We start from the raw sequence: 57,671 nt of genomic DNA, 5'->3' as shown, positions 1-57,671 counted from the left end.
TAGAAACTGGACAGCTGTGACGGCTGTCTTTTTTTGCAGGAGGAAAAAGCAAGCGGTTAGCTTTACGTGCAGGAGCACAGCGCTTTCTTCAGAAAGGGATATCCTGAAACACATATACGAATATAAGAGGCTGTCTCTGATTTCATAAACATTTTCTTACAATGCAGGAACGAAAATTGACATTTCCCTGCAGATACGGTATACCTAAGGAAAAGGATGGATGTCATGCTGAAACTGAACCGTATCACACTGGAAAACACTGAGAAAACACATCGCATGGAGGATGTGTCTTTTCACTTTCCCGATACCGGCTTTATCAGCATCCACGGAGATGACGAATCGCTGATGCTGCAGCTCGCAAGACTGCTTGCTGGTCTGCATAAGCCTTGCAGCGGTTCCATGGTTTATGGGGAAGAAGTCATGGAATACTTTACACCGCAGGAGCAGTGCCGTTATCGCAGCATATGCACTGCGTCTTTATTCTGCGATTTTCAGCTGCTGGAGCAGCGCTCTGTGCTGGATAATATCCGCATGAGTTATGATGAAGATGAACAGGAGCTGGATAATCTGCTGAGGCAGTGGGGGCTGTATGGCAAAAAAGAGACCTGGATAGAGGATCTGGACTTTGACGATCATATCCGAATGGTGCTTTTACGCATCCTGCTGCGCCACCCCCGTGTGCTTGTTGTTTATCCGCCGAGCTCTCCGTTTTCCACAAGGGAATGGGGAAGGATGTTTCCGCTGCTGAAAAAGCTGAGCGCTGGTCTTCTGGTAATGGTAGTACAGGATGAAAACAGCTATCCATGGAGTGATCGCATCATTGAATTCGAAGCCGGGTATGTCATATCAGATTCCTGCGGACAGGGAAGTGCATATCCGCAGCAGCCAGTCTCGAAAACACAGTTTCAGCTGCAGCCACGGATCGTAAAGCGGATGCAGACCCGACTGCATCACCGCTTCCGTCTGAAATATCTGCTGCTGATGCTTTTGATTCTGACATCTCTGATTCTTGTATCCACAGCTGTGTTTTCAACAACACTGGATGTTACAGAGATTGAGATGCTGTATCTGAAGCAGAACGATCTGACCAGCATCGCTATAGAAAAGCATGCCACCGGAAGCAGTGGAGAAATTTATGAAAAAAAATATGTACCGATGCAGGATGCGGATGTACAAACCCTGAAAAAGGAATTAAAGGGCGATGTGTTTGCCGGTTATGTTCCTGTAGACAGCAATATCGCCATAAAGTCCTCCTATCTGACCTCTGCGGACAGCTATACAATCATTGAAATGGATACTGTGGAAAGGGCAGGCTTGAAAAAAATCTATGGTCATTACCCCGGCAATATTTATGAAACCGCAATTACATATCAGACAGCCCTGAATTTGTTTTCTTCTCAATACGGTGTACAGCCGCCGGAATTTTATCTGTATCAGGCTGTAAGCTGGTATGGATTTCCACTCACCGTAACCGGAATCATAGCAGAGGATCAGCCCAACAGTAATCTTTCATTAAATATGGGCGGATATGCCGGAAGCACAACCGGCTCCTCCAGTTTGAACAGCGGTTCGCTATACGTATATCCCGGCTTCCATAAGGAACACAGCAATCAGCAGCAACAGACCTTTGTTCCATCCTCAAAGCGCTTCATTGACAAGCTGACACTGCGCTCCTATGAGGTAGGGAATCTGTATCCGATTCCCTATGCCAATGCCTATTATTTCTATGACGGAGAACAGCTGCATCTGGATAATGATGGGAAGAATCAGTCCATGGTTAAGGAGGATGAGGTCCTGCTGGACTTTTCCATGGCGCTGCGTCTGGGATATCGCTCCCGCTATCTGGAAGGATATCGCGATGATGCACTCCCTTCCTGGGATATGCGGGAGGCCGATTATACCAGCTTTATAAAAAACTGGATCGGTAAAACAATTGAGGTGCAGGCCTATGCTATCGATACAGCACCGGATGACAGCACGCTGATGAAGAAAACAGTGAAAATCAAGGGCTTTCTGTTTCCGATTACCTGGGATTATATGGAGGATTATCTCAAGAATGAGGGAAGTATTTTGATGAACAAGGAGGCAGTGGCAGACTGCATGCAGCCCAATACCATGATACAAAGTGTTTATTTCCATTCAGAAAAGGAAACGGACATGCGGAAAGCATTGCAGTATCTGCGGCAGCATCCAACCTATTCCGCGTTTTTCAGCCGTTCCCGCCTGCTGCAGTTTTTCGTTGTCGATCTCAAAAAAATGAGCTTTCTGCTATTTATCAGTGGTGGTGCTGCCATGCTGCTTTCCATCGCCCTGCTGGTGCATCTGCTGCAATCGATTATGGAGGATGGCAGAAAGGAAATGAGCATTTACTATATGTTTGGAGAGAACATGTACACACTGAAGGGATGTTATGTGCAGCATATCCTTGCCCTGGTTCGCAGGCATACAGTCGCAGGCTGCCTGATGGCAACGCTGGTAGTATCCGTGTTCGTCCTGATGATCTATATGAAGCTGTCGGCAGCGGTCACGATTTTGCTGTCACTGTTTCTTCCGCTGCTTGTGTCCGAAGGCTATCTGCTCCTGCTTACTCTGATCACACACCAGCTTGTGAAAAGAACATGCATAGTTGAAGAGCTGTTTTGTGATGAGAAAAACGGAAATATATGATAAAATATGCTGGAATAAGTGAGGAAGATTATGAACGAACAATTTTTAAAACGTATGCAGGGATATCTGCAGGAGGAATATGAGGAATATCTGAAAACGCTGGATGAGGACGCTTATCGCGGGCTTCGCGTGAATACGGCAAAGCTGTCTGTCGATCAGTTTCACGACTTGAAGGTATGTGCCAGCCAACCATCCTCCATCTGTCCGGAGTCCTTTTATATACCAAAGGATATAAAGGGGCTTGGCAATCATCCTGCGCATCTGGCAGGTCTGTTCTATATGCAGGAGCCAAGTGCCGCCAGTGCTGTTGAGGTTCTGGATGTACAGCGGAATGACTGGGTGCTGGATATGTGTGCGGCACCCGGTGGAAAAAGCACGCAGATCGCTGCTAAGCTGCAGGATCGTGGTTTTCTTGTCAGTAATGAAATTGAAAGCAGGCGGGCACAGATTCTGTTATCGAATATGGAACGCCTCGGCTTTTCGCGATGCATGATTACGAACACCCGTCCGCAGCAAATCGCAAAGGAAATGAGTGGCTGGTTTGACCGGGTGCTGGTGGATGCCCCATGCAGCGGGGAAGGCATGTTTAAAAAGCATTCCAAGGCAATGGATGACTGGAGTGAGGAGCATGTGCTTGCCTGTGCACAGCGGCAGCTGCACATTCTGGATAGTGCCTATGCCGCATTAAAGGAGGATGGCACGCTCGTGTATTCAACCTGTACGTATTCCATGGAGGAAAATGAACAGGTGGTATATGCATTCATGAAGCAGCATCCGGATATGGAACTTGTGGACTGCGGGGTTACGTTTGGACGGCGTGGTCTGCCCTATCTGGATTTGGATACGGAAAAGCTGCGAAGAATTTTTCCTATGGATCAGGGAGAAGGGCATTTTGTGGCAAAATTCAGAAAGCATGGCGTGCAGGCAGAGAGTCGAAAACGGGAAGAAAAACCGGCTGTGATTCCGGTGTTTGCTACACAGTTTATAAGGCAGTCATTGCAGGAGCAGCCTGCCTTTCTATATGAAAATAGCGGTCGTATATATGCCATGCAACAGCCATTTTTAAAGCTGAAGGACATTCGTATTCTTCGACAGGGCTGTCAGATTGGTGAAGTCGTGAAAAATCGTCTGGAGCCGCATCAGCATTTCTATGTTTCCAATGCTTACGGAGCGGGCATGAAACAGTGTTATGAGATGGATGATGCGCAATGTCTCAGCTTTTTGCAGGGGCAGCAGCTGCCAATAGCAGGGTATAAGGGTTACACGCAGATGCTGTGGAAAGGATATGCGCTCGGCTTTGCCAAGGGGGATGGCATGGTTTTAAAAAACAAGTATCCCAAGGGACTGCGGATTCACTGAAGCAGAATTGCATCAGATACCATGAGTTTAGGCGCAAACAGCGTCTTTTTTTGTCTAAAAGTTATTCAAACCCCTTTTTTAGGGGTATTTTTCGTATCTCCACTATTCTTTAAATGTGATAATATGTAGAGGCAAAGGGAACGACAGTGTCAAAACAGGTACAAAAAAACGACCTTCTTCAGTCGCTGACGTGTTGTCCTACAGTACCTTACTGTAAGTCCATGTAATGATTTCTACACTCATATTTATAACACCTGCGTCACAGTTTGTAAATGCTTTTGTAGGAATTTGTGGAGAATTCCGCAATTTTTTGTAGGATTTCCCTTTTTATGGTTTTCAACGTTGATTCCAATACTTTCTGCTTCACACTCTTTTTCAGCGGACCTTGTTTTCCTCTGTCCTTTTGTGTGCGCATCCGGTACTGGAATTTTTTTGTGAAAGGAGTCTTATCTATGTTGAACAAGAAACGTGTTCTCGCTTCAGAGGATATCCTGCGCTATGGCCGCAGTGAGGATCCCTTTGATCATATGCCCTCTCTTGAGGAGTGGCTGCTCTATTTCCTCGAGCATTTTGTGAAGCTGAACGCAAAGCCGAACACCTATGCCAGCTTCCGCAGCTATATCTACAGTCATATCTGCCCTCTGCTCGATGATTATCCGCTGAATGAGATTACAGAACCCATCCTCCAGGCCTATGTGAATATCAAGCATGAGAACGGCAGACTGGATGGAAAGGGCGGTCTGGGTGTCAAAACACTGAAGGAGCACATCATGGTCCTGAAGCTCTCCTTCAAGCGGGTGATCCAGCTGGGTATCGTTTCCTATGATCCCTGCCGCTGTGTGGAATATCCAAAGGAAGCGAAGAAGGAGGTCCGCGTATTGAGCGTGCAGGAACAGAAGCGTCTGACAGCTGCCATCACGCCTGTATATAAGGAAAATTCCCTGCTGACGGTGCTGATCGCTATCCATGCGGGTCTTCGCATCGGAGAGGTGAGTGCACTGCGGATCGAGGATATCTGTCTGTCCAGGCGATTGATCGAGGTGGATGAATCGCTGAATCGCGTGATGACCTATAACGAAGATGGAACGGTCAGCTGTCCACTTGTCTATCAGACCACAAAATCCAGCAGAGTGCGCAAGGTACCGATGAATGAGGAGCTGTACGAGGGAATCGTGAAGGCGCTGGAAAAGAAGAAAGAGGGAGCGGGGAGCTATGGAAGACCGCGTGCAAGCCTGCCGGAGGATTTCCGGGAACAGGTGGAATACTGTCAGAAGAACCATATCCCGCTGGAGACCTATCGCAGAAGGACCTCACTGAAAAAGGCCACCTTTTATAAATATGTGAAGGTGCTGCAGGATGCGGATTGATAGATGCACACGACAGGAAATGAGCAGGTACTGTTTGCTTCCTGTTTTTATATGTCAGTGGGCCTAGTTTGACGACTATAAAACAAATTACATACGATAGGGACTTCACCTTTTTTATTTTTGACGGATGTGATAAAATAAGGCAGGAAAGTGGTGAGAATATGCTGATATCAGTAGAGCATCTGAGCAAACGCCAGAACATAAAAGAAATTGTCAACGATGTAAGCTTTGCCATCGAGGACCGGGATAAAATTGCATTGATCGGGGTAAACGGAACAGGGAAAACAACACTGCTGCGTATGTTGGCAGGTCTGGAAACCTATGAGGAAGGATCTATCACGAAAAAAAGCGGATTGCGTGTATCCTATCTGCCACAGGACCCTGTCTTTGATGAAGACGATACCATTCTTCATCAGATACTGTCTATGGATAAGGAAATACAGGAATTCGAAGCAAAATCAATCTTGGGAAAGCTGGGGATTTCAGACAGCTCTTTGAATATATCCCATTTGAGCGGAGGACAGAGAAAGCGGGTTGCCCTTGCAAGAGCGCTGCTGAAGCCCTGTGATCTGCTGATTCTGGATGAGCCTACCAACCATCTGGATAATGAGATGATCGAATGGCTGGAAGCCTATCTGATCCGCTATGCACATGCATTGATCATGGTGACGCATGACCGTTATTTTCTTGAGCGTGTATGCAATACCATGATGGAAATTGACCGCGGCAGTATGTATACCTATCATGCAAACTATTCCACCTATCTGCAGGAAAAGGCAGAGAGAGAAAGCATACAGGCGGCACAGGAGAAGAAACGTCAAAGCATTCTTCGCAAGGAGCTGGCATGGATGCGTGCGGGCGTACAGGCGAGGGGAACGAAGAGCAGAGAGCGTATCGAACGATTTCATAAGCTGAATGATATGGAATCTGTAAAAGAACAGGGACAGGTTGTGCTGGATACGATAACTTCGCGTCTTGGCAGGAAAACGATAGAGATTGATGCGATTTCCAAGGCATATGGGAGTCATGTATTGTTTCAGAATCTGAGCTATACGCTTACTAGAAATGATCGTATCGGTATTCTGGGACCAAACGGCTGCGGCAAAAGTACACTGCTTCATGTACTGGCAAAGGATATAGAACCGGATCAGGGAAGCGTCGTGCTTGGTGAAACAGTTAAGCTTGCGTACTTTCGTCAGGGCTGCGAGGAAATGGATATGTCACAAAAGGTGATTGACTATATCCGGGACAGCGGTAATGAGATCCGTACACTGGAGGGAACCTACAGTGCATCACAGATGCTGGAACGGTTTCTGTTTGATTCCAGAATGCAGCATACTCCTATCGGCAGATTATCCGGAGGGGAACGCCGCCGTCTGTATTTATTGAAAATACTGATGCAGGCACCGAATATTCTTTTCCTGGATGAGCCTACCAACGATTTGGATATCCAGACCCTGCAGATACTTGAGGACTACCTGGATAATTTTAACGGTGCAGTCATTGTGGTATCCCATGACCGCTATTTTCTGGATCGTATATGCGATAAGCTGTTTGTATTTCAAAACGGAAATGTACAGCAATTTATCGGCGGATACAGTGCCTATATGGAGCTGGGAACAGCAAAAGAGAAGAAGGAAAAGAAAAAAGTCGATCGGGTTTCACAGCAGCAGCTTCGTATGAGCAGTAAGGAAAAGCAGGAGCTGGAGCATATGGAAGAGGATATAGCAGCTTTGCAGGAACAGCTGGAGCATTTGGACATGGAAATGAATGCTGCCGGAGATGACTTCAAGAAAATACAGGAGCTGGCAGATCAACGCGATATTCTGGAACAAAGCATAGAAGAGAAAATGGAGCGCTGGATGTTTCTGGAGGATAAAAAGCAGGAAATTGAAAACGCGAAGGGAAAATAATAAAACCACGGATACAGAAAAGCTGACAGTATTGTCGGCTTTTTTTGTTGAAACAGAAAATTCGGCTTCAAATGGAAAATTACGTAAGTATCATATGTCATTTATGCTATCCGCCGGTTTTCAAATCAGGAAGGTTACATTGCTTTATGTGCTATCAGCCATTACAACAGCACATTTCAAAATAAAAGGGAGTTTGCAATAGGAAGCATTGCTGCTTATTGCTTAGCATGATTGGTATAGGACTTTGGAAAACTGCATACGGGACGACAATTACGAGTCCGTATACATTTTACGTATCCTTCATATTATGGTATAATAAGGCTCTTAAAAGGAAGTGGTTTATCTTTGAAACCGGATGTGTTATACCAGACAGCTAAGAGAAAAATCCTGGATGCCCTGCCGGACATTCTTTTCTTTTTGTTTTTATTTTATGCAATTCTTGTTTTATTCGGTGTACAGTATGTGATCGTTGTATCCTTTGTGACCCTGCTCTATAAAATACGCAGAAAGAGGAAGCAGACACCGCGCAGATTATGTATCATGTTTTTTGTACAGATGGCATTGAGCATACTGGCATTTCTGGCGTCGCATTCCTTGCTTGCCTGTGTGCTGCTGAATATCGCAGTACCCTTTCTTCTTGTCTTTCTGCAATCCTCGCAGTTTAATCAAAAGGGATATATGGCAAGTGCCATGGGGTTTGTCTTTTTGCAGCTGCGGCCGATACCCTATACAGATTTCATGACCTATCTGCTGGTAATGGCTTGTTCTCTTGGTTTTGCAGTATGCTGTCTGCTGCTGTCCTCCTATGGACATCGCAGAGAGGATGATTATGCACTGGCCAGAAAAGGGATAGCGCTTTTACAGGAACAGATGGATGCCTATCTCAAACAGAAAACAGATCAGCAGCGAAAGGAAGAGCTGGTGAATATTCAGAGATTGCTTTATAAGCAGGCATACCAGAGCCGCGGCTTCACCTATATCGCGACGAAGGAGGGAAGGCTGCGTTACCTGTTTGCATTACTTCTGCAGCGAAGCAGTTATTTCCTGGAAAATATGGATAATATCCCTGTATGCAGTGAACAGCAGCAGGTGCTTTTACAAAGATGTATGCAGTTCCTGAAGCATGTCGAGAATTTAACTGTACGGATAATTCAATGCTGCTGGAGGAAGGGCAGAAGCTGTTTACTGCCTGCCGAAAAAAGCAGGATGCCGTTTCCCTGTTTCTGCATAACTTTTTGCAGCTCTTTTTACAGATTCTCAAGGATTTGCAGGATAACAAAAAAGAAGCAGTCCATCGGGAATGGAAGCTGCCGGAGGAACGAAAGCTGCGTAATCGGCTGCGTATGGACAGCTTTGAATTTCGTTTTGCAAGCCGTCTTTCTCTGGTTCTGCTCTGCGGATTTCTATTCGCCCGTTTGTCGAAGCTGGATCATTCCTACTGGCTGGTGCTGAATGCATTTCTGCTGCTGCAGCCCATGTATGAGGAAAGCGCCTATCGTCTGAAAACCAGATTCATCGGAACAGTCTTCGGCTGTACGGTTATTTATCTGGTACTTCCGCATTTTCCCGGCGTTGCAGGACACTTTCTATTTGCCAGCATTGTCGTATCGCTGATGTATTGTGCAACACCGGGCACCTGGATTCAGGCGATGTTCTCTACCTGCTTTGCCATCACACTGACTTCGCTTGCCATGCAGGAAACAATCGCGATTGAGATGCGCCTTACCTATGTAGCTGTGGCAATTCTGCTTGTATTGATCGTCAACCGGTTCTTTTTTCCTACCAGTCGCAGCGGATTATTTCAAGCAAACATGAAGCGGATGTTTCATATGCAGCATTCCTATCTGCGTATTCTGCAGGGTAGTCTGCATGCACCGCTGGATTACGGTATCATTATGGATGCATTAACCAGCTTTCATATGGTGTATGACCAGATACTGGAGTACCTGCAAGGCAGCAGTGAGAATATCGAGCTTTATCGCCATTTGCTGTCTGCATTCTGGCATATGAGTGTGGAGATGGAGCAGATGATTTTTACCGTGCAGCATGATACCTTAACAGAGGACCAGGAGCAGTCAGTAGAGCAATTTATTCATATGTGCGATACAATGATTCAAAGCTGTGAGGTGGGAAAGACTGTTCAAAAGGAGAAAAGGGAATTTCTTACTGAGGACGTATCTGACAATGAACTCTTTCAGCTCATGCAGCGATATTATCGGCATGCATCGGATATCAGCAGTATTTGCTTATCCAGACAGCTTTAAGAGAAGAATACAAGCTTCTTATGCTTTGCATTTGGGCAGTGAAGCAGAGATGGACAGCTTGTGTATACAAAGCGTGTCCAAAAAAACAATCTGATTTTCCTAATCATTATTGAATTCTAGACTCCTGCTTTCGCATACAGATTATTGATTTCTATGATTGTTTTCGTCAGAGGTGCTTCAGGCTGCTAAGCTTATATGTTCTCACTTTTCGTATATTGTGAAATTCTCAATATGCATCCTGTAGAAATCTGTGATATCCGCGTGATAATAAATCTTACAAGATATTGAAATAAGTACAAAAATAGATTACAATAGGATTGTAAAAAGGGTTACATAAAATTTTAAATAAGCAAAAGAATTATCGGACATATGCCGTCTAACGGTATATGTCTGGTTTTTGTTTACGGGGTTGTACTAAAAAGATAATATTAATAGAATTCAATGGGGAATGAAGGGATGATATGTATGTCACGAAAACAGGCGAAGCTGGAGAAGCTGAGCATTGAGCTGATCCGTCTTTATTTTGAGGAGCATGATTTCGAGCTTTTAAAAGAATATCTTTCTAATGAAATATCCATGATGGGAGAACACCGGTCAGCTTTATGTCATGGTATGCAGGAAGTGGAGCGTGCTTTACAGGAGGTTTCCATTATCTATGGGGAGATGGTTCATCTTCAGGATGTCTATTGTGAAATCATATATCAAAAACAGGATATTGCAGTCGTAGCTTTTACCTGTATACAGCATGCACTCGGCTCAGGCCTGCTGTGTAGATTGAAGGTCTCTCTGGTATGGGAGATGGAAGCAGGGGGATGGAAAATCCGCCACATACATCAATCCCTTTCCGATGACGCTACAGAGCGTGAAAATCCGGGAATTCATCATAATGCAGCGAAGCTGCCTGTATATAATCAGCACTGTGATGCACTGACGCAGATTTTTAATCTGGAGGGGTTCGTGGAAGCGGCAAGAGAGCTGCTACAGCATACAAACCAGCAATATGCGCTTTTCAAATTTGGCATCAGTGACTTTCGTTTTATCAATCAGATTCACGGCTATGCATTTGGTGATGATGTACTGAAAAGCATTGCCCGCAACCTGCAATCCTTCTGTCAGAAGGACGAGCTGTGTGCGCGTATCGAAAAGGATACCTTTGCGGCACTTTTACGGTTTACAAGCATAGATGATTTTTATAACCGTCTGCACTGTATCCGCAAACATCTGCTGGACGAACCTATCGTGTCCTGTCTAAAGCATACGTTGCAATATATCGGTGGTGTTTATCTGATTCAGGATGCCTGTGGGGAAAGTATAAAGTCTATGCTGGATAAAGCAGTACTGGCAATGCAGTATGTGGAACGAAATAGCCGGGTCAGTGATTTTGTTTATTTTGAGGATTGGATGCTGGAACAGAAAAACCGCAGAAGTGAGCTGCTTGAGGAAGCAGTAAAAGCTATACAGGAGGATACCTTCCAGTTGTTCATACAGCCGCAGTTTCTGATAAGTGACGGGAGCGTTGTATCCGGTGAAGCTCTGTCCCGCTGGTTTTTAAAGGATGGCAGCTGTGTATCTCCGGATGAATTCATCCCGCTATTTGAAAAGCACGGCGTGATATCTGGCTTTGATTTCTATGTATTACATAAGCTATGTAAATTTATGCGGACATGCCTCGATGAAGGGAAAGAGCTGCTGCCGATTTCCATAAATCAGTCCCGTTTGCATATAAAAGAGCGCCAATATCTACGAAGGTTTTGTGAAATTGTGGATTCCTATGCAATACCTCATGAAAAGCTTGTTTTTGAACTGACAGAATCTGCATTTACAGATAATGCAAATGACCTTCAGGTATTTATGAAGGATATACATGATGCCGGTTTTCAGATTGCTATCGATGATTTTGGAACAGGATATGCCGGTATCGGTATGCTGAGTCAGGTGGATGCGGATATACTGAAGCTGGATAAAGGGATGCTGAATGGAATCAATACGGACCGCCGCCAGATGACAATATTCTGGAAAATCATTGAAATGGCTCACAGCATCGGTATGCAGGTAATTTGTGAGGGGATTGAAACCAGGGAGCAATACGCTGACCTGAGGATGCTGCGCTGTGATATCGGGCAGGGGTTTCTGGTCAGTCGTGCGATAGCAGCAACTGAATTTGCTGAGAAATATCTTAGATAAAAAGAATATAATATTAAATGTGTGAGTGACAGATACTCGGAGTTATCAAGACACTTCTGTTTCATGTTTACAGTTACTTACAATAGCTGTAAATAGTGATACAAAAACCGCTTTCTGTAATGTTTTCCTGCAGAAACGGTTTTCTTTTACATGGGAATGCGGTAGAATACAACTAGGTGATAACATGGTACAAATTGGAAATGACTGGGACGAGCTGTTAAAGGATGAATTTCAGAAGGAGTATTATCAGAAACTGCGCGTTTTTCTGGCAAGAGAATATAAAACGCAGACAATTTATCCGGGTATGTATGATATCTTCAATGCATTGCGTTATACAGCATATCAGGATGTAAAGGTTGTTATTTTAGGGCAAGACCCATATCATGGTCCGGGACAGGCACATGGTCTGTGCTTCTCTGTGAAAAAAGGAGTAAATCCTCCGCCGTCTCTTGTAAATATCTATCAGGAGCTGCATGATGATCTGGGATGCAGTATTCCGCCTCATGGAGAGCTTACAAAATGGACGAAGGAAGGCGTGCTTCTGCTCAATACTGTTCTAACAGTACGTAGAGGGCAGGCAAATTCCCATCGTGGCAAAGGATGGGAGATTTTAACGGATGAGATCATTCGCAAGCTGAATGAGCGTGAAAAGCCTATCGTATTTCTGTTATGGGGAAGGAATGCAAAGGAAAAGAGCACACTGATAACAAATCCTGCTCATCTGATCCTAAGCTGTCCACATCCAAGTCCGTTCAGTGCAGATTATGGCTTTTTCGGATGTCGTCATTTCTCAAAGACGAACGCCTTTTTACAAGAGCATGGACAGCAGCCGATTGACTGGCAGATTGACTGAAAATCTCTTAAAACAGGGGAATGCTACCATTGGTTGACAAAATAATACAAAGCGCTAATACGGGTTGGTGGTGTAAGCCAGCCTGTTTTTATACAATGATGACGAGGTGATTAAATTGAAATTTGAAGAAAATTTGAGAGAGGCAAGGAAGCAGTATGGCTATTTACAGGAAGAGCTCGCGGATAAGCTGAATGTATCAAGACAGGCGGTTAGTAAGTGCACCAAAGGCGCGCAGAGCAGGAAAATGGAAGTGCCTATCCTGAGCTGGATAAGCTGATGCTGATTTGTGAGCTGTTCCACTGTACGCTGGATGATTTACTGAAAGGGGATATGAAAGAGAATTCCGGTGTGAGTCGTGATACTTATGAGACCCATGAGCTGACAAAAACGAAAGGAATCACCGTTGGAATCGGTTGTATTCTTGCGGGGATTTGTGCCTATTGCTTTTTGAAGCCTTCTATGGATAATGAAGACATGCTATTGTATTTCTGATTTTCGCAATTATTGGAATCCTTATTCGTGTCTTCTTCGGTATGAAGGATACCGCATTCAAGCGTAGATATCCGCAAATTCCTCAGGATATCTATACTGCATATGAGCTGGATGGCTTTCATAGGAAATTTAATAGTATTGTTGTGGCTTCCATTGGGATTATATGATTCAGTATCGTCATTGAACAGCTGTTGGAAATGAAGCTACCTGAATATCATGCTTGTGACAATTGCCATACTGCTTCTTGTATATTACGGTATGCGAAAAGAAACCTATGAGCGAACAACTGCTTATGCGCAGATGGCAGAAAAAGACGATGAGCTGATTGGTAAGTGGTGCGGCTGTATCATGATGGTTTGTGCAGCTGCTTATCAGCTTTATCTGGAATATTTGGAATGTTAGCTGGATTGTATTTCCAATCGGAGGAATCCTATGTGGAATCGTGTCGATTATATTATCAAAAGAGGAGCATTCCCGGTAAAAAGAGCATGTTATTTTTACTTTCGATTATAAATGTAGGAGCTGTATCGATATTCACAAGGTCGAGAATACCCATCATCTATGGCATATAGATAAGTATACAACCGGTGAACAGTGGCTTACATGCTGTATTAGCTTCAAAAACGAAAGGAGCACCTTTACAAAACTGCAGAGCATTCGATGTAAAAAAAATCCTGTATTTGAGTAATTCAGATACAGGACTGTTTTTGCTTATGAACGGGAGCTGGCAAGCTTGCGCTGTCGCTCACTTGCAAGGGCCTCCTCATCCTCCTTCGCAAAGCGTTCGCTTAACCGTGCATTGCTCAGCATCAGCTTCAATCGGTTTTCCTGATTGACCTTTGTTGCGCTTGGATCATAATCCACTGCAACAATATTTGCCATCGGATATTTATCCTTGATTTTTCTGGTCATACCCTTGGCAACGATATGGTTGGGAAGACAGCCAAACGGCTGACAGCAGACGATATTATGCACACCGTTTTTGATCAGAGTGACCATTTCACTGGTGAGCAGCCATCCCTCTCCCATCTTGGTCCCGCGGTTGATGATTCCTTCGCTGTTTTCGATAACCTCCTGAAAGGTATCCGGTGCACGGAAGGTTCCCTGCTTCTGTATTGCCGTAATGGCTTTTTTCTGCATATTCTGAATCAGCTTATCCGCCATCTGAATGAAGCGGTAGCTCTTTTTATTACGCCCGTAGTACGCGTGATCGATCAGCGAGTTTTCAAGGCAGTAAAGACCAAAGTCAAGAACACCGCTGACAACGGGCTCACAGCCCTCACGAATCAGGAAGTCCTCCAGCTCGTTATTGCCCAAAGGGGCATACTTCATATAAATCTCACCGACGATTCCCACCTGAATTTTCGGCTTCTGGCTTCTCGGCAGAGCCGCAAAATCATGCAGCATTTCCTGATAATTATGCTTCATTCGCATATAGGACAGGGAATCAAACTGCGCGGTGATCGTATCGATCCATGTGGTTACCAGTGCATCTGTACTGCCCTTTTCCAATTCATACGGCTTGCACTGATTTTTGATCCACATCAGCATATCTCCGTATAAAAATGCATATAATAATCTCAGCAGCATCTTAGGAGTCAGCTTGAAGCCGCTGTTCTTTTCCAGCTGGGAAAAATTGACAGAAATAACCGGAACATGCTCAAATCCGGCCTGAACCAGTGCCTTGCGCAGAAGATGGATGTAGTTGGAAGCCCGGCATCCGCCTCCTGTCTGGGTGATTGCCAGCGCAATGTGTGCGGTATCGTATTTTCCGCTTTTCAATGCATCGATCATCTGACCGATTACAAGCAGGGCGGGGTAGCAGGTATCATTGTGCACATTCTTTAAGCCTTCATCAATGATCTGCTGTCCCTCTGTTTTCAGGATTTCCACACGATAACCTTCCTTGCACAAAATATTGCGCAGGAACTGAAAATGAATCGGCAGCATCATCGGTACAAGGATCGTATGTGTTTTTTTCATTTCCTTCGTGAATTCTACATGTGACATACTCATCCCTCCCTTTCTTCCATGGCAGCCTGCAGTGAGCGGCAGCGAATCTTCACCGCACCGAGGTTGTCAACTTCATCGATTTTAATCTGTGTATACAGCTTTCCATTGCTTCGAAGAATATCCTTAACCTCATCTGCGGTAATCGCATCGATTCCGCATCCGAAGCTTACCAGCTGAATCAGCTCCATATGCTCCTGCTGTGCCACATACTGTGCGGCATTGTACATACGGGAGTGAAAGGTCCACTGATTTAAAACGTGAACACTTGGCAGCACGGCCTGTTTAGCGATACTGTCCTCACTGATTACGACGAATCCCAAATTGTTCAGCAGTCTGTGAATTCCATGATTGATCTGCGGATCGACATGGTATGGACGTCCGGCAAGCACTATGACATCACGGTGATTGCGTCGAGCGAACGCTATGGCATTGCGTCCTTCCTCCTGCACGCGGTCCTTAAACTGCTGATAGGCGAAATAGGCGTGATTGCTGGCAGCCTGAACATCCTTGAACGGAATATCCATCTGCCGGGCTTTGAAATATTCAAACATTTTTTGATCGAAGATACGCTTATCCTCAAGATATACGTAGGGATACAGAAACTTTACATGTTCCAGATTCATATTTCCTTCCACAACCTCCGGATAATAGGCAACGACCGGGCAGTTGAAATGATTGTCTCCCATGTCCTCATTGACGTTGTAGGTCATGCATGGATAGAAAATCGTCTGCAGGCCCTTATCGATGAGCGACTGAATATGACCGTGCACCAGCTTGGCAGGATAACAGATCGTATCGCTTGGAATCGTATGCTGTCCAAGGGAATACAGTGCCTTGCTGGAACGATCGCTCAAGATGACCTCATAGCCAAGATTGGTAAAGAAGGAATGCCAGAAGGGAAGGTTGTCATACAGATTCAAAACAAGCGGAATCCCGATTTTTCCCCGGATGCCGGGTACCCCCTTCAGCTTCAGCAGCTCATCATATTTATAATCATACAGATTCGGCAGCTTTTCCTTATTGACCTTTCCGGTCACCGGACGCTCACACTTGTTGCCGGCGATATGCTTTGCCCCGTCCGCAAAGGTGTTTACGGTCAGATTGCAGTGATTGGTGCAAAGAGCACAATGAAAGGCCTTTGAGCTGTGCGTAAAGCTGTCAATATCTTCCTTTTTCAGTAGAGAGGATGCAGTGGCTTTTTTCTCCTTCGCAATCAATGCGGCTCCATATGCCCCCATCAGATGGGAAATACTTGGACGAATGACGTTTCTTCCAAGCTCCAGCTCAAAGCTTCGCAGCACCGTATCATTCAGGAAGGTTCCTCCCTGTACGACGATCTGCTTTCCGATATCATCCGGACTTTTGGCACGTATGACCTTATACAATGCATTTTTTACGACACTCATACATAAGCCGGCAGAGATATCCTCCATGCTGGCTCCGTTTTTCTGTGCCTGCTTGACACTGGAATTCATAAAGACCGTACAGCGTGTTCCAAGGTCCACCGGATGCTTTCCGGATAACCCCATGCGGGCGAATTCCTCAATATCATAGCCCATGCTTTTTGCGAAGGTTTCAATGAAGCTTCCGCAGCCGCTGGAGCAGGCTTCGTTCAATAGGATATCATCAATCGTATGATCACGAATCCGGAAGCATTTCATATCCTGACCGCCGATATCGATGATGAAGTCTACCTGCGGGTTGAAGTAGTGGGCCGCATGGTAATGGGCAATCGTCTCCACAACACCGATATCCAGATGGAAGGCATGCTTCATCAGCTCCTCCCCATAGCCCGTTACCGCACTGTGTATGATGTGAATGCGGTCCTCCATCAGGGCATAGAGCTTTGCGAGCTCCTTCTGTACAACATCCACGGGATTTCCCATATTCCCGGCATAGCTTTCATATAAAATGCGGCATTGTTCATCGATCAGCACCAGCTTGGTTGTGGTACTGCCGGCATCGATGCCCAGATAGGCATTGCCCCTGTAGGTGTGGATATCACTGCGCTCCACACTGGCACTGGTATGGCGCTTTTTGAATTCCTCATAATCCTCATCACTTTCAAAGAGTGGGGGAAGACCTTGCGTCTGTATCTTTTTGGCAGCCATAGCCTCCATTTTTTCAAGCAGCTCCTCATAGGAGAAATCCACAGCCTCATTTGCCGCATAGACGGCACTTCCCAGTGCTACAAAATAAGGGGCGAGCTCCGGGAAATTCGCTTCCTGATCACGGAGCTTCAGTGTTTCCTTAAAGCGCTCCTGCAACCCCTTTAGAAAATGCAGGGGACCTCCCAGAAACAATACGTTTCCTTCGATATTTCTTCCCTGTGCCAGTCCGGCGATACTCTGATCGACGACCGCCTGAAAGATACTTGCCGCAAGGTTTGATTTTTCACAGCCCTGATTGATCAGCGGCTGCACATCGCTTTTTGCGAATACACCGCAGCGTGATGCAATCGGATACAGCGTGGTATGCTGCAGGGACAGCTGATCCATCGTTTCCAGATCGACATCCAGCAGGGTTGCCATCTGATCGATAAACGCTCCGGTACCACCGGCACAGGTGGAGTTCATACGCTCCTCCAGCGTTCCCTGTAAAAAGATGATTTTGGCATCCTCTCCGCCAAGCTCAATAACAACATCACTTGCCGGATAATATTTACGCACAGCCTGGGCTGTTGCGAATACCTCCTGTACGAAAGGAAAACCTGCATCATCTGCGATTCCCAGGCCCGCACTGCCGGTAATGGCAAGTGCGATTCTCTGTCCCTGTAACAGCTCATGCAATTCCTTCAGCTTGGAAACACTCATTTCCCGTACCTTGGATTTGTGGCGCTCATAGCTCTTGTACACAATCTCATCCTGATCGTTGAGAACCACTGCCTTCAGGGTTGTGGAACCTACATCTATTCCCAGTTTATATGTCATAGGCTACTCCTTTCTCTCAAGCATTTTGAACATCGTTTCCCGCAGTTCAGGCAGAATCTCCTCTATGGAATCCGGCTGCTCGAAGAAAATAGCGTTGTAACAGACAAATCCGATGATTTCCATCATCATCAGAAAACGATTGAGTGCTTTCTTTTCTGTTTCCTGTTCCCGTCTCAGCAGCTTCAGAAAATCCGGCATGCGTTCGATATGGGTAAACACCATATCCCGATGTTCCTTTGTATCCAATATAGAAGCAATGTTTTTCTGAATCGTACGAAGCAGCTTCGGATGCTGAATATAATAGGTGATCAGCTCGTCGATAAAGGTGCGCTTCCAGCAGGTGCTGTTAGCAAGTGCAGCCTCATAGGAGTGATTGAGGATATCGTTCATCAGACAGCCGTGCTGCTTGGTAAGAATTTGAGAAATCAATTCCTTCTTATCCTTATAATATACATAGAACGTCCCTTTTGCGACATTTGCACGCCTGACAATCTCATTGACAGAGGTTGCCTCCACACCCTGCTCATGAAACAGTGCGACAGCAGCATCCTGAATGCGTGATCGTTTACTTACGGATTCTTCCACAAAAAACACTTCCTTTAGTTATACATTTTTATAGTTTATACCTATAATGACCGCCGGTCAATAGATTTGCATCTTTTTTCAGACAGAATTCATAAAAGTATTGTTCTTATTGAATGTGTAACCGTTTTCTATAGAAATTAAAATTTCTTCTTTACAATGTAACAATGTTTTGTTAATATATAGGTGTAATAAAACAATGTTACGTTAGAGGTGATACAATGGAAATATCCAAGAAGGATCTACTGAAGACGACCGGCATCTCGTATGGCCAGCTGTATCGGTGGAAACGGGAGGGTCTGATTCCCGAGGAATGGTTTGTCAAGCGCTCCAGTCCGACAGGGCAGGAAACCTATTTCCCCCAGGAGAAGATACTCAAGCGCATTCATGCCATACAGCAGCTGAAGGACAGCTATTCTTTAGAGGAGCTTGCCCGGATTCTGACACCGGAGGTCAGTAACCGTCTGTTCTGTGAGGAGGATCTGGAGCATTTCGATGAGCTGGATATTGATGTGGCAGCGGATTTCATGGATGCCATGAGCAAGGACAGCTTCGTATTTCTGGAGGTGCTTGTTATGATTGCCCTGTCCCAGGCGATGGTTGATAGTGCAATTACAGAGGAGGAACGTACGCATGCCGTTTCATTATTAAGTAAAAGGATGAGTGAACTGCACAGTGCGGATTATGTCTTGGAGCTATTGCAGGCGCAGGGACACCTGTATGTTCTGTTGAAAAAGGAAGGCAGTGAGGTTTATCTGGATGACGGCCTTGTTGCAATACGTTCCATCCACTTGAATGAATTAAGCAATGCGATTAAGCTGAAATACAAGGAAACCTTTCAGTTTACATTTGATGAAGAGGAGATGAGATCATGATGACATATCGCGTAAAACGGATTCTCTGGGGACTGGTGTTTGTCGCCATCGGGATCGGCTATCTGGGAACGCAGCTGGACTGGTGGGACTTCACCATATTCTTTCCCGGCTGGTGGACCATGCTGCTGATTCTGCCTGCACTCTACAGCATGCTGGATCACGGCCTGCATTTCTATAATATATTTACAGTGCTGGCAGGCTGCTACTTTCTGGCAGATGCCAATGCGTGGATTGATGTAAAGCTGACATATCCTGTCTGGATGGCGATTATCTGCATTGCAATCGGACTGCGTTTATTATGTACAAGGAGGGTTCGCTGGTATGAATACAGATCACATGAATACAACGATTGAGGGAATCGGATCGATTTCCGGCGGTAAATACGGCCGTATTGATATTGAAGGTGTCGGCTCGATTAACGGCGATTTGGAGTTTGAGGTTTTAAGCATCGAGGGTACCTGCAAGTGTAGCGGGGATTTAAAGGGTGGCACCATGGATGTGCAGGGGGTTATGACCTGTAAAAAGGATATTCGTGTAAGACGTCTGGATATCGAGGGTGTTGTGAAGAGCGATGGTATCCGGGTGTATGCCGATGAGATTTATGTAGAGGGTGTCCTGAACAATAAGGGAGAGGTGAATGCTGACAAGGTCCGTATTGAAGGCTGTGCTTCCCTGAATGATCTGTTCGGTGATGATATCCGGATCAACTATGGTCATGGTCAGCATATTTTCCATGGTCTGTTCGGCTTTCGGCCGGAAAAGAGAAATACGGCGCGCAATATTGAGTGCAGTCAGCTGACTGCCTGCAATATGTCCTGTCATTCCATCAGTGCGACCGAAATTCATCTGTCCAGCCATTGCCGTGTTGATCACATTACCTGCGATGGCAAGCTGGTATATGACAGTACCTGCCGCATCGGCAGTATTGACGGTGATTGTGAAAAAATTGTTAAATAGAAAAACGGCCGGTAGGGATTGCGCTTACCGGCTTTTATGATATAATTCTTACGATTGCAGGGGATGGTGATAGTATGAAATTGCAAAAAATTATGTATGACTATGTGTATGTTGTGATCGGCGGTTTTCTGTTTGCCGTTGGCCTGAACCTGTTCATTGTACCGCTGGATTTGTACAGTGGCGGGGTGATTGGTATGGCACAGATTATCCGTACAGTGCTGGCGCAGTATGCCCATATGGACTTCGGTCAGCTGGATATCGCCGGTATTATCAACTTTTTAATGAATGTGCCTTTATTTATCTTGGCATATCGCAGCATTTCCAGAAAGTTTTTTGTGAAGACGCTGCTTTGTGTCCTGACACAGACGGTTGCCTTTACGATCGTTATGATACCCTCCACACCGATTCTTGACGATGTGCTTGCGGCCTGTCTGATTGGCGGTTTGATTTGCGGCTTCGGTATTGGTTTGGCTCTTCGAAGTGGCGGAAGCGGTGGCGGACTGGATATTCTGGGGGTATACTTCACAAAGAAGTTTTCAGATTTCAGCGTTGGACGTCTTTCCAATATCATCAATGTTCTGGTATTCGGTGTCTGTGCGATTCTGTTTAATGTAACCACGGCGATCTATTCCATTATCTATACAGCCTGTATGTATCTTGTTGTCGATAAGACGCACTATCAGAATATCAATATGACAGCGATGATTTTCACCAAAGAGGAGGAAGTACAGGAAAGTATTATGAAGGAAATGGGCAGGGGGGTCACCTACTGGAAGGGGGCAGGAGCGTATACGAAGACAGATACGCATATTCTTGTCACGGTCATCTCCAAATATGAGGTAACACAGCTGAAGAAAATCATTTATAAGATTGATCCCAGGGCTTTTGTCATCTTCAACGAGGGTATGAGCATCAGTGGGAATTTTGAGAAGCGGTTGTAAATAATCGCTTTTTCTCTTTAGAAGGGAGGCTGCTTATGCGAACCATCACAAGGGAAGAGGTACGAAGCCATCTTTTTCAGGCACATCATCTGGTTACTCCGGCAGATTCTTTACCAGAAGCGGCGGGGGTATGCGGGTTTCAGAACAGTCCCCCCGGTACGTGGCTGTGTGCGGCGTTTAACCGGCTGCGCTCATGCAGTGCATGGCAGCTGCAGCAGGAACTGGATGAGGGCAGGGGGATTATGCAGGCATGGAGTCTGCGTGGTGCACCGTGGATTTTTCCGCTTCATGATGCAGCGGTGTATCTGGATGCACTTTGTGCAGAGGAAGGGGAGTCCTGGATCTATACAAACGGGCTGCGCTGTTGTCAGAAAGAAATCGGTGTTCCTTTTTCGGTGCTGTTGCAGGAGCTGATGCAATGCCTGCAGGTACTGGAGAAGGAGCCGGTTGTGTCCAAGCAGCGACTGGATCAGGTGCTGGCTGCTGCCATGCTTCAACGCATTCCCGCCTCCCTGCACTCTCTGTGGCTGTCTGCTTCTCCATTTGCGAAAGGGCAGCTGTATGGAGAGGCGATTGTTTCCTTTTTGCTGCGGCCGGCTTCCTTTCAAAGGGGAATCGCCTTTGGACCCAGACAGAAGGGCTCACCTACATTTGCAGCCTTTCCTAACGCAGCTTCGAAAACGGGCGGTATCAGTGATGCTGCGTGCTGCGCACTGGTTTGCCGGTTTCTCCATGCATACGGCCCCGGCGATGTAAAGGGCTTTGCGAAATGGACAGGGATGGAGCTGCCGCAGGCAAGGCGTCTATGGGCACTTTCTGAGCATGAACGTGTTTCTGTGAGGTATCAGGAAAGAGAGTATTCGATCTGGAACAAGGATACCTATGAAAAGCAACAGACAGATGAAGCTGTACGACTGCTTTCTCCACATGATCCTTTTCTCGACCTTTGGGACCGCTCTTTGCTTCTGGAGGATTGTAAATTACAGCACATGGTATGGAAAACAGTGCAAAATCCCGGTGTTGTGATTCAGTGTGGAAGGATTTGCGGTATCTGGAGGTCAAAGAAGCGTAAAACGGTGAATGAGCTGCATATCACACTGTTCACAGACATAGACACCAAGAGTCTGCATATCTGGATACAGGCATATGAACAGTTTCTCGGGCAGAGGATTCTGGTTGAAATCAGCAGGCTTTGATATCCGGTATCGCATTTCAGTGGCTGTTACTGGAAGCTGAAGAGATACATGCGATTATTCAGCCTGTTATGCTGCGCTTTGTGCCGCCAGTACACAGCAGTCCTTTTCAGACATTCAGTATAGGTAAAAAAAGCTTCTGGTATATGGGGATTCTACCAGAAGCTTTTTATAATGTGAGAATTTAAACATGTTTGTGTAGTTTTCCTGCAATAAGCAGATAGTAGTTTTTATTTAACCCTTTTGATCGTACAGGTTTTCTTATAGAAGGCGATGCCGTATCCGAGAATGTCGGTATAGCCCTTTCTGTGCAGACCCTCGATATACTGCTTTTCTTTGATCTGTTGTATTGCCACCTCTGCACTCTTTTCCACATCCTCTTCACGCTTTGCCACCTTTAATTCAAGCAGCAGTCCTCTGTTCTTGTTATACGCCGGTAGAACTGCAAGGTCGCATCTTCCAAAACCGGATTCCTGGTTGGAAACAATGCGATAGCTGCCCTTCCCCTGCAGCATGCCGTTTAGAAATCCATGATAATACTTCTCGTCATAGTCAAAATAGCTCATGGATTGAAATAATACGGTATTCAGAATTTCATTTGCTTCTTCCACATGCTCCTGCAAAAGTGCTTCCAGAAACGATGCCTGATAGCTCTTGATCTGCTGCTTAAACCATTCTTCAAAAATGGTTGTGTAGATGTACTGTATTTCTTTATTGGGAATCATAAGCTGATAGGTGTTTGTGTCCGTTTTGCTTATAGCCTTCAGATAGCCGGTAAACAACAGAAAGCTGTATAGATTGTCTGTATCATCCAGTTCCCGATACGTCAGCTCCGGTTTGATTGTTTTTTCAATCATGCCGCCGCTGGACAAGATGTCAAAATCCTGTTTCATTTCCGCATTCCCCTGCTGTATGAAACGATATATCACATCATTACCACTCGTATTTGCCCAGAAGGATTCAGGTGATTTGTTATTGGAGTTCGTCAAACGGTCCATATACATCAGGACACTCCATGGATTATACACATCACAGCCACCAAACTGATAACCATCGTACCATTCCTTTATGTTATACCTGTACTCCAGAGCATCATATTTCTCAAGTAATATATCAATTTCATTCTGCATGAATCCAAATTGCTGGTTTTCATCGCCATCGAAAATAGAATTAACCTTGAAGTTGTTTAGACCTGTAAAAATTGATTCTTTTGCAATCCTCAGACAGCCTGTTAATACCCCTTTTTCCAAGGCATCGTTTGTTTTTAATGCAGCACTGAAAACATTTCTTAAAAATTCCACCATTTGATCATAATAGCCATGCAGATAGGCACTTTGCAAGGGTACATCGTATTCGTCAATCAACAGGATAACGTTTTGATGATAATGCTGCTGAAGACACTCGCAAAGGAATTTCAGCGCTGTCTGCAGGCTGACTTCATTCTTTGTTCCCATGTAATATGCAGTCAGCAGTTCCTTGTCAATCGCATTGATCTGTTCACTTTCCAGTAACTCCTGATTTCTGCGGATGATATCACGTATGAAAACACTATACATTTCCAATTGCTTTTCAAAGGTGGTTTGCTTCATTTCCTTTAAAGAAATCATGATGACAGGATATTTGTTTAGATGCTCAACAGCATCACGCCGTTTCATAATATTTAAGCCGTTAAAGAGATAAGCGTTTTCTTTTTGCTTAATGGAAAAGAAGTAGTACAGCGTGCTCATATTCAGTGTCTTACCAAACCGGCGTGGTCTTGTATATAAAACGACTTCTTCATGTAAGACATCATTAATAAAATCTGTTTTATCTATGTAATAAAAGTTTTTATCGATCATTTTTTTAAAATCTTCCACGCCTATCGGCAATCGTTTCATGTAATCAACTCCTCGTCTTTATTTGTATTATACCACACAGATGCAGACACAGCATACAAACCTAAAAAGATTGAGAAAGGGTAGAAAATGCGGAATGCAGATAGTACAATACTGTTATGAAACAATGCTTTCAGAATATAGAATATGGTTATTAGCAGGGAGATGAATTTATGAATATGATTGATGGAACAACCTGTCTGATGGAAGTCGAACAGCTGATTCGGGAATACACGCAGATGCTGGGAAGGGATCTAAGCTTTCAAAAGCTGGAGGAAGAACTGCGTGATTTATTACGCAAATACAGTGGAACAGAAGGAAGACTGCTGGCTGCTGTTGCGGATGACGGTTGTGTTTCCGGCTGTGTAGCGTATCATCGCCTGAGAAAGGAATGCTGTGAAATGAAACGGCTGTATGTAAAACCGTCCTATCAGGGCCAGGGAATCGGACAGAAGCTGGTGGAAACGCTTCTTTTGCTTGCGAAGGATGATGGCTATTCGTGCATGGTACTGGATACGATCGAGCCCTTACAAAGTGCCATCCGGCTGTATAAAGGCCTCGGCTTTCAGGAAACGGAGCCGTACTATGACAATCCGATGGAGGATGTGATTTATATGAAGAAGCTTTTGAAATAAAGGAAGGCTGTAACACACATCACATGGATGTAAATACGGAGGTTTTCCAAATAAAAAAATACGTCGTATGACTTTGTGGCGTTGTAAGCTGCACGATAGTCATAGCCTCTTCTTGAAGAGCAGACGTATTTTTTATGGTTCTATCCTGTTTTAGGTTGTTTACAAAAGGGAGAATTCAAATTCTATGGATTAAAACAATCATTTCACATTCTCGATGTTTTGAATTACCCGCAATCAGGGAATAAACTTTTTTACTGCATTAACCTATTTCTTTTTCTCTGTAGTATACTTTTCGTAAATGTATTTCAGACCCTTGAAGGTCAGATTACGATCATAGATATCAATTTCATCCGTATTCTTATATATAATTTTCCCAAGGCCGCCGGTAGCGATGACCTTCATGTCAACGCCCAGTGCCTTTTTGAATTCCTTGATAATGTATTCACTTTGTCCGATATAGCCGTAAACCAGTCCGGCCTGCATGCTTGTTGTTGTTGTCTTCGCCAGAATGCTTGCGGGTTTTTTGATTTCAATTTCCGGAAGCTTGGCCGCCTGTGTCCACATTGCCTGTGCTCCGGTTTCAATTCCCAGAGTGATGACACCGTATTCGAAATTTCCATTCGCATCCACATAATCGAAGGTGGTGGCTGTGCCATAATCGACAACCAGACACGGACCTCCATATTCATAATAGGCTCCGGCTGCATCCACGATACGGTCGGCACCGACGGCCTTTGGATTTTCAGCCTTTACAGAGATACCGGTTTTGATTCCGGGACCTACCAAAATCGGCTCCTTATGCATATATTTGCGGATTCCATTCAGGAAGGAATGCATGATTTTCGGTACGACACTGGATACGATGACATCTTTTATATCCGCAGGCTGTACCTTGGAGGCATTTAGAAAGTTCATGACCATAAACCCGTATTCATCGCTTGTGCGTTTCATTTTGGTTGTCAGGCGATAATTGCCGATCAGCTTATCCCCGTGATAGATTCCGATTGTAATATTCGTGTTTCCTATATCAATGACTACTAACATCAGGCTTCTCCTCTTTCCTTGCTGAGAGCAGCCAGACGTGTAAGTATCTCAACGCCTACCTCATATTTGCTCATCAGATCCAGTGTTTCTGTATGATTTTTCTGAAGCAGAGTAACCACATTGGTATCCCCCTGAAAACCGGCTCCCTGTTCATGCAGGTTATTGGCTACGATCATATCGCAGTTTTTTCTATTCAGCTTTTCAGCAGCATGCTCCAGCAAATGCTCGGTTTCCATTGCAAAGCCGCAAATAATCTGATTTGATACTCTGTGCTCACCCAGCCATGCCAGAATGTCCGGGTTTTTCACAAAGGTGATTTCCAGAAATTCTCCCTGTTTTTTTATTTTGTTTTCTTCTGTTTTCTGTGCGCGGTAATCACCGACAGCGGCAGCCTTGATAATGATATCGCAGTCTGCATATTCCTGCTGTACCGCTTCAAACATATCCTGTGCACTGACAACCTGCACGACGCGAACTCCATGCGGGACGTTCAGCTGGACAGGACCGCTGATCAATGTTACATACGCCCCCATGTCACGGGCTGCTCTGGCAATCTCATAGCCCATCTTCCCGGAGGAATGGTTGGAAATAAAGCGTACCGGATCCAGGGCCTCACGGGTTGGTCCCGCTGTGACCAGTACACGCTTTCCCCTGAGAAGTCCGGTGGTTTCCAAAATACGGCAAATGCATTCCTCGATATGTGTGATATCCGCAAGCTTTCCTTTTCCGGTATCTCCGCAGGCAAGATATCCAACCTCCGGTTCCACCAGCTCATAGCCGAGTGCTTTTGCGGCTTCCAGATTTTTTTGTGTGACTGGATTTTCATACATGCCGGTATTCATTGCAGGGCAGATCACCTTAGGGCAGTCAGCTGCCAGAAAGGTCGTTGTGAGCATGTCGTCCGCAAGGCCGTGAACAATTTTGGCAATAACATTTGCGGTTGCCGGTACAAGGACAAAGATATCCGCACGATGTGCAATGGAAATATGTTTAACACTGCGATCCGCCACCTTTTCAAAGGTGGAAACCATCACATTGTGCTTTGTTAGTGATTCAAAGGTCAAGGGGGTGATGAATTCCGTGGCATTCTGTGTCATAATGACTTCCACATCATACCCTTTCTTGATCAGATTGCTGGTCAGCTGTGCCGCCTTGAAGGCCGCAATACCTCCGCTGACTCCCAATACAACTGTTTTTTTCATAGTATCCCTCACAGGTTCTTTATAAGTCGTTTACTATTATAACGCAACATTCTCCGCATCACAACTGTTTCAAAGCGAAAAAAGATAAAAAATTCACAAATGAAACATTCCTTTATATTTACACTTCCTTTTATAATTTCCATGCAATTTTTTTTGATTGCTATTATAATATAGGTAACGAAAGCGTGAGGAGGGAGCTTATGGAAATCGTAAATACAGAGGATATGCGGAAAATGGATGCGGAGGCGATTCATGAATACGGCATTCCCGGTATCATATTGATGGAGCATGCAGCGATGGCGGTTATGGACTATATCCGCGAGCATGTCGCAAAGGACAGCCGAATCATGATCCTGTGCGGTCCGGGAAATAATGGCGGGGATGGCTTTGCCCTTGCACGTCTCATGGTGGAGGAGGGCTATTCACATGTCCGTATCCACTGCAGTGTTCCTTATGACCGTATGAGTCATGATGAGGCTGTGTATGCCAGAATTGCGGAAAGCTATGGTATAGAAATCATGAGGACGCAGGACATGGAGATGATCAAGCCGGCACTGGATGAGGCACAGGTAGTTGTCGATGCGTTGTTTGGAACGGGACTGTCACGCAATATTGAAGGCTTCTATGATGTTTTGATTCTGTATCTGAATCTGTTGAATAAGCATGTCATCAGTATCGATATTGCCAGTGGAGTTAACGGGGATACCGGCAGCATTATGAACTGTGCCGTACAAAGTGATGTAACCATCACCTTTGAATGTCTGAAAAGGGGACAGCTGCTGTATCCGGGCAGCAGCTATTGCAAGGATATCATCGTTAAAAATATAACGCTTCCCAAAGCTGTGAAAGCCAATATCGAACACAGCATTCATTTGCTGGATGAGGATACTGTGCGGGCATTTCTTCCAAAGCGGGATGCACATTCCCACAAGGGAAGCTTTGGCAGGGTGATGATGGTTGGAGGCAGCTCCTATATGCACGGGGCAATAACGCTTGCGGCGAAGGCTGCGCTGCAGAGTGGGACAGGGACGCTGACGCTGTTTCTGCCGGATTGCATCTCTGAGATTATTTCCATGAAGCTGGAGGAGAGCATGCTGCTGCCGGCTCCGTCAATGAATGGAAGCTTTTCTATGATTTCCGTTGATTTGTTGAAGCGCAATCTGGATGCATATGATATGATCACCATTGGAAACGGTATGGGACGGGGTGAGGTGACACAGGCGATGGTTCGTGCTGTGCTGGAAAGTGATCGTCCCTGTCTGCTGGATGGGGATGCCCTGTATGAGGCAGGGAAGCTGATCGAGCTGCTGCATCGTCCAGCGGTTACGATCCTGACACCGCACCCGAAGGAAATGAGCTATCTGTGTGGCTGCAGTGTGAAGGAAGTGCTGAAGGACCCTCTGAAGTGTGCCATGGAATTTGTGAAGCGGTATGAGAATACCGTGCTCGTATTAAAGGATCAGCATACGATCATCTGCAGGAAAGACGATATGTATATGAATACGGCCGGCAATCATGCACTTGCCAAGGGGGGCAGCGGGGATGTGCTGTGCGGTATTCTGACAGGACTGTATGCACAGGGAAAAGAGGCGCTGCAGGCAGCTGCAGCCGCTGTATATGTCCATGCCTGCGCGGCAGATGAGCTCATACAGAGAATGGATGCCTACAGCATACAGCCGGGTGATCTGATTGCGGTGCTTTCCGATACCTACGGGAAGCTGAAAAGGTGATACTGCTTTTCTTTGAAAGACGATTTACATTACAGTGACTGTTTTTTTCCTATCCAACAGACAGCATATGTCAGCCGCAGGGATAATGTTGATGTGTCAAAGGATACCACGAATAAGGATGGGATTATGTATAACCTAATCTATTTGGAAGGTCAGAAAGAGCTACCCGATCATTGCATCGATGCGGGTGTCTCTTTTTTATATTCGCTCTGATCCGGCTCCTGTTTATGAAAGAATGAATTTCTTGTGAAAATATACACAAAGTGGTTGTTTTTCGATAGGTTTAGGCGTAGAATGTAACTATAGAAAGGGTTTTGTAAGCCCTATAAGGAGGAAAACAGACATGCAGAGATTTACATTGCCAAGAGATATGTATCATGGAAAAGGTGCTTTGGAGGCTTTGAAGACACTGGAAGGTAAGAAGGCAATCGTTTGTGTCGGCGGAGGTTCCATGCGCCGCGGAGGTTTTCTTGATCGTGCCGTTGCGTATTTGAAGGAAGCCGGTATGGAGGTTCGCTTATTTGAAGGCATCGAATCCGATCCGTCAGTGGAAACCGTTATGCGCGGAGCGGATGAAATGCTTGCATTTGAACCGGACTGGATCGTTGCGATGGGTGGAGGATCACCGATCGATGCGGCAAAAGCGATGTGGATCAAATACGAGTATCCGGAAATTACATTTGAGGATATGTGCAAGGTGTTCGGTATACCGAAGCTTCGCAGAAAAGCACAGTTCTGTGCAATTTCATCTACATCCGGTACGGCAACAGAGGTTACCGCATTCTCCATCATCACAGATTATCAAAAGGGTATTAAATATCCGATTGCGGATTTTGAGATTACACCGGATGTAGCAATCGTCGATCCGGATCTGGTAACGACGATGCCGATCAAGCTGGTCGCACATACGGGTATGGATGCCATGACACATGCCGTGGAGGCCTATGTTTCCACAGCCAACAGCAACTTTACCGATCCGCTGGCAATTCATGCGATTGAAATGATCAAGGAGCATCTGGTAAAATCCTATAACGGGGATATGGATTCCCGTGCGGCGATGCATGATGCACAGTGTCTGGCTGGACAGGCTTTCTCCAACGCACTTCTGGGAATCGTTCATTCCATGGCACATAAAACAGGGGCAGTGTTCGCAGATCAGGGCGCACACATCATTCACGGTGCGGCAAATGCAATGTATCTGCCAAAGGTCATCAAATTCAATGCAAAGGATGAAACAGCCAGAAAGCGCTATGGTGTGATTGCGGACTATATGCATCTGGGCGGCTCCAGTGATGAGGAAAAGGTGGATCTGTTGATTGCCTACCTGCGTGAAATGAGTGATGCGCTGCATATCCCGCACTGTATCGCACATTATGGAAAAGATGGATTACCTGCTGAAGAGGGCTTTGTCAGTGAAGACGTATTCCTGGCACGCGTTGAGGATATTGCGGCAAATGCCATTCTGGATGCCTGCACGGGCAGCAACCCGCGGCAGCCAAGTCAGGAGGAAATGGTCAAGCTTCTGAAGTGCTGCTATTATGATACAGAGGTGGACTTCTAGTACAGGAATTGAAAAGAGATAATGAATTTATAGCATATAAAAAGAGCGGATAGCCGGTGTAAACCGATTATCCGCTTTTGTCCTGGATCAGCTGTCAGCCTTCATACTGTAAGATTGCGCATCAGAAAGGCTGCGTGTTTTTTTGATTCTCCAGTTTTCTCATCCTGTAAACCGATGGGCATAAAAGCAATTCATGCTGGATACAGCGTTGTCATCCTTCTTCTTTCAGGCAGATGACATAGTTGCGGTATTTTTGATACAGCGTATCCGATAGCACTGCATCCAGATGAATACCATCTTCCTCATCTCTGCGGCTGATGACATGTGCATGCTTCATCAGCAGGGAATAGATACCGGTCTGCTGGTAGGGAATATGCAGCTCCACATGCTTTTCATCCGGATACAGGTGACTGTGGATCAAGTCCAGTAATTCCTGCAGACCGGCTTTTTCTTTGGCACTCATATACAGATCATGCGCATGCACCTGCGGATATTGATATCCGCTTTGATCGCACTTATTATAGACGGTAATCATCGGGATGTCAGCAGCCTTGATCTGCTGCAGCGTTTCCTGTGTGATCTCCATCTGTCTTGCATATTCCTCACTGGATACATCTACGACCTGAACCAGAAGGGAAGCATACTGCACCTCCTCCAGTGTGGAATGGAAGGCTTCCACCAGATCATGAGGGAGATCGGAAACAAAGCCGACGGTGTCGGATAACAGAAAGGATTTTCCATCCGGCAGATCGATATGGCGGATACTGGTGTCCAGAGTGGCAAACAGCATATCCTTTTCCAGCACCTTTTTATCCTCCTCATAGGGACTGCTGTGCTCCAGCAGCATATTCATGATGGTACTTTTTCCGGCATTTGTATAGCCGACCAGCGATACGAGCGGCAGCATGGATTTCTGTCTTGCCCGCCGCTGATTGAAGCGCTGTGCCTCTATTTTCTTCAGCTCTCTTTGCAGCTCCTGAATCCGTGCATTGATTCTTCTTCGATCCAGCTCCAGCTGCTTTTCTCCGGCACCCTTGTTTTTTCCGCTGCCGCTTTGTCTTCCCAGCTGTGTATTGGCACCGATCAGACGGGGAAGCAGCTTCTTCAGCTGTGCGCACTCAATTTGCAGTCTTGCGGTACGTGTGACTGCCCGGCTTTCAAAAATGGCGAGAATGAGCTCTGTACGGTCCATGACCGGCGTCTGTAGGATTTCCTCCAGATTGCGGATTTGCAAGGGACTCAGATCGTGGTTAAACACAACGCGTTGTATTTCCTGCTCCTGCAGGTATGCATGAATTTCCTCACATTTACCGGTACCGATATAGGTTCTCAGCGTAATGCTTTTCAGATTCTGTGTAAAGGTTTCCTTTATTTCCATATCGGCTGCCTGTACCAGCTCAATAAATTCCTCGTTTTTCTCTGCTTGTTCTGTGGTATCCGCCAGAACGATGATAACCTGCTGCATGACATCACTCCTCTAGTATCTTATTGTAGCATGTTTTCCTGCAGTTTATGAAAAGAATTCGGATTTGCGAATCAATCCTGTAAAAGTATGCGGATTTCGTTTATACGCAGGCGTTATCAGGAAAGGAAAAAAATGCTATGATGTGCTGTCTGCACGCTGACTGCAGGAAGGTGTATACGGTAAAAAACGGATGCCTGCAGGCATCCGCTCTTTTACAATCTGCTTATATAAGCGATTGTATTCCGGAATAAGAAAGCCTAAAGCGGCTGTGCCGCAGGTTTTCCTGTGGCTTCTATCTCCCGAAGCCAGTAATTCAGTATTTCCTGCAGCTTGCGTCCGCGCCGTACAATCTCATAATAATCCAGATTATGGCGAATGACAGGCTTTGGTGTTAACAGCATGTCCTCGTTTGTCCCATCCTGAAACTGCAGACGAAGATAGATGTTTAAGGGCTCATAGCCGTTTCCGCTGAACAGCGTGCCGTTTAGTATGGTATTGAGATTATTGTGACTGAGTGGTCTGAGCAGCAGCTCTGTTCTGATCAGTGTAGATAGGGGATACGTATGAGCGTTGGATGTGATATGCAGAATTCCGTTTTCCATTGTGAAGAAATCAGATCGTTTCATGAAATGCTCCTCCTTCCTGCCTTTTCTATCTTTAGTATATCATATGTTGTATAAAAAGTATATGGATTATAAGAAAAATAAGAAAAGTGTGCAGAATGAAGAAATCCGGGCAGTAATACCCGGATGTATCGCTATACAGGGAACATGCTTCAGGTAGGGAATATCATGGAAGGCTCAAAATTATTTCACAGGCTTGACGTGAATTCTTCCCCGATATTCTGTTTCTGCGAAATAGAGATTTTCCGCAATTCTTGCCTCGGGATTCAGCTTGACTTCCTTCAGCATCAGCTCCTTGAACGTTTCATAGCCCGCCATGTCAATCAGATGACCGCCATGCAGATAGCGCGGCTGTCCCTTCAGCACCTCGGCGGAGAAATCCTGCCAGTTGCGCAGGATTGCCAGAACGGCATCCTCACTCAGGAAATCCGCAAAGGTCTTTCCCATTCGCGGGTACTGCTTTCCGGTACGGCCGCCAATCAGAATTCGATAAAACGGCTTCGGGCTTCGCTGCATGGCATTGGTCGGACATACCAGCGTACATTCTCCGCAGCCGACACAGCAGCAGGTATCCTTTTCAATTTTACCGTTTTTCAGACTGAGCACTCTTGTCGCATGGAATTCGCAGGCCTTTACGCAGGAGCCGCAGCCGATACACAGATCGCTGTGATATGTCGGCTTTGTCAGACCGATGATTCCAAAATCATTGAAGTGTCCCTTGGCGCAGTCATTCGGACAGCCGGCAACCGCAGCCTTGATATGATAATGACTCGGGAATACCTCCTGTTCAATCTTTTTTGCCATATCCTGTGTATTGATATTCGCCTTGATACAGTGGATACCGCCGATACAGGCCATGACATTGCGGGCACCGATGGTCGGAAAGCCGGCATCGGTTTCCATTTTCACACCGCACTGGGCGATTTCAACATCCTCCAGATAGTCCTTCAGCTCTTTATTGACAGCATCGATATTCTCATATTTGATGCCGGGGATGGCAAAACACTGGCGGGAACCAAAATGAAAGGTGCCGTCTCCGTATGCTTCTGCCAGATGCTCGACGAAGCTCAGATACTTTGCCTGTATCAGACCGCCGGGAACACGCATCTGCAGCATGTATTCACCCTTGACCTTGGACTGACGGAAGCAGTTGGTACGAAGGGCGTTGATATTCATATCCTGTGACATATCGTTCACCTCCTAATCCACAAGCCCTTTGGCTTTGGTATACGGAAAGACAGGGCCTTCCAGACAAACATACGTTTCATTGATTTTACAGTGTCCGCATTTTCCAAGGGCGCAGGACATCTTCCGCTCAAAGGAAACATAGATATGGTCCTCTGTCACGCCGTATTTCATACATTCCTGTGCGGTGAATTTCATCATGACGGGAGGGCCGACAATGATAACGGCATATTCCTCCCCAAAATCCTGAAACGGGATATCCTTAACATAATTCATCGCAAAGCCTTCCTGAAAGCCTTCGCGTTCTCCGTGATCGAGTGTCAGCGTTGTATGGAAATGCTTCGCCTGCCGCCATTGGCGCAGGTCGTTTTCAAACAGAACGTGCTGTGCATCCCGAAAGCCTGCGATGACATAAACATCTCTGCAGTCCTGCGGATTGTTCAGATAATGATGCAGGGTACTGCGCACCGGGGACACGCCGGTACCTCCGGCGATAACAGCAATGTGTTTTCCCTTGAATTCCTCCAGCGGGAAGCCGTTGCCATAGGGACCGCGGATATAGATATCATCCTCTGCGTGAAGATCAAACAGGACATTGGTCAGTGTGCCGACTCTGCGAATCGTAAATTCCACGGTGGAATCGGTAAAGCTGGATACGGAAATCGGAGCTTCTCCGATCTTCGGCAGAGAAAGCTGGAAAAACTGTCCATGCCGAATCTGCGGATCCCTGAATTCGACAACAAAGGTGGATTCCAGATCGGTTTCCTCTATGATATTCAGGATGCGGTGCTTCTGCGGCAGCCATGGGTTGTTCATATCATTTCTCCTCCTTCATGTGTTCTACCTCGTCATGAAGACGCTGGATGATGTGCGTAAAGGATATATAGGACGGACAGATATCATCGCAGCGGCCGCAGCCTACACACATCTGATAGTCCGTGGCAAAGCGTTTTTTGAAATCATATACCTTGTGCATGGTTTTAAAGCGCATACGGTCCTTATACTCATCCCGGAAGGCATGACCGCCGTTTACCGTCGTGAAATCATCGTTCATACAGCCGGTCCATGTCCGGCGGCGTTCTCCGCTCTTTCCGTTTTCCGTATAGGGCGTATCCACCGTGTTGAAGCAGGAACAGGTGATGCAGACAGAATTGCAGGCACCGCAGCCGATACAGCGGCTCTGATAGTCCTTCCACATATCCAGTGTACGGATGGAGTCTACCATATCCTCACGGATATCCGGCACCTGTATGGTCGTTTTGTTTTCCCTGACAAATTTCGGCTGAAATTCTGCATGTTCAAATGCTGAAAACAGACGCGCAAGCTGTTCGCTGCGACATTCCACCAGTACGCGTCCCTCATCCTTCAGCGGACGCATGGCAAGGTCATATTCGTCTGTGACATTTGTTCCCATGGAACAGCAGGCACAGGATTCCCAGCCGTTTTCCGGACATTCCATCAGGATGAAATGCACCTTGTCCCGCATTCGTTTATAATAGGAATCCGGCTGCGGCCCGTTTTCCAGAAATATCTTATCCAGCCGCTTGATGCCGTGAATATCACAGCTTCGTGCAAATATCAGCAGGTCCTTTTCATCTGCCTGACTTTCCAGAAAATAATGCTCTGTGAAATGAAAGAGCGTCTGGTTGATCGGGTAGAAAACCTCCTTCGGGGAATAGTCACTGCGCTGTTCCCATTCGATTTCCTCCATACTGCGGATTTCCTGATAGCGGATGAGATCGGTATTGCAGTAGCGCCCCGCATTTTTCAGTCGCTTGGGAGCATAAATCCGATAGCTTTGCCGAAGTGTGTCGAATACCTGATTCACTTCCTCGAGTGTTAGTTGAAATGACATATGTCGTCCTCCTCACGTGCTTCCTCTATGTTTACAACCACCATATGCATGGACAGAGCATGTCATGCATACCGGTACTAAAGATATTGTAATCCCTTTCCCTGGCGAAGTGAATATGTTCACAAATGTATAAGCAATCCTAATATCTCTATAAATACAGGTAATGTCGGACGGATGGTGCTGCTTTCTCCGTGTATGTGCAGGAGAAGTGCATGAAAATGCAGCGCAGGGCAGATACCGTCTTCTTAATTATGGGGAAATATGTGAAAATACACATTTGAAGTTCAAACTATTTACTTTTGACAATCAAAGTACTATAATTCCATTTGAATTTCAAAGCATATTGCGTATTTGGGATTCATATCGTCAAAATTATCGAATTATATCGTCCTAGTAATCAATACTAGGGTTATTATTTACTTTTAAATCTAGTATCTAAAACTAAAATAGTTGACATTCTTTACCAGTAGTGTTATTCTGGTAGCAGTCAAAGTGAATTTGCACAGGAGGAACAAGTATGTTTGAAAAAGTAAAAGAAGTACTGATGGAGGCCATCAACGTCGACGAAGATATGATTAAACTGGAAGCAAACCTGAAGGATGATCTGGGAATTGATTCCCTGGCAGCCGTGGAGCTTTCTCTGGAGCTGGAAACAGAATTTGATGTACGCATTGAGGATGAAGAGCTGGCAAAGCTGGTTACCGTAGCAGATATCGTAAGCCTGCTGGAAAGCAAAGCGTAAACAAGAGAAAAGCCAAGATACCTTGGCTTTTTTAAAATCCGTAGGAGGTAAGTACATGAATACAGATAAGATCCAAGACATCATCCGCGTTTTCGAGGAAAGCGGACTTCACAAAATGGAGCTGGAAGTGGATGACATGAAAATAAAAATGGAGAAGGGGGCAGCTGCGGACAGCAGGGCTGTGCATATGGAACCGGTGATAACGGAACCGCTTCCCCCTGTGACAGCAGCACCACAGACTGCACCGCTTCCTGCAGTGGAAGTGAAGAAGGCAGCGGGGACCTGGGTGAAGGCGCCGCTTGTCGGCACCTATTACAATGCCCGCTCCCAGGGAGGAACGCCGTTTGTGGAAATCGGCCAGCAGGTGAAAAAGGGGGATGTCCTGTGTATTATCGAAGCCATGAAGGTCATGAATGAAATTCCTTCCCCGGTGGACGGTATCGTACAGGAGATTCTGATAACCAATGAAGCGATGGTGGAATTTGATCAGGAGCTGATCCGCATCGGTGAGGCCGCATGATCCGCCGACTTCTCATTGCGAACCGTGGAGAAATCGCGGTTAGAATCATCCGTACCTGCAAGGAAATGAATATTGAAACAGTTGCGGTGTATTCCACTGCCGATAAAGAGGCGCTGCATGTTCAGCTTGCGGATTATGCCGTATGCATCGGCGGTCCAAGAGCCAATGACAGCTATCTGAATATGAAGAATATCCTAAGCGCAGCCTGTATGACAGCCTGTGATGCGATTCATCCGGGCTTTGGCTTTCTGAGTGAGAATGCGAAGTTCGCCCGACTGGTGCTGCAGTGTGGTCTGATTTTCGTCGGTCCCAATCCGGATGTGATTGAGCAGATGGGAGATAAGAACAATGCCCGCCGCTGCATGATGGAGGCCGGGGTACCGGTCATTCCCGGCAGTAAGGATCTGTTGGAAACCGTACAGGATGCCGCAGCCATGGCAGAGAAAATCGGATATCCGGTGCTGATCAAGGCAAGCAGCGGAGGAGGCGGACGCGGAATGCGCCGTGCGGATTGTGCCGAGGAGCTTGCGGATGCCTTTGATACGGCGAAAGCGGAGGCCCGTGCAAATTTTGGGGATGACGCCGTCTATATGGAAAAATTCATCGTTGAGCCGAAGCATGTCGAGGTGCAGCTGATGGCGGATAAGCACGGGAATGTCGTGCATCTGTATGAGCGTGACTGCTCCTGTCAGCGACGCAATCAGAAGCTGCTGGAGGAGGCGCCCTGCCATATATTAGAGGAAGATGTACGTGAACATCTGCTTCGTGATGCCGTGCGTGCCGCAGAAAGTGTCGGCTATGACAGTGTGGGAACGATTGAGTTTCTGCTGGATGCCCGTGGAGAATACTATTTCATGGAAATGAATACACGGATCCAGGTGGAGCATACCATTTCCGAGGAAATATGCGGCATCGACCTGATCAAGCAGCAGATTCGCATTGCGGATGGTCATAAGCTTGCCTGTAGGCAGGAGGATATCGTCTGCCGTGGTCATGCCATCGAATGCCGTATCAATGCGGAGAATATCAAATATAATTTTGCGCCCAGTCCGGGACAGGTGAGCTTTATCAACTTTCCGCTGGGACGCCGTGTGCGCATTGAGAGTGCGGTATACAACGATTATAAAATACCGCCATATTATGATTCCATGATTGCCAAAATCATCACCTATGCGGATACCCGTCTGGAATGCATCAAGCGGATGCGCTCCGCACTGGAGGAGCTGTTGATCGAGGGTGTGGAAACCAATATCGAATTTCAGTATCTGTTACTGCATCATCCGACATTTGTCGGCGGCCGCTACGATACCGGCTTTATGGAATCATTTATAAAGGAGCTGAAAGAGGATGGAACAATTATTTAAGGTACGAAAGAACCGTCTGGACCTGTTTAAAAAACGCCGTACTCTGCCGGTAAGAGAACCGCTGGAGGCTCCGGATAATCTGTATAAAAGCTGTCCGCAGTGCAAGGAGAGTATCCTGTTTGAGGATCTTATGCACAATCTGTATGTATGTCCCCATTGCGGACATCACATGAAGCTGACCGCACGGGAACGCCTGCGCCAGATCGTGGATGAAAACAGCTTTACCGAGCTGGATCGAAGGCTCTTTCTGAAAAAGGAGCAGCTTGCTTTTCCGGGCTATGAGGAGAAGCTTTCCCGCCTGCAGAGGAAAACAGGTCTGCAGGAAGCGGTTGTCTGCGGTGTAGCGAGCATTGGCGGCTTTCCGTGTGCGATCGCCGTGATGGACAGCAATTTCTTTATGGGCAGTATGGGACAGATCGTCGGAGAGAAGATTACCCGCTGCATCGAATATGCGACGAAGAAAAAGCTGCCGCTGCTGATTTTTACGACAAGCGGCGGAGCGCGTATGCAGGAGGGAATCCTCTCTCTTGTCCAGATGGCAAAAACAAGTGCGGCACTTGCGAAGCACAGTGATGCAGGGCTGCTGTATATATCCTATCTGACACACCCGACAACCGGCGGGGTAAGCGCAAGCTTCGCCATGCTGGGGGATATCATTCTAAGTGAACCGGACTGCCTGATCGGCTTTGCGGGAAAACGTGTTATCGCCTCCACGGTCAAGGAGGAGCTGCCGGCCAACTTTCAGAAGGCGGAGTTTCTGCTGGAAAAAGGCTTTGTGGATGCGATTGTGGAGCGAAAGGACAGCAGGGATACCTTGCGGCGTATCCTGAAGCTGCACGAAAGGAGAGCATCATGAGCATAAAGGAAGCAGAAAGCAGCATTGCAGTTCTGGAAGCCGAGCTGGCAAAGCTGGATGCCATGGATCCTCACGCCGATGAGCTGCGTTTACAGATCGATCATTTACGAGAGGAAGCAATGATGCAGCTGGATGCCTGGGATACTGTTTATCTGGCACGCCATCCCAAGCGTCCAAAGGCTGCAGACTATATCCGGGCACTGTTTCCGGATTTCATGGAGCTGCATGGTGATCGCTGCTATGGAGATGATGCGGCCTGTCAGGGCGGCATTGCGACCTTTCATGGAAGAAGTGTAACCGTTCTTGCCCAGAGCAAGGGAAAGACGCTGGAGGAAAACATGAAGCGCAACTTCGGAATGCTGCATCCGGAGGGCTATCGCAAGGCAATACGACTGGCAAAGCAGGCGGAGAAGTTTCACCGTCCCATCATTACGCTGGTCGATACTGCGGGTGCGTACCCGGGAAAGGGTGCCGAGGAGCGCGGACAGGCGGAAGCCATTGCGCAGTGTCTGGCAGTGTTCTCAGAAATCCGTACCCCGGTGCTTGCCATCGTATTAAGTGAAGGCGGCAGCGGTGGTGCACTTGCCTTTTCGGTTGCGGATCACATCATGATGCTGGAGCATGCCATCTATTCCATTCTCTCCCCGGAGGGCTTTGCGAGCATTCTGTGGAAGGATGAATCCAGAGCGGCAGAGGCGGCCGGTGTGATGGAGCTTACGGCAGCGGATTTAAAGCGCAAGGGTATCATTGATACGATTATCGCGGAACCAAAGGGCGGCGCGCATATCTGCTTTGACTATGTAGTCGAGCATCTGCGGGAGCAGCTGGAAAATGTTCTGGATGATTTGTGCAAGAAAAAGGAAAAGGTACTGCTGGCAAAGCGGTATGAAAAATATCGAGTGATGGGGGCAAATTATGAAGAGCTGTAGCATCAAGGGACTGGGCTATGCGCTGGCAAAACGCCGCGTTACCAATGAGGATCTGAGCACCTTTGTCGATACGAATGACGAATGGATATCCAGCAGAACGGGAATCCGTGCCAGATATATTTCGGAAGAAGAGAATACGAGTGATCTTGGTGCACGTGCGGCCCGTATGGCAATCGACAAATCCGGCATTGATCCTAAAGAGATTGACCTGATCATCACAGCAACCTTCACACCGGATCAGACAACCCCTTCCACGGCGTGTCTGATTCAGGAAAAGCTGGGTCTGAACAAACAGCATATGATGGCGTTTGATCTGAATGCGGCATGCAGCGGCTTTCTGTACGCATTGCAGAGTGCCCATGCCATGCTTGCGGCAGGACAGGTGACGTGTGCCCTTATCATCGGTGCCGAGGTCATTTCCAAGCAGCTGGACTGGAACGATCGCTCCACCTGTATCATTTTTGCGGATGGAGCCGGAGCTGCCATCGTGAAGCAGGAGGATACGAATAAGCGTATGCTGCATTTTGCAGGGAGTATGGGAGATGCCGCCGGTGTGATTCACAGTGATGCCCCCAAACCAAGACCCTTGTTCTCAGAACAGCCCTATCAGCCCTCCGTGGTCTGCATGGAAGGAAATGCGACCTTTCGCTTTGCGGTGAAAGCCATGCAGGAGGCCATTGAGGATGTACTGAAACAGGCAGGGGAACGCATTGAGGATATCGACTGGATCGTACCGCATCAGGCAAATGTGAGAATCATCAACAACGTATGCAAACGCATGCACATCGACAAAGAGCATGTGTATATCAATATAGAGGAATATGGAAACACCTCGGCCGCAAGCATTCCGCTCGCTCTGGGAGAAATGAGTGAGAAGGGCTTGCTGCAGCCGGGTATGAAAATCGTTCTGAGCGGATTTGGTGCAGGCTTTACCTGGGCCGGCTGCTATATCGAACTGTAAGGAGAGCTGTATGTTAATAAATGAATTGTTAGGAATCAAATATCCGATTTTCCAGGGAGCGATGGCAAATATCGCGACGCCGGAATTTGCGGCAGCCGTATCCAACTGCGGCGCACTTGGCATTATCGCAACTGGCGCCATGGATGAGCACCAGACACGGGAGGCAATCCGTACCTGTAAGCAGTTAACGGATAAGCCGTTCGGCGTCAATGTCATGCTGATGAATCCGCATACGCAGGCCATCATGCAGGTGATCTGCGAGGAGCAGGTTGCGGTGGTTACCACAGGTGCCGGCAATCCGGGACCGTATATTCCGGCTTTAAAGGAAAGCGGCTGTAAGGTGATTCCGGTTGTGGCAAGTGTGGCACTGGCACGCCGCCTGGAAAAGTCCGGAGTGGATGCCGTCATTGCCGAGGGTGGAGAATCCGGCGGTCATGTGGGAGAAACAACGACCATGTCACTGGTACCGCAGGTTGTGGATGCTGTGTCCATTCCGGTTCTGGCAGCCGGAGGAATCGCAAGCGGCCGGCAGCTGAATGCAGCACTGTGTCTGGGCGCTGTAGGTGTGCAGGTCGGTACCTGTCTGCTGCTTGCAGAGGAATGTCCGATCCATGAAAATTATAAAAGGGCTGTTATGAAGGCGAAGGATATGGATTCTGTTGTCACCGGCAGAAGTACGGGAACACCGGTTCGTATTCTGAAAAATCAGATGGCACTGCAATATCTGAAGCTGGAACAAAGCGGAGCTGATAAGGAAGAAATGGAAAAGCTGACACTGGGCGGTCTGCGAAGAGCCGTTCATGAAGGTGATATGAGTCATGGCTCTGTTATGATGGGGCAGGTTGCCGGTATGTGTAAGGATATCCGTCCGTTACAGGAAATTCTCGACTCTTTGATTCACGAAAGTGAAGAAGAGGCGGTAACGCTGCAGCAGGCGGTAAAGGAACTGTGCTATGAGTAAACGCATTCCCATTGGTTCAAAGTATCTGGAAAAGCCGATTATTCAGGGCGGCATGGGAGTTGGTGTTTCGCTGGGAAATCTTGCCGGTGCTGTCATGAAGGAAGGCGGCATGGGTGTGATTTCTGCGGCACATCCGGGATATCGCAAAGAAAATTTCTGGAAGGACCCCCTTGCCTGCAACATTGAAGCAGTATATGAGGAAGCAGCCAAAGCCAGAGCAATCAGCGGGGGCAGAGGTCTTTTGGGTGTCAATGTGATGGTCGCATCCCATCATTATGAGGACTATGTGAAGGCTGCCATTGGGGCAGGCGTGGATGTTATCATTTCCGGTGCAGGTATGCCGATGAATTTGCCGTCTGTGGAAGGCAGCGATCAGGTGGCTCTGGCACCGATTGTATCCAGTGGTCGTGCCGCGCGTCTGATTTTGAAAAGCTGGGATCGTCATTATCATCGCTGTCCGGATTTCATCGTTGTGGAGGGAAGTCTGGCGGGCGGACATCTGGGCTTTAAGAAGGAAGAGCTGCTGTCCGGCAAAGTGAAGGAGCTTTCCGAGCTGGTCTGTGAGGTACTGCAGGAAATACAGGCATATGAGGAACTATACCAGACAAGCATTCCGGTATTTGCGGCGGGTGGTGTGTATACCCGTGAGGATATTGCGGCATTGCTGAATATCGGTGCAAGCGGTGTCCAGATGGCAACCCGTTTTATCGCAACGACGGAATGCGATGCGGATCTGGCATTCAAGCAGAAAATCGTAAACGCCAGGAAAGAGGATATTACGCTGGTGGCGAGTCCGGCAGGACTTCCGGGCCGTGCTGTGATGACAGCGTTCATGCGCAATGCGTTAAAGGGCAGAATTGCCCCAAAGCACTGCATCGGCTGCATGAAGCCGTGTGTTCCTGCCTCCACACCGTATTGTATCAGTGATGCACTCGTGCATTCGGTAGAGGGCGATGTGGAAAACGGTCTGGTATTCGCAGGAGCCAATGCATGGCGTGTTACGGACATCGTGAGTGTGCATGATCTCATGGCGGAGCTGTGTGCATAATGTATCAGCTTACGTAAATGCAGGAGCTTAAAAACGTAAAGTATCAGTTACAATAAGTAGGAACTGCGCAGGATGCGCGGGGAAATGGAGTCAGGCATGAAAACAGCATTTCTGTTTTCCGGTCAGGGAGCACAGTATCCCGGCATGGGAAAGGATTTATATGAAAACTACGACAGTGCAAAGGCGGTCTTCGACAGCATAGCAACGGATTTTGATGTGAAAACGCTTTGCTTTGAAGGACCAAAGGAGCAGCTGGATGATACACAATATGCACAGGTGGCAATTTTTGCCCACGCAATGGCGGCAGCGGCTGTATTACAAGAAAACGGCATACATGCAGATGTGACTGCCGGACTGAGTCTAGGAGAATACAGTGCTCTGTGCTATGCGGACTGCTTTTCAGTACAGGCAGGCGCAGAAATTTTGCGGGAACGCGGAAAGCTGATGGCCAATGCACTTCCATCAGGAACGAGTGCGATGGCTGCGGTATTGATGCTGGATAAAGAAGCGATTTTGAACGCCTGTGAAGCGGTACAGGAAATCGGTGTATGTGAAATCGCCAATTACAACTGTCCGGGACAGATCGTCATCACAGGTGAAAAAGCAGCGGTTGAGGCATGTGGAAAAAAATGTCTGGAGGCAGGCGCACGAAGAGTGATCCCCTTACAGGTTTCCGGTGCCTTTCATTCCTCCTTATTGCAGGAGGCCGGAAAACAGCTGCATCAGGTGCTGTCCGCTTATGAGCTGAAGACACCGCGCATCCCGGTATTGCATAATCTTACCGCGCGTATTGCGGACCGTCCACTCATCGATTTGTTAAGTGAACAGATTTCACACAGCGTACTGCTGGAGGATACCATAAGGAATATGCTGGCAGACGGTGTCGATACCTTTATCGAGGTAGGTCCCGGCAAGGCGGTCAGCGGCTTTGTAAAGAAATGTGCAAAGGGCATGGATGTGAACATACTGCATGTGGAAGATGCGGCAAGTCTTGCGGAAACGCTGGATTATATGAAAGGATAAGGCTATGGAAAGAAAAACTGCATTTATCAGCGGGGCATCCCGCGGAATCGGGGAAGCCATTGCGATTACCCTGTCAAAGGAATACAACGTGATCATCAATTATGCACACAGTGAAGAGGGAGCCCGTGCGGTTCTGGCACAGTGTGATCCTGAAGGTCATCACAAAATGATACAGTGCGATATCTCCAATGGAGAGCAGGTAAAGGCCATGCTGGAGGAAATCGTAAAGGAATATGGGCATCTGGATGTCGTGGTAAACAATGCCGGTATTACAAAGGATAATCTGCTGCTGCGTATGAGCGATGCGGATTTTGATGATGTTATCCGCGTCAATCTGAAGGGAACCTACAACTGTATCCGTCATGTCGCAAGGATCATGATGAAACAGAAATCCGGAGCAATTGTCAATATGGCAAGTGTTGTCGGATTATGCGGAAACATGGGGCAGGCCAATTATGCAGCGAGTAAGGGCGGCGTGATTGCATTGACGAAAAGCTGTGCTAAGGAGCTTGCGTCAAGAGGTATCCGTGTGAATGCCGTTGCACCGGGCTTTATCGCTACTGCGATGACGGACAAGCTGGCAGACAGTGTTAAGGAAAGTGCGCTTGCCTCCATACCGATGAAAAAATTCGGAGCAGTTCAGGATGTTGCCAACGTGGTGAAGTTTCTGTGCAGTGAGGACAGTACCTATATCACAGGGCAGGTTATTGCCGTAGACGGCGGGATGGTGATGTAAATGAAGAGAAGAGTTGTCATAACAGGGATGGGCGTTGTATCCCCGATTGGAAATGATGTGGAGCAGGTCTGGGACAGTGTTCAGCACTCCCGCTGCGGTATTGATAGGATTACGCATTTTGATGCGGGTGACTTCCGTGCCAAGCTGGCCGGTGAAGTCAGAAATCTGGATATGGAGCAGTATTTCACAAAGCGTGATCTGAAATTCAATGACCGCTTTACACAATTTACACGAATAGCCGCAAAGCAGGCATATGAAAACAGCGGTCTGCAGGATACGGAATTCAACCGCGATCGCTTCGGAGTGATCATCGGTTCGGGAATCGGTGGTATTTCCACAATTGAGGGCGCGTCCCAGACGATTGAAAGCCGTGGACCAAGCCGTATCTCTCCGTATTTCATTCCCATGTCCCTGATCAATCTGGCAGCGGGAAGTGCTGCCATTGATATGGATGCACACGGCAATGTATCCAGTGTGGTGACTGCCTGTGCGGCGGCAACCAACGCCATTGGAGAAGCCTTCCACCGCATTCGTGACGGCTATGAGGATGTGATGGCTGCGGGGGGAAGTGAAGCGGCAGTAACACCGGTGGCAATGGCAGGATTTGCGAGTATGCGGGCACTGCATGAGGGAGAGGATCCCAATCGTGCTTCTATTCCCTTCGACGCGGAACGCAAGGGCTTCGTTATGGGAGAGGGAGCCGGTGTGTTGATTCTGGAGGAGCTGAAGCATGCGCTTGCCAGAAATGCGGAAATCTATGGGGAGGTCATCGGGTATGGCAGCACCTGTGATGCCAATCATATTACGGCACCGCTTGCGGATGGAGCACAGGCGGCCCGTGCCATGACCATGGCAATCGAGGATGGAGCTATTACAGCTGCGGATGTTGATTATATCAATGCGCATGGAACCAGCACGCCGCTCAATGATGCCAGTGAAACGCTGGCTGTGAAAAAGGCGTTTGGCGCTGCAGCGATGAAGCCGTATGTATCCAGTACGAAATCCATGTCCGGACACCTGCTTGGTGCCAGCGGGGCACTGGAAGCGATCATTTCGACACTGGCAGTGAAGAACGGCTTTGTGCCGGCAACGATCAACTATCGTCATGCGGATCCTGCCTGTGATCTGAACCTTGTGGTCAATGAGGGGAAGCAGGCGGATATCCGTATCGCCATGTCCAATTCTCTGGGCTTCGGCGGACATAATGCGAGCATCCTTATTCGCAGATGGGAGAAGTAAGCATGATCTATAACAGTGATGATATTCAGAAAATCATACCGCACCGCTATCCGTTTCTGCTGGTGGACCGCATTGAGAGCATCGAGGGAAACAAGGTTGTGGGAATCAAATGCATCAGTGCCAATGAGATGCAGTTTCTCGGACATTTTCCGCAGAAGGCAATTATGCCGGGTGTCCTGCAGCTGGAGGCGCTGGCGCAGACCGTGGCAGTTATGCTGCTGAGCAAGGAAGAAAACAAAGGGAAAATCGGATTGTTTGCCGGTATCAACAAGGCGCGCTTCAAGCGTCAGGTGATTCCCGGGGATGTGTTGAAGCTGGAGGCAGAGGTTACCAGAGAACGTATGGGTATCGCCTTCGTGAATGCCGTTGCCAGCGTGGATGGTGAGGTTGCACTGACTGCGGAAATGATGTTTGCGGTGGAAGATCCGAAAAAATAAAGAACCGTGTGCGCAGCACGCCTTTCCAGCTCAACAACTGCTGCGCACAACGGGTGGAAATATATCGCTTTCCGCCCGTATATAATAAGGAAAAGAGGTAGGGCTATGCTGCTTGGAGTAGGCTGTGATATTGTGGAAATCGCAAGAATAAAACGTGCTATGGAAAAGGAATCGTTTCTGCGTGTGCTGAGTGAACAGGAGCGAAAGCTGTTTGACCGCATTCCAAAAGAACGCCGTGCGGAATGGCTGGCAGGACGCTTTGCGGCTAAGGAGGCGGTTATCAAAGCGGTGCATAAGGAGAAATCCTATGTCCTTTCCGCTGTTGAAATTCTTGCGGATGCCGCTGGTGCTCCCACATGCTATATCGCAGGTCTTCAGGTAGAGGTATCCATATCTCATGAAAAAGAATATGCCATTGCCTATGCAGCGGCGATGAAGGAGTAGGTGTTTATGTATATATTGCGAAGTCTGTATCTTCTCTGGCTCATTCCAAGAAGCTGGATCGATGCTGTCCTTGTACGGAAAAAACCGTTTGCACAGCGGTATGCATGTATGAAGAAATGGTCGGAAAGGCTGTTGTCGCATTATCGTGTGACACTGGATGTACAATTTCAGGAACAGCTGCCCAAGGATCAACCGATTTTGTTTGTATGCAATCACCAGAGCGAATTCGATATGCTGCTACAGATGGCTGTCCTTGATCTGCCGTTTACCTTTATCTCCAAAAAGGAAAATGAAAAGGTGCCGTATGTGGCTGCGTGGTCAAAGACACTGGAGGTCATACTATTTGACAGAGAGGATCGCGGCAGTGCCATTCATATGCTGCGGGAGGCCGCAAGACGGCTCAAGGCGAAGGATAATCTGCTGATTTTCCCGGAGGGAACCAGAAGCAAGGGCGGTGTAATGCATCCCATGCAGGCTGGCTCCATGCAGCCGGCGTTTATGGCAAAGGCTTGCATTGTTCCTATTGTATTAAAAAATTCCTACGACTATATGGATGTGATGAAGCACAAGGGAACGTTTCATATTCATATCCTAAAGCCGCTGTATTATGAAGATTACAAGCCTTTAAAGGCGGAGGGTGTAACTGTACAACTGCAGGAGGAAATGCAGCGGGTACTGGATGAAGCATAAAGAGAGATAACGGCTGATTCATGCGGCCGTTATTTTTCTTCTATAATCCTATTGGAAGTGACATTTTAAATCCACAAAATAAAGCGTGACAAGCATTGTTTAGATATGCATCAATATCCGAGATAGATCATTCTATTTTTTAGAAAAATGTGTTTTTATTGATATGTTTTTATGAGAAAAATGTGCAATGCTGAAATATATGTTATGATAAATACAAAGGTATGCATGCAGAATTACCATACGATATGCGGTTTATAACCACCGGATTCTCAGGAGGAGCACACATGATAAAAAACAGATATATCAGTAATGTTAAAATGGCAACACCGCCTGCTGCGGACTCCTATCTTGCAAGTTTGCCGGCCGTTCGCTGTCTGAGCAGTATGGGTCAGCTGTCCTTTGATGCACCGGTCACCTTCTTTGTCGGAGAAAACGGTACTGGAAAATCCACTCTTTTGGAAGCAATCGCTGTCTCCTACGGCTTTAACCCGGAAGGAGGCACCAGAAATTTCAACTTTTCAACACAGGATTCCCACTCTTCTTTATATGAACATATTCAGCTGGGGAGAGGCGACTATCCAAAAGACGGTTATTTCTTACGCGCAGAGAGCTTTTACAATCTCGCCTCCAATATCGACGAGCTTGATCAATATCCGGATCGTTCCCGCCATATCATCGACAGCTATGGCGGAGTATCCCTGCACCGGCAGTCTCACGGGGAAAGCTTCCTCTCTCTGATTCACAATCGTTTTGGCGGCAATGGGCTGTATCTGCTCGATGAGCCGGAGGCGGCGCTGTCTCCCTCCCGCATTCTCACGCTGATTGCAGAGGTGCATGAACTGGTTCAACAGAACTCTCAGTTTCTCATAGCCACCCATTCTCCCATGCTTATGGCCTATCCCTATGCAAAGCTTCTGGAATTCTCAGAAGCAGGCATTCAGGAGGTTTCTTATAAGGATACCGAGCACTACCAGCTGACAAGAAGATTTCTTGAACAGCCCGAACGCTATCTTAGCTATCTGCTGGAGGAATGAAGTGAAAAGCGGCAGGAGCTGCCTCCCATAAGCAGGGCCTGCTTCCTCTGTTTCTACCAATTGACATTTTGATCGATATGCCACGGTCAAAATGTCTTTTTTTACACCTTTTTCATCATTTCCATACACAATGTTTACAACCGCTTAACAAACCTCTCTTGGCTACAAGGTAAGCTATACTCGTAACAAGGAGGAGCTTATGAAACGTAAAGAAAGAACCCGGATTCTGGTACACTGTTCAAATGAATTCCTCACACAGTGGGCGCAATATTTTGAACAGCAGACGCAGTTTCATGTCATTGAGGAACCGAAAAATGCTTTGACAATGCTTCGTATGAGAGAAAGCGCACAGCATTCCCTCTTTTATCTGGGAGAGGTGCTGGTCAGCGAAACCAGAGTAAAGTGCAGGGATACAATCGGCATTGGACTGATACAGGGAAATGAGCTGGAGAAATCCTATGCTCTGGCAGTGATCGACGCTGCCTGCAATGCAGCGCTTGACGGTGTGGATCAGCTGGAAAAGGCTCTGACTCAGGAGAAACAGAAGCAGGATGCTGCACATGCACGACATGTGGCAGGTATATTGAAAACACGCGTGAACTTTGAAACGATGGATGTGTAAGGAGAACAACATGAACTTTGATATGGTATTTGATATACAGCATGCCTACCGTCAGGTAGTTCATGCCTTCGCCTATCCCGGTGAAATAGTAAGTCTGAAGCAGGAGGCGGACAGGTTGGAGGCTGAGCTGCCATGCCGGGCTGCTACCGGTGTACTGCTGTATATGCTGCTGGATGCGGATACCAGCTTTCATGCTGTGGAGGAGGAACAGCTGACAGACAGCATCGCCAGACTGACCTACTGTCAAAGCTGTTCGCTGGAAACCGCAGCACATGTCATTGTGACAGGGAAGCATAGGGACAGACTGTGTGAAATCATGCAGAAGGTTCAGACAGGCACGCTGGAGGATCCGCATCTGGGAGCGACGCTACTTGTGGAATGTGATTCTCTGCAGGAGGGAGACGAGCTGATATTACGAGGTCCCGGCATACCGCACGCACATACGATTGCTTCCCCGCTAAACAGTGACTGGGTGGAGGTCCGCGCTCTTGTGAATGAGGAATTTCCTCTGGGCTTCGATATGCTTTTGATCGATGCGGATGCGAACTGTATGGCGCTGCCGAGAACAACACAGGTGGAAAGGGGATAGGACAATGGCATATGTAGCGGTAAAGGGCGGCGAACAGGCAATTGAGGAAAGCCTGCGCCGATTAAAATATGAACGTGTCAAAAAGGGCGCCGGTGCCGGCGTTGACCAGATTGAACAGGGCATGCGGCTTTTGGTGGATCAGGTGATGAGTGAAGGCAGTCTGTACGCCCCCTCCCTCGCCGCACTGGCAATCAAGCAGGGAGAGGGCAGTATGGAGGAGGCGGTATTTCTGCTGCGAAGCTATCGCTCCACACTGCCGCGCAGGTACTACTCCCATATTATTGACAGTCGGGAAATGGAGGTCGAACGCAGAATATCCGCAGCCTTTAAGGATATCCCGCAGGGACAGCTTCTGGGTACGAGCTATGATTACGTACACCGCCTGCTTGACTTTGATCTGTTGCAGGAGCGTGAGGAGGAGCTGAAGCAGTATGTGGAGGCGTTTCTGAGTGAGGAATGCACCAAAGAGAAAACAGATCTGCGCCTTCCAAGGGTCAGCGACTATCTGCGCAGGGAAGGGCTGCTGCCACCGGTGGAAAATGATAACCGTGCTCCGAAGGATGCCACAAAGCAGATGCTCAGCTTTCCCACGCAGCGCAGTGAGCGTCTGCAGATTCTAAGCAGAGGGATGACGCAGGCGGTAACCGCACTGGGCTATGCTTCCCTGCGCGGCTATGGTGTTGTGCATCCGACAGTGGGGGAGCTGCGTGTGGGGCAGCTGCCAATCAGTGTTCCGGATCCCCTGCAGCCAGAGCGTGAGGAGGATTCCTATTATATCGGAGAAATCAAGGTGACAGAGGTAGAGAGTCTGATCCCGGTTACCATAACCGATCCAAATGGGGAAAAGGAGCTGGAATTTAAGGTTGGCTATGGCATCACCATGGGGCAGAACGAAACCAAGGCAATCGCCATGAGTATTCTGGATACATGTCTGGAAAGCGAGGATAAAGGCTTTGCGGTCAATGACGAGGAATTTGTGCTCTACCATATTGATGCGGTGGAGGCAACCGGCTTTATATCGCACTTAAAGCTTCCCCACTATGTCACATTTCAATCGAAATTAAACAGCATGAGAAAAACAAAGAAGGAACAGGCCGATGATGAAAAAGAAATATAATTTTGCCTTCTTCGATGAAGGCAGCAAGCGGGAAATCCGCAGAGCCTCACTGAAGGCCATCTGTATACCCGGATATCAGGTGCCCTTTGCGTCCCGGGAGCTGCCGATCGCCAGAGGCTGGGGAACCGGCGGGCTTCAGCTGAGTCTTTCGCTGGTCGGTCCAAGGGATATTGTTAAGGTGATTGATCAGGGCAGTGATGAAAGCGTCAATGCCATCAGTATCAAAAATCTGATCAGGGCCACCACGGGAGTAGAGCTGACCACGCATACGGCTCTTGCCACCCTCATACAGTCGCGTCACCGTATACCGGAGGTACCTCTAAAAAAAGACCAGATTCTGATTTTACAGGTACCGACACCGGAACCGCTGCGGGAATACGAGCCAAGCGAGCGTGCAACCAGACGACTGCATGCCGAAAAGGAATATACCGGGGCCTGGCTGCTGCTTTTTGAACAGATTATGAAATATGGAAGAGTAACCATGGGGGCCGATCATCCGGTACTCGTAAACGACCGCTATGTGACAGCTCCCTCTCCCATCCCCCGCTTTGACAATCCGAAAATGATGAGAAGCGAGGCGCTGATTCTTCTGGGAGCCGGACGGGAAAAGAAAATCTATGCGATTCCACCCTATACGAAGGTCGTATCGCTGGACTTTGATGATCATCCCTTCGAGACCGAGGATTTTCAGGGGAAATGCTGCCGGCTGTGCGGGGCATCTCATGTCTATCTGGATGAAATCATCGATGAAACAAATGGCAGGGTCAGCTATCAGTGCAATGATACCAGCCAGTGTCTGGAACGCCTGAATGCGAAAGGAAGGGAAGCATAATGGACTACAACGATGTACCGCTGATGCGTGTATCACATCTCAACAAACGCTTTGGTGAGGGCTGTCCCCATTGCCGCAGCCATTCGGTAAAGCTGCAGGGAAACTATTGCCCGAAATGCGGAACCGTATATGCCTGCCGGGATATCAGCTTTGATGTATATGACGGGGAGATTCTTGGCGTGGTGGGAGAAAGCGGCAGCGGCAAGTCCACCATGATGCAGTGCCTGTACTTTGATCAGGAGGTGACAGGGGGCAGCTGTACAATCCGTACCTATAAAAACGGAGCTGCCAACATCTTTGAGCTGACTGCCCAGCAGCAGCGCTATATCCGCAATCACGTACTCGGCATGGTATATCAAAATCCCTATCTCGGATTGAAAATGAATTTTTCCAGCATGGGAAACATCGCTGAAAAGCTGATCGCGGCAGGAAAGCGCAATGTAAAGGCTATGAGTGAACGCGGTGAGGAGCTGCTAAACGCTGTGAAAATTCCGGTGCACCGCATGAAGGAGGAGCCGAGGAAATTTTCCGGCGGCATGCAGCAGCGTGTTCAGATTGCCAAGGCTCTCAGCAACAATCCGCCGATTCTTCTGCTGGACGAGGTCACAACCGGACTGGATCTATCAGTGCAGGCAAATGTATTAGACCTGATTAAGAAAATACAGCGGGAGCTGGGGGTATCCATGCTTGTGGTATCGCATGATCTGGGGGTGATTCGCATGCTGGCGGATCGAACGATTGTTATGCTGGATGGGGAAATCATTGAACAGGGACTGACCGATCAGGTCATGGAGGATCCGCAGCACCCTTATACCCAGCAGCTTGTATATTCATTATTATAAGGAGAACATCATGATTGCAATCATAAATGGAAACATCGTACAGGAGCATGGTATATTAAAGGATCACGCTCTGCTGATTGAACAGGAGCGTATCTATGATATCGTTCCACAAGCAAAGCTTGCCTCTATGCGCATTGATGAGGTGTACAACGCCTATGGGGGATACATCACACCGGGCTTCATCGATATGCATTCGGATCATATCGAGGCCATGGCGGCACCGCGCCCCAGCAGCATCATGGATATGGAGCTGGCTGTATATGAATTCGAAAAGGAATGCTGTACCCATGGCATCACCACCATGTTTCACTCCGTCAGTATCTGGGAGGGAGTTGGAGCTTCCCCCATGCGACGTCCCGAGCTCGTCAGGCAGCTGGCGGATATCATAGAAAAAAGCCACACGCAGCTGCATCTGATTCATCACCGCTTTCACATGCGCTTTGAAATCGACAATCAGAAGCAGTTTCCACTGATGCTGGACTATCTGCGTCAAAAGCGTGTTCACCTCATTTCCTTCATGGATCATACACCGGGACAGGGGCAGTACCGCAACATTGAGGTATACAAAAGCTATGTCCGCAATGCCCGAAGCATGAGTGAGGAGGAGGTTGCGGAAGAGGTGGCGCGCCGCATGAACAGCGACAAGCTGACACTGGAGAATATGCAAACGGCTGCCAGACTGGCAAAGGCGCAGGACATCTCGATCGCCTCGCATGATGATGATACGATTGAAAAGCTGGATGTGGTGCAGAAGTTCGGGGCAACCATATCGGAATTTCCAATCACGCTGGAGGTAGCCAGGGAAGCAAAGAAACGCGGTATGTACACGGTTGTCGGCGCACCGAATATTCTGCTGGGCGGCAGTCATTCCGGCAATATGAATGCGGCAGACGCTATCGCACAGGATGCAGCGGATATCTTATGCAGTGATTATTATCCGGCAAGCCTTCTGCATGCGGTATTTCAGATGACTAAGAAGGGCCAGCGTCTGGAGGAGATGGTGAATAAGGTGACCATACACCCTGCACGGGCTACCGGCATTGATCGGGACTACGGTTCCATTGAAAAAGGTAAAAAGGCCGACCTGCTGATTATCCGTATCCTGCCCAACGAGCTGCCGGCAATCACCGAGGTATTTGTGGACGGTATGTGCATCGCACAGAACCATTACCGGGTATAGCCATGCTGAGCAGAGAAGTGACCATCGAACAGGATGTAGAGCTTAACCAGGTAAGCTTTTCTATATATAATAAGGTAGGCGCACACAGTGTCATTGAAAACAGCTCCTTTGGCAGGTATTCCTATTGCGAGCCGTATGCGATGATACAAAACACGATCATTCACAGCTTTGTGGATATCGCAAGAAATGTCCGCATCGGAGCAACCCAGCATCCCCTGCAACGCCCTACGACTCATCATATCACCTACCGGCGCAGAATGTACGGTGTCCGGGATACGGATGATGAAGCCTTTTTCGAGCAGCGCAGAAGCAAGCTGACAGAAATCGGACATGATGTATGGATCGGGCATGGCGCCTTGATCGAGGCAGGCGTGAAGGTCGGTGATGGAGCTGTAATTGGCAGTGGTGCCATTGTGACACACGATGTTCCACCCTATGCAATCGTTGCAGGGGTCCCCGCAAAAATTCTTCGTTTTCGCTTTGACTGCGAGCAGATTGCCGCCCTTTTGGATATCGCCTGGTGGAACTGGGAGGATGCAGTATTCCGCAGCCGAATTGATGATTTTTCATTGGACATTGACATATTTATCCGTAAATACAGGAAAGGGTGAACCATATGCAGCAACAGGATTTACTGGTTATCGAGAATCTGGAAAAAAGCTTTACCATGCATGTCAGCAGGCGTGAAATCCATGCCTGCAGGGGAATCAGTCTGCATCTTGCGAAGGGGGAATTTATCGGAATCACAGGGAAGAGCGGCAGTGGGAAATCGACGATCTTAAAGGGGATTTACCGAACCAATCTGCCGCAGAAGGGAAGGATATTGTATGACAGTGAAAAATTCGGGATGCTAGATCTCTGTCAGGCAAGTGAGCGGCAGATGATTTATCTACGCAAACAGGAAATCGGCTATGTTTCCCAGTTTCTGCGCATTATGCCGCGAACGACTGCACGGCAGATTATTGAACAGGCGGTTTTGGAAATGGGGGCGGATGAAGATACCGCCCGTCGCAGGGCACAGCATATGCTGGAGCATTTCGAGCTGGAGCCGGCCCTTTGGGATATGTATCCCAATACCTTTTCCGGAGGAGAAAAGCTGCGGTTGAACATTGCGGCTGCCATGGTAAAGAAGCCGCGTTTACTGCTGCTGGATGAGCCGACCGCCAGTCTGGATCATACCAGCAAGCAGAAGGTCCGTGATCTGATTGAGCAGCTGAAGCTGGAGGGAACGACCATGCTCGGTATCTTTCATGATCTGGAATTCATGGAGGGGCTGTGTGATCGGGAGTACAATATGCAAAAGGGAATGATGGCATGAACCGTATCGATCTTCACATACACAGCGTTTGCAGTGACTCTTCACTGACGGTGGCACAGATTCTCAGCCTTGCTAAAGAAAGCCGGATGCAGATGATATCCATAACGGATCATGATACCTTTGCGGCATACCGGCACATCCCGTACGATATGCTGCCCTGTACGCTCATCAAGGGGATCGAGATCAGTGCCTTTGATGAGGTTGCACAACGGCAGGTGCATATTCTCGGCTATGGCTTCGGAGAAGACACCCCGCATGTGGATGCCCTGTGTGAAGCGATCCTGCGTCAGAGAAGAGCGATTTCCCTATGGCAGGTGCAGCAGCTGATTGATCACGGCTATCAGATTAGCCTGAAGGAAGTGGAATGCATGGCACAGCAATCCACAGCTATCTACAAGCAGCACATCATGGACGTTATGATACGACACGGCTACAGTGATACCATATATTCCGATGTCTATCGAAAGCTGTTCAAAAACAACGGAATCTGTGTATGTCCTGCCTCCTTTGTTTCAGTAGAAGCGGCGATACGGGCCATTCATAAGGATCAGGGAATCGCCGTGCTTGCACATCCCTATACCTCACGCGTCACAGGATCGATCCCCGAATATGTCCGGATCGGACTGGATGGTATTGAAACCTGGCACAGCTCACACGGACAAAAGCAGGTGGATGACTTGCATGCCATCGCAAAAAGGTATAAGCTGATAGAAACAGGGGGCAGCGATACCCATGGACGCTATGGCGAGGAACCGGTGCTTGGGCAGGTGAACCCCTTTATGAAGGATGAGGATGTGAGTGTATGCAGCAGGATGTAATAGAATTTGCGATAGAGCTGGTAAGAGATTGCGGGGCACAGCTGCGCCGCGTATCCGAAGTGACACCGGAATATAAAACGGATTTTCAGGATCTGGTAACGGAATACGACCGCAGCATAGAGGAACAGATTCGCTATGCACTTAAAGTAAAATTTCCAACACACAGCTTTCTGGGAGAGGAAAGTGTCAGGGAACGCGGAGATCATCTATGGATTTTGGATCCGATCGACGGAACAACGAATTTTGTAAGCCGGCACCGGGATTTCGCAATATCGCTGGCCTATTATCATAAGCAGCAGCCCGTCTTCGGCATCGTATATGATGTCATGCGGGATGAGCTGTTCCTGGGAGTTCATGGCAAAGGCGCATGGAAAAACGGGGAGAGGATGGCACAGCTGCGCAAAAAAGAAGCGAGGGAGTGTATTCTGGATGCCGGCCTGCACGTTCTGGGTTATATAAAAAGAACCTATGGTAGTGATCCGTTAACCATGCAGGATGAATTCCGTGCCCATCGCTATCTGGGCTGTGCATCCCTGAGTATCGTACAGATTGCACAAGGATTGAGTGATCTGTATCTGTCTGCCCATGTGAAATGCTGGGACTATGCGGCTGCGGCAATCATACTGGAGGAGGTGCAGGGAGCCTACAGCATTCAGAATACCTTCTTTACAACCACAGGCACATTTGCAATGTTCGCAAACCGAAGATCACTGATCACCATGGTGGAAAAGGAATATTTGTAATATGTATTAGAAAAAGGCCGGTGATATTGATTCAGCATAGAATAAGAAAAGAAAAAATCTGTATCAGACAATTGATCAGAATCGAGTTTTGCGGATTTTCTTTTTTATAAATGCTATTCTTCATGTAACATTCAAGTTTATAGTAAGCAGGCTGTTTTTCTTCCTGCTTTTTTTTACGGAAGCACACAATAGAGAAAAAGCGTGATTTATGATATAGCCCAGGGAATCTGTTATGCAGGCATACCTTGAATCAGCCGGTGAACTATACGATAAGCGTTTGGTTTGATCGCCAGCCTTTAAACCTTTCTCAACAAAGCCGGAAATAGCAGATTGCTTCAGCGTATATAAAAAACAAGAAGTGAACGATACTTCCTGTTTTCTTATGATTGTGTCAGATATAGCGTTGAATATACCATAGATGATTTCAATATCAAATGGATACATAGAACGTATTATCTTAAATTACATTGTTTTATAGAAAAATGGTATATAAAAATGCGTATTTCTGCCGGGAATATAGCAAAAGATGTGTAAATAGTAAAAAGCGGGTAAGAATGTAGATACGAAACATACTTACAGGAGGAAAAATACTATGAACACATCTTTTATTTCGACAAAGCAGATCAAGGACCTTGTGAATGAACAAAAGTTTACATCAACACAGGACATTATGGAGTGCATGAAAGGCATGTTTGCAGATGTTTTAGAACAGACCTTACAGGCTGAAATGGATCAGCATTTAGGCTATGATCGCGCTGAAAGAACATCTTGTGAAGGGAAGAAAAACTATCGCAATGGCACTGTGAAACGCACAATGAAAACACAATTAGGTGAAGTAGATGTAAACGTACCACGTGATCGT

Annotated in this window: 56 protein-coding genes and 1 pseudogene; 45 read left to right on the top strand and 12 right to left on the bottom strand. The window is 47.3% G+C overall.

All coding sequences use genetic code 11. The features are described 5' to 3' along the window. The first annotated feature begins 225 nt into the window (after positions 1 to 225). The 11 genes and pseudogenes from KSZ58_RS13300 to KSZ58_RS13255 all read left to right on the top strand — a co-directional run bounded on the left by KSZ58_RS13300 (position 226) and on the right by KSZ58_RS13255 (position 13,501). The gene (locus KSZ58_RS13300; protein ID WP_227761362.1) at positions 226 to 2,667 is read left to right on the top strand and encodes a hypothetical protein; all 2,442 of its coding nucleotides are present in this window, start codon (positions 226 to 228) and stop codon (positions 2,665 to 2,667) included. 30 nt (positions 2,668 to 2,697) lie between these two features. Next, a complete protein-coding gene (locus tag KSZ58_RS13295; protein ID WP_009270849.1) occupies positions 2,698 to 4,026 on the top strand; it encodes an RsmF rRNA methyltransferase first C-terminal domain-containing protein in 1,329 nt (442 codons plus the stop codon). Positions 4,027 to 4,478: 452 nt separating this feature from the next. After that, complete coding sequence (locus KSZ58_RS13290; RefSeq protein WP_009270848.1) at positions 4,479 to 5,393, top strand: site-specific integrase; 915 nt, start codon at positions 4,479 to 4,481, stop codon at positions 5,391 to 5,393. Positions 5,394 to 5,554: 161 nt separating this feature from the next. Beyond that, positions 5,555 to 7,306 carry an ABC-F family ATP-binding cassette domain-containing protein gene (locus tag KSZ58_RS13285; RefSeq protein ID WP_217752780.1) on the top strand — a complete coding sequence of 584 codons (1,752 nt, stop codon included), beginning with the start codon at positions 5,555 to 5,557 and terminating at the stop codon, positions 7,304 to 7,306. A gap of 345 nt (positions 7,307 to 7,651) precedes the next feature. Further along, positions 7,652 to 8,758 (top strand): hypothetical protein, encoded by a 1,107-nt coding sequence (locus KSZ58_RS22760; protein WP_227761361.1) that lies wholly within the window; start codon positions 7,652 to 7,654, stop codon positions 8,756 to 8,758. Beyond that, positions 8,650 to 9,570 carry an FUSC family protein gene (locus KSZ58_RS22755; protein ID WP_224727313.1) on the top strand — a complete coding sequence of 307 codons (921 nt, stop codon included), beginning with the start codon at positions 8,650 to 8,652 and terminating at the stop codon, positions 9,568 to 9,570. The genes KSZ58_RS22760 and KSZ58_RS22755 overlap by 109 nt, the downstream gene beginning before the upstream one ends. Positions 9,571 to 10,035: 465 nt before the next feature. Further along, positions 10,036 to 11,754 carry an EAL domain-containing protein gene (locus KSZ58_RS13275; protein WP_009270845.1) on the top strand — a complete coding sequence of 573 codons (1,719 nt, stop codon included), beginning with the start codon at positions 10,036 to 10,038 and terminating at the stop codon, positions 11,752 to 11,754. 184 nt (positions 11,755 to 11,938) lie between these two features. Beyond that, positions 11,939 to 12,607, top strand: a complete 669-nt coding sequence (locus KSZ58_RS13270; protein ID WP_009270844.1) for a uracil-DNA glycosylase — start codon at positions 11,939 to 11,941, stop codon at positions 12,605 to 12,607. 115 nt (positions 12,608 to 12,722) lie between these two features. Next, positions 12,723 to 12,845, top strand: a pseudogene (locus KSZ58_RS23490) (helix-turn-helix transcriptional regulator); the annotation flags it as partial. Then, positions 12,824 to 13,099 (top strand): hypothetical protein, encoded by a 276-nt coding sequence (locus KSZ58_RS13260; protein WP_008817894.1) that lies wholly within the window; start codon positions 12,824 to 12,826, stop codon positions 13,097 to 13,099. The pseudogene KSZ58_RS23490 and the gene KSZ58_RS13260, both read left to right, overlap by 22 nt. Before the next feature lie 216 nt (positions 13,100 to 13,315). After that, positions 13,316 to 13,501, top strand: a complete 186-nt coding sequence (locus KSZ58_RS13255; RefSeq protein WP_002609643.1) for a hypothetical protein — start codon at positions 13,316 to 13,318, stop codon at positions 13,499 to 13,501. Between the two features lie 309 nt (positions 13,502 to 13,810). On the opposite strand, the gene KSZ58_RS13250 is transcribed toward KSZ58_RS13255, so the two are convergent. From KSZ58_RS13250 to KSZ58_RS13240, 3 genes are read right to left on the bottom strand one after another with little or no spacing between them, the layout of a single operon-like run. Continuing rightward, positions 13,811 to 15,109, bottom strand: a complete 1,299-nt coding sequence (locus KSZ58_RS13250) for a 2-hydroxyacyl-CoA dehydratase (protein WP_002609645.1) — start codon at positions 15,107 to 15,109, stop codon at positions 13,811 to 13,813. Between the two features lie 2 nt (positions 15,110 to 15,111). Further along, positions 15,112 to 18,042 carry an acyl-CoA dehydratase activase-related protein gene (locus tag KSZ58_RS13245; protein ID WP_008817893.1) on the bottom strand — a complete coding sequence of 977 codons (2,931 nt, stop codon included), beginning with the start codon at positions 18,040 to 18,042 and terminating at the stop codon, positions 15,112 to 15,114. Positions 18,043 to 18,045: 3 nt separating this feature from the next. Then, the gene (locus KSZ58_RS13240) at positions 18,046 to 18,627 is read right to left on the bottom strand and encodes a TetR/AcrR family transcriptional regulator (protein WP_008817892.1); all 582 of its coding nucleotides are present in this window, start codon (positions 18,625 to 18,627) and stop codon (positions 18,046 to 18,048) included. 218 nt (positions 18,628 to 18,845) lie between these two features. Between KSZ58_RS13240 and KSZ58_RS13235 the strand changes: the two genes are divergently transcribed. The 5 genes from KSZ58_RS13235 to KSZ58_RS13215 all read left to right on the top strand — a co-directional run bounded on the left by KSZ58_RS13235 (position 18,846) and on the right by KSZ58_RS13215 (position 22,593). Next, the gene (locus KSZ58_RS13235) at positions 18,846 to 19,499 is read left to right on the top strand and encodes a DUF4004 family protein (protein ID WP_217752779.1); all 654 of its coding nucleotides are present in this window, start codon (positions 18,846 to 18,848) and stop codon (positions 19,497 to 19,499) included. Beyond that, positions 19,496 to 19,852, top strand: a complete 357-nt coding sequence (locus KSZ58_RS13230) for a hypothetical protein (protein ID WP_002609654.1) — start codon at positions 19,496 to 19,498, stop codon at positions 19,850 to 19,852. Before KSZ58_RS13235 ends, KSZ58_RS13230 begins: the two co-directional genes overlap by 4 nt. Then, complete coding sequence (locus KSZ58_RS13225; protein ID WP_008817890.1) at positions 19,821 to 20,456, top strand: hypothetical protein; 636 nt, start codon at positions 19,821 to 19,823, stop codon at positions 20,454 to 20,456. The genes KSZ58_RS13230 and KSZ58_RS13225 overlap by 32 nt, the downstream gene beginning before the upstream one ends. 74 nt (positions 20,457 to 20,530) lie before the next feature. After that, positions 20,531 to 21,397, top strand: coding sequence for a YitT family protein (locus tag KSZ58_RS13220; protein WP_002609657.1), 867 nt, complete (start codon positions 20,531 to 20,533; stop codon positions 21,395 to 21,397). Positions 21,398 to 21,432: 35 nt separating this feature from the next. Further along, complete coding sequence (locus KSZ58_RS13215; protein ID WP_008817889.1) at positions 21,433 to 22,593, top strand: DNA glycosylase AlkZ-like family protein; 1,161 nt, start codon at positions 21,433 to 21,435, stop codon at positions 22,591 to 22,593. Between the two features lie 227 nt (positions 22,594 to 22,820). On the opposite strand, the gene KSZ58_RS13210 is transcribed toward KSZ58_RS13215, so the two are convergent. Continuing rightward, a complete protein-coding gene (locus tag KSZ58_RS13210) occupies positions 22,821 to 24,467 on the bottom strand; it encodes an AAA family ATPase (RefSeq protein ID WP_008817888.1) in 1,647 nt (548 codons plus the stop codon). Between the two features lie 170 nt (positions 24,468 to 24,637). Here KSZ58_RS13210 and KSZ58_RS13205 point away from each other — a divergent pair, with 170 nt between their 5' ends. Further along, complete coding sequence (locus KSZ58_RS13205) at positions 24,638 to 25,099, top strand: GNAT family N-acetyltransferase (protein ID WP_009270841.1); 462 nt, start codon at positions 24,638 to 24,640, stop codon at positions 25,097 to 25,099. A gap of 264 nt (positions 25,100 to 25,363) precedes the next feature. On the opposite strand, the gene KSZ58_RS13200 is transcribed toward KSZ58_RS13205, so the two are convergent. Continuing rightward, positions 25,364 to 26,143, bottom strand: coding sequence for a type III pantothenate kinase (locus KSZ58_RS13200; RefSeq protein ID WP_002609663.1), 780 nt, complete (start codon positions 26,141 to 26,143; stop codon positions 25,364 to 25,366). Next, positions 26,143 to 27,345, bottom strand: coding sequence for a bifunctional phosphopantothenoylcysteine decarboxylase/phosphopantothenate--cysteine ligase CoaBC (gene coaBC / locus KSZ58_RS13195; protein ID WP_009270840.1), 1,203 nt, complete (start codon positions 27,343 to 27,345; stop codon positions 26,143 to 26,145). The genes KSZ58_RS13200 and coaBC overlap by 1 nt, the downstream gene beginning before the upstream one ends. 200 nt (positions 27,346 to 27,545) lie before the next feature. Here coaBC and KSZ58_RS13190 point away from each other — a divergent pair, with 200 nt between their 5' ends. Together KSZ58_RS13190 and KSZ58_RS13185 are read left to right on the top strand one after the other, a co-directional pair. Further along, positions 27,546 to 29,075, top strand: a complete 1,530-nt coding sequence (locus KSZ58_RS13190; RefSeq protein ID WP_008817885.1) for a bifunctional ADP-dependent NAD(P)H-hydrate dehydratase/NAD(P)H-hydrate epimerase — start codon at positions 27,546 to 27,548, stop codon at positions 29,073 to 29,075. Positions 29,076 to 29,418: 343 nt separating this feature from the next. Continuing rightward, a complete protein-coding gene (locus tag KSZ58_RS13185; RefSeq protein WP_008817884.1) occupies positions 29,419 to 30,636 on the top strand; it encodes an iron-containing alcohol dehydrogenase in 1,218 nt (405 codons plus the stop codon). A gap of 211 nt (positions 30,637 to 30,847) precedes the next feature. On the opposite strand, the gene hflX is transcribed toward KSZ58_RS13185, so the two are convergent. The 5 genes from hflX to asrA all read right to left on the bottom strand — a co-directional run bounded on the left by hflX (position 30,848) and on the right by asrA (position 35,764). Then, entirely contained in the window at positions 30,848 to 32,101 is a 1,254-nt protein-coding gene (hflX, locus tag KSZ58_RS13180; RefSeq protein WP_021419917.1) for a GTPase HflX, read from the bottom strand. A 257-nt stretch (positions 32,102 to 32,358) separates the two neighbouring features. Further along, positions 32,359 to 32,727, bottom strand: a complete 369-nt coding sequence (locus tag KSZ58_RS13175; RefSeq protein WP_002609671.1) for a hypothetical protein — start codon at positions 32,725 to 32,727, stop codon at positions 32,359 to 32,361. Between the two features lie 180 nt (positions 32,728 to 32,907). Next, positions 32,908 to 33,912: a sulfite reductase subunit C gene (asrC, locus tag KSZ58_RS13170; RefSeq protein WP_009270837.1), complete on the bottom strand. Its 1,005-nt coding sequence runs from the start codon at positions 33,910 to 33,912 to the stop codon at positions 32,908 to 32,910. A gap of 12 nt (positions 33,913 to 33,924) precedes the next feature. Next, on the bottom strand, positions 33,925 to 34,725 hold the full coding sequence (gene asrB, locus KSZ58_RS13165; protein WP_009270836.1) for an anaerobic sulfite reductase subunit AsrB: 801 nt from the start codon (positions 34,723 to 34,725) through the stop codon (positions 33,925 to 33,927). 1 nt (position 34,726) lies between these two features. Beyond that, on the bottom strand, positions 34,727 to 35,764 hold the full coding sequence (asrA, locus tag KSZ58_RS13160; protein WP_008817879.1) for an anaerobic sulfite reductase subunit AsrA: 1,038 nt from the start codon (positions 35,762 to 35,764) through the stop codon (positions 34,727 to 34,729). A 517-nt stretch (positions 35,765 to 36,281) separates the two neighbouring features. On the opposite strand from asrA, the gene KSZ58_RS13155 reads away from it, so the two are divergent. From KSZ58_RS13155 to KSZ58_RS13035, 25 genes are all read left to right on the top strand, one after another. Beyond that, on the top strand, positions 36,282 to 36,506 hold the full coding sequence (locus KSZ58_RS13155; RefSeq protein ID WP_008817878.1) for an acyl carrier protein: 225 nt from the start codon (positions 36,282 to 36,284) through the stop codon (positions 36,504 to 36,506). 55 nt (positions 36,507 to 36,561) lie between these two features. Beyond that, positions 36,562 to 37,026, top strand: a complete 465-nt coding sequence (gene accB / locus KSZ58_RS13150; RefSeq protein ID WP_008817877.1) for an acetyl-CoA carboxylase biotin carboxyl carrier protein — start codon at positions 36,562 to 36,564, stop codon at positions 37,024 to 37,026. Next, on the top strand, positions 37,023 to 38,390 hold the full coding sequence (accC, locus tag KSZ58_RS13145) for an acetyl-CoA carboxylase biotin carboxylase subunit (protein ID WP_009270835.1): 1,368 nt from the start codon (positions 37,023 to 37,025) through the stop codon (positions 38,388 to 38,390). The genes accB and accC overlap by 4 nt, the downstream gene beginning before the upstream one ends. Next, positions 38,374 to 39,246, top strand: a complete 873-nt coding sequence (gene accD / locus KSZ58_RS13140; protein ID WP_009270834.1) for an acetyl-CoA carboxylase, carboxyltransferase subunit beta — start codon at positions 38,374 to 38,376, stop codon at positions 39,244 to 39,246. Before accC ends, accD begins: the two co-directional genes overlap by 17 nt. Next, on the top strand, positions 39,243 to 40,175 hold the full coding sequence (locus KSZ58_RS13135) for an acetyl-CoA carboxylase carboxyltransferase subunit alpha (RefSeq protein WP_009270833.1): 933 nt from the start codon (positions 39,243 to 39,245) through the stop codon (positions 40,173 to 40,175). Before accD ends, KSZ58_RS13135 begins: the two co-directional genes overlap by 4 nt. Further along, positions 40,162 to 41,136, top strand: coding sequence for a beta-ketoacyl-ACP synthase III (locus KSZ58_RS13130; RefSeq protein WP_008817873.1), 975 nt, complete (start codon positions 40,162 to 40,164; stop codon positions 41,134 to 41,136). The genes KSZ58_RS13135 and KSZ58_RS13130 overlap by 14 nt, the downstream gene beginning before the upstream one ends. Before the next feature lie 10 nt (positions 41,137 to 41,146). Beyond that, complete coding sequence (locus tag KSZ58_RS13125) at positions 41,147 to 42,097, top strand: nitronate monooxygenase (RefSeq protein WP_008817872.1); 951 nt, start codon at positions 41,147 to 41,149, stop codon at positions 42,095 to 42,097. Continuing rightward, a complete protein-coding gene (locus KSZ58_RS13120) occupies positions 42,090 to 43,145 on the top strand; it encodes a nitronate monooxygenase family protein (RefSeq protein ID WP_008817871.1) in 1,056 nt (351 codons plus the stop codon). Before KSZ58_RS13125 ends, KSZ58_RS13120 begins: the two co-directional genes overlap by 8 nt. Before the next feature lie 72 nt (positions 43,146 to 43,217). After that, positions 43,218 to 44,168, top strand: coding sequence for an ACP S-malonyltransferase (fabD, locus tag KSZ58_RS13115; protein ID WP_009270832.1), 951 nt, complete (start codon positions 43,218 to 43,220; stop codon positions 44,166 to 44,168). Between the two features lie 4 nt (positions 44,169 to 44,172). Beyond that, the gene (gene fabG, locus KSZ58_RS13110) at positions 44,173 to 44,904 is read left to right on the top strand and encodes a 3-oxoacyl-[acyl-carrier-protein] reductase (protein WP_008817869.1); all 732 of its coding nucleotides are present in this window, start codon (positions 44,173 to 44,175) and stop codon (positions 44,902 to 44,904) included. After that, positions 44,905 to 46,143, top strand: a complete 1,239-nt coding sequence (gene fabF, locus KSZ58_RS13105; protein ID WP_008817868.1) for a beta-ketoacyl-ACP synthase II — start codon at positions 44,905 to 44,907, stop codon at positions 46,141 to 46,143. It abuts the gene before it with no gap. A 2-nt stretch (positions 46,144 to 46,145) separates the two neighbouring features. Further along, a complete protein-coding gene (gene fabZ / locus KSZ58_RS13100; protein ID WP_002609699.1) occupies positions 46,146 to 46,580 on the top strand; it encodes a 3-hydroxyacyl-ACP dehydratase FabZ in 435 nt (144 codons plus the stop codon). A 105-nt stretch (positions 46,581 to 46,685) separates the two neighbouring features. Beyond that, positions 46,686 to 47,024 carry a holo-ACP synthase gene (gene acpS / locus KSZ58_RS13095; RefSeq protein WP_008817867.1) on the top strand — a complete coding sequence of 113 codons (339 nt, stop codon included), beginning with the start codon at positions 46,686 to 46,688 and terminating at the stop codon, positions 47,022 to 47,024. Between the two features lie 6 nt (positions 47,025 to 47,030). Further along, positions 47,031 to 47,714 carry a 1-acyl-sn-glycerol-3-phosphate acyltransferase gene (locus tag KSZ58_RS13090; protein ID WP_008817866.1) on the top strand — a complete coding sequence of 228 codons (684 nt, stop codon included), beginning with the start codon at positions 47,031 to 47,033 and terminating at the stop codon, positions 47,712 to 47,714. A gap of 284 nt (positions 47,715 to 47,998) precedes the next feature. Next, positions 47,999 to 48,748, top strand: coding sequence for an AAA family ATPase (locus KSZ58_RS13085; protein ID WP_009270831.1), 750 nt, complete (start codon positions 47,999 to 48,001; stop codon positions 48,746 to 48,748). A gap of 199 nt (positions 48,749 to 48,947) precedes the next feature. Further along, positions 48,948 to 49,370: a phosphonate C-P lyase system protein PhnG gene (phnG, locus tag KSZ58_RS13080; protein ID WP_009270830.1), complete on the top strand. Its 423-nt coding sequence runs from the start codon at positions 48,948 to 48,950 to the stop codon at positions 49,368 to 49,370. Positions 49,371 to 49,380: 10 nt separating this feature from the next. Continuing rightward, positions 49,381 to 49,959: a phosphonate C-P lyase system protein PhnH gene (phnH, locus tag KSZ58_RS13075; protein WP_009270829.1), complete on the top strand. Its 579-nt coding sequence runs from the start codon at positions 49,381 to 49,383 to the stop codon at positions 49,957 to 49,959. Positions 49,960 to 49,963: 4 nt separating this feature from the next. Continuing rightward, positions 49,964 to 51,076: a carbon-phosphorus lyase complex subunit PhnI gene (locus KSZ58_RS13070; RefSeq protein ID WP_008817862.1), complete on the top strand. Its 1,113-nt coding sequence runs from the start codon at positions 49,964 to 49,966 to the stop codon at positions 51,074 to 51,076. After that, a complete protein-coding gene (locus tag KSZ58_RS13065; RefSeq protein WP_008817861.1) occupies positions 51,057 to 51,908 on the top strand; it encodes an alpha-D-ribose 1-methylphosphonate 5-phosphate C-P-lyase PhnJ in 852 nt (283 codons plus the stop codon). The genes KSZ58_RS13070 and KSZ58_RS13065 overlap by 20 nt, the downstream gene beginning before the upstream one ends. Continuing rightward, a complete protein-coding gene (locus KSZ58_RS13060) occupies positions 51,908 to 52,750 on the top strand; it encodes an ATP-binding cassette domain-containing protein (RefSeq protein ID WP_008728556.1) in 843 nt (280 codons plus the stop codon). Before KSZ58_RS13065 ends, KSZ58_RS13060 begins: the two co-directional genes overlap by 1 nt. Before the next feature lie 10 nt (positions 52,751 to 52,760). Next, on the top strand, positions 52,761 to 53,930 hold the full coding sequence (gene phnM, locus KSZ58_RS13055; protein ID WP_008817860.1) for a phosphonate metabolism protein PhnM: 1,170 nt from the start codon (positions 52,761 to 52,763) through the stop codon (positions 53,928 to 53,930). Between the two features lie 2 nt (positions 53,931 to 53,932). Next, the gene (locus KSZ58_RS13050) at positions 53,933 to 54,541 is read left to right on the top strand and encodes a chloramphenicol acetyltransferase (RefSeq protein ID WP_009588595.1); all 609 of its coding nucleotides are present in this window, start codon (positions 53,933 to 53,935) and stop codon (positions 54,539 to 54,541) included. A gap of 5 nt (positions 54,542 to 54,546) precedes the next feature. Next, positions 54,547 to 55,248: a phosphonate C-P lyase system protein PhnL gene (locus KSZ58_RS13045; protein WP_002609724.1), complete on the top strand. Its 702-nt coding sequence runs from the start codon at positions 54,547 to 54,549 to the stop codon at positions 55,246 to 55,248. Then, positions 55,245 to 56,066 carry a PHP domain-containing protein gene (locus KSZ58_RS13040; RefSeq protein WP_008817858.1) on the top strand — a complete coding sequence of 274 codons (822 nt, stop codon included), beginning with the start codon at positions 55,245 to 55,247 and terminating at the stop codon, positions 56,064 to 56,066. Before KSZ58_RS13045 ends, KSZ58_RS13040 begins: the two co-directional genes overlap by 4 nt. Next, the gene (locus tag KSZ58_RS13035) at positions 56,051 to 56,809 is read left to right on the top strand and encodes an inositol monophosphatase family protein (RefSeq protein ID WP_008817857.1); all 759 of its coding nucleotides are present in this window, start codon (positions 56,051 to 56,053) and stop codon (positions 56,807 to 56,809) included. The genes KSZ58_RS13040 and KSZ58_RS13035 overlap by 16 nt, the downstream gene beginning before the upstream one ends. 120 nt (positions 56,810 to 56,929) lie before the next feature. Here the strand turns inward: KSZ58_RS13035 and KSZ58_RS13030 are convergent, their stop codons facing one another. Continuing rightward, complete coding sequence (locus tag KSZ58_RS13030; protein ID WP_044947913.1) at positions 56,930 to 57,253, bottom strand: hypothetical protein; 324 nt, start codon at positions 57,251 to 57,253, stop codon at positions 56,930 to 56,932. Positions 57,254 to 57,401: 148 nt separating this feature from the next. Between KSZ58_RS13030 and KSZ58_RS13025 the strand changes: the two genes are divergently transcribed. Beyond that, the coding region (locus KSZ58_RS13025; protein WP_217752778.1) for a transposase at positions 57,402 to 57,671 on the top strand (270 nt) is incomplete at its 3' end.

Source organism: Erysipelatoclostridium sp. DFI.2.3 (assembly GCF_019132535.1).
GTDB classification, from domain to species: domain Bacteria; phylum Bacillota_I; class Bacilli_A; order Erysipelotrichales; family Erysipelotrichaceae; genus Clostridium_AQ; species Clostridium_AQ innocuum.
This window is presented reverse-complemented; position numbering and strand designations above follow the sequence as displayed.

Bases quoted from the DNA above. Each gene is read 5' to 3' on its own strand.
- KSZ58_RS13220 (WP_002609657.1), top strand. From the start codon at position 20,531: ATGAAATTGCAAAAAATTATGTATGACTATGTGTATGTTGTGATCGGC.
- phnH (WP_009270829.1), top strand. From the start codon at position 49,381: ATGAACTTTGATATGGTATTTGATATACAGCATGCCTACCGTCAGGTA.
- KSZ58_RS13050 (WP_009588595.1), top strand. From the start codon at position 53,933: ATGCTGAGCAGAGAAGTGACCATCGAACAGGATGTAGAGCTTAACCAG.
- KSZ58_RS13090 (WP_008817866.1), top strand. From the start codon at position 47,031: ATGTATATATTGCGAAGTCTGTATCTTCTCTGGCTCATTCCAAGAAGC.
- KSZ58_RS13135 (WP_009270833.1), top strand. From the start codon at position 39,243: ATGAGCATAAAGGAAGCAGAAAGCAGCATTGCAGTTCTGGAAGCCGAG.
- KSZ58_RS13040 (WP_008817858.1), top strand. From the start codon at position 55,245: ATGAACCGTATCGATCTTCACATACACAGCGTTTGCAGTGACTCTTCA.
- KSZ58_RS13085 (WP_009270831.1), top strand. From the start codon at position 47,999: ATGATAAAAAACAGATATATCAGTAATGTTAAAATGGCAACACCGCCT.
- KSZ58_RS13120 (WP_008817871.1), top strand. From the start codon at position 42,090: ATGAGTAAACGCATTCCCATTGGTTCAAAGTATCTGGAAAAGCCGATT.
- fabF (WP_008817868.1), top strand. From the start codon at position 44,905: ATGAAGAGAAGAGTTGTCATAACAGGGATGGGCGTTGTATCCCCGATT.
- KSZ58_RS13070 (WP_008817862.1), top strand. From the start codon at position 49,964: ATGGCATATGTAGCGGTAAAGGGCGGCGAACAGGCAATTGAGGAAAGC.
- KSZ58_RS13230 (WP_002609654.1), top strand. From the start codon at position 19,496: ATGATGACATATCGCGTAAAACGGATTCTCTGGGGACTGGTGTTTGTC.
- KSZ58_RS13035 (WP_008817857.1), top strand. From the start codon at position 56,051: ATGCAGCAGGATGTAATAGAATTTGCGATAGAGCTGGTAAGAGATTGC.
- hflX (WP_021419917.1), bottom strand. From the start codon at position 32,101: ATGCAGCAGGTTATCATCGTTCTGGCGGATACCACAGAACAAGCAGAG.
- KSZ58_RS13190 (WP_008817885.1), top strand. From the start codon at position 27,546: ATGGAAATCGTAAATACAGAGGATATGCGGAAAATGGATGCGGAGGCG.
- KSZ58_RS13200 (WP_002609663.1), bottom strand. From the start codon at position 26,143: ATGTTAGTAGTCATTGATATAGGAAACACGAATATTACAATCGGAATC.
- KSZ58_RS13205 (WP_009270841.1), top strand. From the start codon at position 24,638: ATGAATATGATTGATGGAACAACCTGTCTGATGGAAGTCGAACAGCTG.
- fabD (WP_009270832.1), top strand. From the start codon at position 43,218: ATGCGCGGGGAAATGGAGTCAGGCATGAAAACAGCATTTCTGTTTTCC.
- KSZ58_RS13065 (WP_008817861.1), top strand. From the start codon at position 51,057: ATGATGAAAAAGAAATATAATTTTGCCTTCTTCGATGAAGGCAGCAAG.
- fabG (WP_008817869.1), top strand. From the start codon at position 44,173: ATGGAAAGAAAAACTGCATTTATCAGCGGGGCATCCCGCGGAATCGGG.
- KSZ58_RS13060 (WP_008728556.1), top strand. From the start codon at position 51,908: ATGGACTACAACGATGTACCGCTGATGCGTGTATCACATCTCAACAAA.
- KSZ58_RS22755 (WP_224727313.1), top strand. From the start codon at position 8,650: ATGGACAGCTTTGAATTTCGTTTTGCAAGCCGTCTTTCTCTGGTTCTG.
- KSZ58_RS13300 (WP_227761362.1), top strand. From the start codon at position 226: ATGCTGAAACTGAACCGTATCACACTGGAAAACACTGAGAAAACACAT.
- acpS (WP_008817867.1), top strand. From the start codon at position 46,686: ATGCTGCTTGGAGTAGGCTGTGATATTGTGGAAATCGCAAGAATAAAA.
- fabZ (WP_002609699.1), top strand. From the start codon at position 46,146: ATGATCTATAACAGTGATGATATTCAGAAAATCATACCGCACCGCTAT.
- accC (WP_009270835.1), top strand. From the start codon at position 37,023: ATGATCCGCCGACTTCTCATTGCGAACCGTGGAGAAATCGCGGTTAGA.
- asrB (WP_009270836.1), bottom strand. From the start codon at position 34,725: ATGAACAACCCATGGCTGCCGCAGAAGCACCGCATCCTGAATATCATA.
- KSZ58_RS13030 (WP_044947913.1), bottom strand. From the start codon at position 57,253: ATGTATCCATTTGATATTGAAATCATCTATGGTATATTCAACGCTATA.
- asrC (WP_009270837.1), bottom strand. From the start codon at position 33,912: ATGTCACAGGATATGAATATCAACGCCCTTCGTACCAACTGCTTCCGT.
- KSZ58_RS13255 (WP_002609643.1), top strand. From the start codon at position 13,316: ATGCTTGTGACAATTGCCATACTGCTTCTTGTATATTACGGTATGCGA.
- accD (WP_009270834.1), top strand. From the start codon at position 38,374: ATGGAACAATTATTTAAGGTACGAAAGAACCGTCTGGACCTGTTTAAA.
- KSZ58_RS13125 (WP_008817872.1), top strand. From the start codon at position 41,147: ATGTTAATAAATGAATTGTTAGGAATCAAATATCCGATTTTCCAGGGA.
- KSZ58_RS13175 (WP_002609671.1), bottom strand. From the start codon at position 32,727: ATGAAACGATCTGATTTCTTCACAATGGAAAACGGAATTCTGCATATC.
- coaBC (WP_009270840.1), bottom strand. From the start codon at position 27,345: ATGAAAAAAACAGTTGTATTGGGAGTCAGCGGAGGTATTGCGGCCTTC.
- phnM (WP_008817860.1), top strand. From the start codon at position 52,761: ATGATTGCAATCATAAATGGAAACATCGTACAGGAGCATGGTATATTA.
- KSZ58_RS13290 (WP_009270848.1), top strand. From the start codon at position 4,479: ATGTTGAACAAGAAACGTGTTCTCGCTTCAGAGGATATCCTGCGCTAT.
- KSZ58_RS13285 (WP_217752780.1), top strand. From the start codon at position 5,555: ATGCTGATATCAGTAGAGCATCTGAGCAAACGCCAGAACATAAAAGAA.
- asrA (WP_008817879.1), bottom strand. From the start codon at position 35,764: ATGTCATTTCAACTAACACTCGAGGAAGTGAATCAGGTATTCGACACA.
- KSZ58_RS13245 (WP_008817893.1), bottom strand. From the start codon at position 18,042: ATGACATATAAACTGGGAATAGATGTAGGTTCCACAACCCTGAAGGCA.
- KSZ58_RS13045 (WP_002609724.1), top strand. From the start codon at position 54,547: ATGCAGCAACAGGATTTACTGGTTATCGAGAATCTGGAAAAAAGCTTT.
- KSZ58_RS13250 (WP_002609645.1), bottom strand. From the start codon at position 15,109: ATGTCACATGTAGAATTCACGAAGGAAATGAAAAAAACACATACGATC.
- KSZ58_RS13210 (WP_008817888.1), bottom strand. From the start codon at position 24,467: ATGAAACGATTGCCGATAGGCGTGGAAGATTTTAAAAAAATGATCGAT.
- KSZ58_RS13270 (WP_009270844.1), top strand. From the start codon at position 11,939: ATGGTACAAATTGGAAATGACTGGGACGAGCTGTTAAAGGATGAATTT.
- KSZ58_RS13295 (WP_009270849.1), top strand. From the start codon at position 2,698: ATGAACGAACAATTTTTAAAACGTATGCAGGGATATCTGCAGGAGGAA.
- KSZ58_RS13215 (WP_008817889.1), top strand. From the start codon at position 21,433: ATGCGAACCATCACAAGGGAAGAGGTACGAAGCCATCTTTTTCAGGCA.
- KSZ58_RS13185 (WP_008817884.1), top strand. From the start codon at position 29,419: ATGCAGAGATTTACATTGCCAAGAGATATGTATCATGGAAAAGGTGCT.
- KSZ58_RS13275 (WP_009270845.1), top strand. From the start codon at position 10,036: ATGTCACGAAAACAGGCGAAGCTGGAGAAGCTGAGCATTGAGCTGATC.
- KSZ58_RS13235 (WP_217752779.1), top strand. From the start codon at position 18,846: ATGGAAATATCCAAGAAGGATCTACTGAAGACGACCGGCATCTCGTAT.
- KSZ58_RS13225 (WP_008817890.1), top strand. From the start codon at position 19,821: ATGAATACAGATCACATGAATACAACGATTGAGGGAATCGGATCGATT.
- accB (WP_008817877.1), top strand. From the start codon at position 36,562: ATGAATACAGATAAGATCCAAGACATCATCCGCGTTTTCGAGGAAAGC.
- KSZ58_RS13130 (WP_008817873.1), top strand. From the start codon at position 40,162: ATGAAGAGCTGTAGCATCAAGGGACTGGGCTATGCGCTGGCAAAACGC.
- KSZ58_RS13155 (WP_008817878.1), top strand. From the start codon at position 36,282: ATGTTTGAAAAAGTAAAAGAAGTACTGATGGAGGCCATCAACGTCGAC.
- phnG (WP_009270830.1), top strand. From the start codon at position 48,948: ATGAAACGTAAAGAAAGAACCCGGATTCTGGTACACTGTTCAAATGAA.